Raw genomic sequence first — 57,671 nt, 5'->3', positions numbered from 1 at the left:
GTATTGCGACAGTACAAGGCACTGGCGAAGTCTATTTCGAGTCTGTGTCCATGTTCACCTTCTTCCTGTTGCTTGGGCGCTATTTTGAACAGGCGGCGCGGCAGAAAGCCTCGGTCAGTTCGAGTAACCTGCATAAGTTGGTGCCCTTGACCGCCCAACGTATTGCGGAAGATGGCAGCAACGAAGAGATCCCCGCCAAACGTCTGCAAATAGGCGACTTGGTGCTGGTAAGACCGGGGGAAGTGATCCCCGCCGACGGCTCGGTTGAGCACGGCCATTCTGCGGTCAACGAGGCCATGCTTACCGGCGAGCAGATGCCGCAGAGCAAACAGCCTGGAGACCAGGTTTATGCCGGTACCATCAATCAGGATCAACCACTGAAAGTACGGGTGAACGCCATAGGCCAAGATCAACTGGTGGCAGAAATCATCCGCTTGCAGGAACTGGCCTCCAATAACAAACCCGCCGTCGCCATGACGGCCGACAAGCTGTCGCGTTATTTCACCGGCACCATACTCAGCATAGCGGCTATCACTTATCTGGTGTGGCACCAGTTCTCACCCGAAGATGCTTTCTGGGTCACGCTGTCTGTATTGGTAGCTACCTGCCCATGCGCGCTGGCCCTGGCAACCCCGACTGCTGTGACCTGTGCTACGGCACTGTTTACCCGCCTCGGGGTGATTACCCGTAAAGCGGGGGTATTTGAAAAATTGCCACAAATTGATGCTGTCGTCTTTGACAAGACAGGCACCCTCACCTGCGGTAATCTGACCTTATTGGAAACCCGCATCAACAAAGGCCGTGAAGCTGAGTACAGCGAGTTGCAGGTAAAACAATTGGCGGCAGCGCTCGAAGCCGGTTCATTGCACCCGATAGCTCTGGCTTTCAGCCCTTATGGGGGCACACTTGAGGCTGAAAACGTGCATCATCAAGTGGCTCGCGGCATCAGCGGCCAAATCAATGGTCGCGATTTTAAGATAGGCAACGCCGAGTTTGTCGGTATCAAGTTTGCGCCAAGTCAGCAGCAACAGGTGTTCCTCGCCGATGAGCAAGGTTTGGTGGCCAGTTTTATTTTGCAAGACAGGCTGAGAGAAGACGCCAAGGATACGGTCGAGGCACTCAAGGCAAACAATATCCGTCTGGCGATTGCCAGCGGTGATACCCGGCCCCATGTCGAATCTCTGGCCCGGCAAGTTGGCATAACTGAAGTGCACGCAGACATGAGCCCGGCAGACAAGCTCGACTATGTACGCAGTTTGCAACAACAACATAAGGTAGCCATGTTCGGCGATGGCATCAATGATGCCCCAGTGCTTGCCGGCGCCGATCTCTCTATCGCCATGGGCAGTGGCACCGCGCTGGCGAAAAACAGTGCTGATCTGATTCTGCTTGGCGATCATCTGTGGCGCTTTACCCAAGCCATAGCCGTTGCCCGCAAAGCCAATCGTATCATTCGTCAAAATCTTGCCTGGGCTTTGGGATATAACCTTCTTATACTGCCTCTGGCCGTAACAGGTCATGTCGCACCATATATCGCCGCCATCGGCATGTCGGCCAGTTCGCTGATCGTTGTCAGCAACAGCCTCAGACTTCTCAGGGTCCGCTTATGAGTATTATTTACGTACTAATCCCCATCGCCATGCTGTTTGTGCTGATTGCTGTTGGTGTGTTTTTCTGGGCGGTAAAATCGGATCAATTTGACGATCTTGAGCGCCACAGTGTGTCGATTCTGTTTGATGAGGAACCTAAGGACAGCAAGACGCAACAGGAGCAATCTCAAACGGCTGAAACTGAAGTCACTCAAGCTCCTCAGGATAGAGGCAATGGAATATAACCTCACAGGTGCCTTTTTAGTGGGCCTAATGGGAGCCGGACACTGCTTTGGTATGTGCGGTGGTTTGGTGGGCGCCTTTTCCAGCCAGCTTCCCGCTGCCCGTCGAGGCCAGAATCCGCTGGCGCAACAACTCTCGTTTCTGCTTCCCTATAATCTTGGCCGTATTCTCAGTTACAGCCTGGCCGGCGCTTTGGTGGGCGGTTCTGCCGCTGGGCTTGGCATGCTGTTTGATATCGATATTTACCTCTTGGTGCTCAGGCTCATTGCCGGTGTGATGATGATCGCCATGGGGCTCTATATTGCCCGCATCTGGGTAGGGCTGGTGCAGATTGAGCGCCTGGGTCAGGGATTGTGGCATTTACTTAAACCATTGTCCCAAAAAGTGTTACCCGTGACTCACCCCGGGCAGGCTTTATTGGCTGGTATGGTCTGGGGCTGGTTGCCTTGTGGGCTGGTATACAGCACTCTTACCTGGGCCGTGGCCAGCGGCAGCGCCAGCCAGGGCGCGCTTATTATGCTTTGTTTCGGTTTGGGAACATTACCAGCCCTGCTCAGCGCCGGGGTTGCCGCCAAGGCGCTGGCCGACTGGGCTCAAAAGCGCGCCGTGCGTTTAATTGCCGGTTTACTCTTGGTTGGATTCGGGATCCAAACACTCTATATCGCCTTGGCTCAGCTCGACTAGCCGGGGTCAGTGAATTGGTTTAACATGGGAAGAGTCGCTTTACTTGAGAAAGACTATGACAATAGACAACAACAAGCATCGTCGCCCTGCTGCCGGGGGCTGTACCATTCATTGTCATGATTGCAGCATGGGGACCTTGTGTATTCCCTTTACGCTCAACACTAATGAGTTGGATCAGCTTGACAACATTATCGAACGCAAGAAACCCATTCAGAAAGGTGAACAGCTGTTCAAGTCCGGAGATCCGCTAAAGTCTCTATATGCTATTCGCTCCGGAACGATTAAAAGCTATACCATCACAGAACAGGGTGATGAGCAGATCACCGGCTTCCATCTGGCCGGTGATGTCATAGGTTTTGACGGTATCCATGCCCAGTCACACCAGAGTTTTGCCCAGGCCCTGGAAACCTCTATGGTCTGTGAAATCCCCTTCAATACTCTGGATGAACTCTCAGGTACCATGCCCAAACTCAGACAACAGATCATGCGCTTGATGAGTAATGAAATCATGAGTGACCAAGGGATGATCCTGCTGCTAAGCAAAAAGAATGCCGAGGAACGCTTGGCCGCTTTCATCAGTAACCTGGCCGCTCGTTTTGGCAGCCGTGGCTTCTCCCCTAGGGAATTTCGCCTCACCATGACCCGTGGTGATATAGGCAACTATCTTGGCCTGACGGTAGAAACTATCAGTCGTTTGCTGGGACGGTTCCAAAAGGCCGGACTAATTGAAGTGAAAGGCAAATATATCACTATACTGGATCTGGAAGAGCTCGACAGGTTGGCTGGAGCTGCCCGGATAGCAAGATAGCAAGCGATTCAATATATTGATCTCAAGCAATACAAATCACAGCCAATATCGCATGATATAGGTATATCCTGCGGAATAAGGAAAAAGCCATGAGGGACTATCAAAAGCTATTGGTCGTAGTCGACCCTACATCAGAACAGCAACCTGCTCTTGCCCGCGCGGTGGAACTCGCCACCCGCAGCAAGGCCAAGATCACTGTCTTTCTGTCTATCTTTGATTTCTCCTATGAAATGACCTCAATTCTTTCCAATCAGGAACGTGAGGCCATGCGTCAAGGGGTGATTAACCAACGTAAAGCCTGGATCGCTGATCTGCTCAAACCGCACCAGCAAGCCGGACTCGAGATAGACAGTGAAGTACTGTGGCACAACCGCCCGTTTGAGAGCATCATCAACTTTGCCATTCAGGGAGAATATGACCTGATAGTCAAAGGCACCCATGAGCACGACAAACTCAAAGCGGTTATTTTCACCCCCACCGACTGGCACTTGTTGCGTAAGGCTCCCGTACCTGTGTTGCTGGTAAAACAGCATGACTGGCCGGTAAAAGGTAAAATTCTCTGCGCCGTTAACGTTGCTTCTGAAGATGAAGAACATCAATCCCTGAACGGCAAGATCATTGAACATGCTCAAGAGCTTGCAGCCAAGTTCGATGCCGAGGTGCACCTGGTTAACGGTTATCCGGGAACTCCGGTCAACCTGGCGATTGAACTGCCGGACTTTGATGCCCACACTTACAACGAAACCATTCGCATGCAGCACGAGCAACGGGTCAATTATCTGGCCAACAGCTACGGGGTTGATACCGCCCACTGTCACGTGAAAGAAGGTCTGCCTGAGGATGTTATCCCTGAGCTGGCAGAGCAATTGGACGCCGAATTGGTCGTTCTCGGCACTGTGGGTCGTACCGGATTCTCTGCCGCGCTTATCGGCAACACAGCAGAACATGTGATAGATTCGGTCAACTGCGATCTGCTGGCGGTCAAACCCGACGGTTATAAGTCGCCTCTGGCCTGAGTCGCCCCTTTACCCGACCGGCTTTAGCTGGAATAATACGCGCCCTGAACCATAGTGTTACTGGGCGCTTATTTTTTATGTCTGAAGTTATGCAAGAGCTGGATAAGAAACAAATCACTCGTCTCAACAAACTGCAAAAGCGTTTACGCCGCGAAGTAGGCAGCGCCATTGCCGATTACAATATGATTGAAGAAGGCGATCGCGTGATGTGCTGCCTCTCCGGCGGCAAAGACAGCTATGCCATGCTGGACATTTTGTTGAATCTGCAGCAGCGTGCACCTGTGCAGTTTGAAATTGTCGCCGTCAATCTGGATCAGAAGCAGCCCGGTTTCCCGGAAGAGGTGCTGCCGGCCTATCTGGATAGTTTAGGCGTGGCCTACCATATTCTTGAAAAAGACACTTATTCGATAGTCAAAGATAAGATCCCCGAAGGCAAGACCACCTGCTCGCTTTGTTCCAGGCTGCGCCGCGGTACCCTTTATGGGTTTGCCCAGCGAATAGGAGCCACCAAGATAGCACTCGGCCACCACAGAGACGACATCATAGAAACCCTGTTCCTTAACATGTTCTATGGTGGCAAGATGAAGGCCATGCCACCCAAGCTGCTATCGGATGACGGGGCCAATATGGTGATCCGTCCCCTCGCCTATTGCCGTGAAAAAGACATTGCCGAATACGCCAAGCTGAAAGCCTTCCCTATCATTCCATGTAACCTTTGCGGCTCCCAGGAAAACCTCAAGCGCGCCGAGGTCAAAAATATGCTCAAGCTGTGGGACAAACAGTTCCCCGGCCGCATCGAAACCATTTTTACTGCGATGCAAAATACTGCACCATCCCAAGGCGTTGATAGAAACGTGTTTGACTTTTTGGCTCTGGAGCGTAATCCGGATGCTCCTGCCAGCGGTGAAGTTGCCGAAGCAGATTTACCAGCCTTTGACTTTATGGATGTCAGCAACAGCGGCCATATCGATCTCGATAATGCAGCAAAACATGCAGACTCGAGTCAACGTATTGAAGTAGTGGGCGTTTATCAGCCCTGAGCACGCTATTATCCGAACAAGCTGCCATTGCTTGTTCGGAACCATTACCGCATATTACGACGACCATTAAAATACGAAATACTGCCAGGATCTGAATGGCTTTTCGTCGAATGGCGAATGTCAGCCCAGATGGGGCTGGAACAAATCTGCCCCATCCCTTGCAGCTTGGTTGGATTATTTACTACGGTGGAACTTGGCGTCCTGATCGAGACACCACTGAGCCGCTGCACTCTTGTCTTCATTGGGCCGTCCGGTCAACAGTTCTCCTTGTTCATTGATGTAATAGACAAACGCTTTGGCATCCCCCAGTTCATCCCAATACAGCATGGCTTCATCTGCTTCAAGGCCTTCACAAGTCGTGATTTTATCCCCAATGGATTCAACATAAGCACTGCCCTTTATCTGACTCAGCGGCACGCCTGTGCATTGGTTATTATCATAGAGATTAGCCACACTATGGTAGCGGTTTTCCTCAAAGCGCATGATAAACTCCTTACCCAGTTTTTCGTCACTGAGACAACCGGTTGTCCACTCCCCTTGGAGTCTGTCCGGCATGGTATCATCGCCATGGAACATCAGGAAACCGAGGGTCGCCGCTAAAATAAGCAGCAACATCACACTTAAAGACTTGAGCATTAACACTTCTCTGACAAAGGATTTGTCAGGATAGTACTCTGCGATCGCCAAAGACGCTATCGAACTCATCGCAAATTTACATAGAGTGTCACAAATTGGCTCCATGGGATAAACTGTGGCACATTGAAAGTATTTACAAATTGCTGAGTTTTTTCTTTTTCAGGCAACCACTTATTTGGAGGTTTTCTCGGTGTCATCCACATTTTCTGAGATAGATTTTCGTCGTAAAATTACAGCACAACGTCCATTTGGCAAAGTGGACGCTCGGGTCGATAATCCAGAAAAACTGCAGTTGGCACTGGAGAGTGATCGCGGCCGTATCATTAACTCGGCCGCCATTCGCCGTCTACAGCAAAAGACTCAGGTATTCCCGCTGGAGCGCAATGCCGCGGTACGAAGTCGTTTGACACATTCGTTGGAAGTACAACAAGTTGGACGCTTTATCGCACAGAGGATATTTAGATACCTGGGGCCGGATGCTGAGCTATACGGTCTGCAAGAATTGGAGCGGCAACTGGAAACCCTGGTGGAAATGAGTTGTCTGATGCACGACGTCGGTAATCCTCCCTTTGGTCACTTCGGTGAAGCCGCTATCAGTCATTGGTTCAGTCGTAATCTTACTTCTCTTGTTCCTTCAGGGTTTGATTCCGAGTATCCTGAATTAATTCAAGATTTATCTCATTTTGAGGGTAATGCCCAAGGTATACGCTTAATCCACACCTTGTTAGGGCTCAACCTCACCTACAGTCAACTGGCCGGCATTTTGAAATACACTCGCCCGGGCACGCTAGTGAAAGATAAAGCCAGTCCTGAGCATAGCTATTTGATGAAAAAAGTTGGTTATTACGCCAGTGAGTCCAGCTTTGTTGCCGAACTGACACAAGCCATGGAAATGGCACCCGGTTGTCGTCACCCAGTGAGTTACATCATGGAGGCCGCCGATGATATTTCATACTGCCTTGCTGACATTGAAGATGCGGTGGAAAAAGGCATTATAGAGTTGGATACCCTAAAACAGAGTCTGATAGCCGAATACCAGCGGCAAATTGCAGTCAAGCAAGACGCTCTCGGACACCAGGACTTTATGAGTAAATCGATTGAAGCGGCAGACAGCAGCGCCCGTCACCTGGCAATCAACCAACAAAGCCAGTTCTTTACTTTCCTCCGGGTTCGGCTGATACACCCTTTGGTCAATCATGCCGCCAAGCGCTTTATCGACAATATTGATGCTGTGTACCACGGCAACCTGAACGAGTCGCTGCTTGAAGATGGCGGCTATGAGCACGCCATTACAGAAACGCTCAAGCAAGTCGCTATTAAACAGGTATTTTGCCATCGGGAAGTGGAGAAACTTGAGCTGCAGGGATACAGGATCATAACAGGTTTACTGGATAACTATCGTTCCCTGCTGGCATTGAGCGAGGACGAGTTTAGCAAACTGGTACAAGGGCAGCCCAAAACTGCGCTTATCGAAACCCGGCTATTCCATAAGCTGCCCGGTAAACACCTGGCCACCTATAAAAGAGCCATTGAAACCAATCAGTATCCTGAATTTTATCATAGGTGCCGTTTACTGCAGGATTATATCAGCGGCATGACAGACCAATACGCTTTGGATGAGTACAGACTACTTATGGTACTTGACTGAGTCTGAGCTTGATAAAGACTATTAAAATAACTGCATAAGAACCAGGCCTCTGGCGACAATCAGTTATTATCAGAAACGTCGGAACAGCAGATCATTACGTCCGGACGCCTTAACCTGATACATCAAGCGATCGGCATCGGCAAGTACCGAAAGCGGATCTCGACTTCCCGGATCTGCGTAGACGGCTCCTATGCTAATACTGAGTGGCAGTTCGCCCACTTTGGTCGAAAATGGTGCTTGTCCTACGGACAACAATAAACTCCTTGCCAGCTTTTGGGTTCCGCTCTCTGTCATCCCCAATTGCAGGATACAGAACTCCTCTCCGCCTACCCGGGCAAATACGGCATCTTCTGGCAAAAGAGTTGCCACCCTCTGTACCAGTTGGCAGATGAGCTCATCCCCTACAAGATGACCATAACTGTCATTGATCCTTTTAAAATCATCAATATCAAACAGCAACAGGGTTAAACTATCGTAACTGCGGCTGTCGCAAGCTTGTTCCAATGCCTCCATAAATGCCCGTCGGTTGCTTATTCCTGTCAGGCTATCGGTTGCCGCCAAATGAAGCAACTCTGCGTTAACTGCTTCCAGTTCTGCAGTGCGGATAGCCACAGTGCGACGAAGCATAAATACATAGCTTATGACAGCCAGAAAAAGCAAAGCCAAAACAACTTGCAATAGATAGCGTGGATAAACCGTTTCCACATACATCCAACGATTTAGGATCCTTTGGTATTCAGCATCAGGAATGCGCGCCAATCCTTGCCGAATTTCTTCCTGTAAAGTGATGTTCCCCTCTTTGACGGCCGAGCGAACTTGAGCACTGTAGAGATGACGAACCGGAACAAAAAGTGTAGGTTCTTGCGAGGTGTAAAGGTAGAAATTGGCAACCTGGAGATCAGCAACAAAGGCTTTTAACCTTCCCGCTACTGCACTTTTGAGCATCTGCTCGTTACTGGCATAAACAATTAAGCTGGTATTTGGAAACTCTCGACGAACGAAAGCCTCTTCATAGCCGCCGCTCACCACTCCCACTTCACCACCGCTATCCAGATAACGGCCAGGCTCTGTACCGAGCAATGCCTGGTTGAAGAACAGTTGACTCTCTATGCCAAGTTGCCCCTGGGCATAATCGAGATAGTGCTCTCTTTCCTGAGACCAAAGCAATCCGGCATGAATATCGGCCTGACCGCTGCGAACCAAATCCAGCGAGTGTTGCCAATCGGTCAATATGAATCGGATTTTGACTCGATTGGCCTTGGCATATTCACGCCAAATATCCACTAACATGCCGCTGGGTTCACCGGCATCATTCAGGTAAGAAAACGGTTTCCAGGAACCTGAGTTGGTGACAACAAGCTCTCTGATCGGAACGTCAATCTGACCCTTATTCGTTTGCTCTGCAGCCAAGCTTTGGCCAACTACCAATAACAGAGGCAGAAAAACAAGCTTTGTTTGACTTTGACATAGCCGAGACAGAGTAATCGACAACAGCTGAAGCCAAGGAGTAAGAGAGACAATAACAGCAAGTTTCATCAGGCCGGAATATCCTTTCAAGGCGCGACATTGGCGGGTCATACCCAGGTTGGACACCCGGGTTCAAAGACGGCCACCAGAAACACAAAATACTAACATTGGAGCAGGCATTCCGGCATCAACTTTCAGCAACGGCGGATCCGTACCACTTTCATGGTTTCCATCTCAAATCCGGCTACTATAGTGGTTTGGGGATAATAATCGACCGATACTCTGGCGCCTTTGAGCGAACGGTATTTTTTGGGGCGTTTGAAACGAAATGGTGCGTCGCAATTTTCCAACATCAGTGTGTGTTGGATCCAGTCGCCTTCATCCCTTTGGGTATGGGAGACAACCGTCTTATCTTCGGTGTGATAAAGTGGTGAGTGTTTCTCTGTCAATACGTCAGCTATTGTCATAATGCATTTACCTCCGATAGGTCGCTTCTGACTATGTATCCAAGGTCCTGACGGGCCCGACCTTGCCCGTCCAGCTCGGGCAGTAGCTTCACCTTTTGCTTCCATTTCCTTTTAAGAAGCAAATGCGAGAGACCTGGCTGTAAAGTCGCTTCCGCTTTTAGTGGCGATAGCGGCAGGGAAAAGTATTCCTGCCGCGGCAGATTGGCGGTAGCTTTTCAGTCGGGTCTGGGCAAACAGAATCCCCCCGGACGTATAGTCTCCGAGGAAAGGTCAATACAAGGTGAGCAAACATTGTAGCAAATTTGCACAGAAAGATCTTGGTGAAAAAAGAGACTGATATTTTGTTAAACCAAATTTTCAGCTAAAGCAGCCCCCATTAATAAGAGGTATCATTCTAAAAGACTAATCCCCCCGGATAGCTTTTACCCCTGTTTATGGCCACTTGTCTCCTGATGACTCAAAATCATTGCTAGTCACCGTTATATGGAGAGCCTAAGGTATATGAACAGCTTAAGGTCGATAAGCCGCTCCCTTTCTCGAGGTGATTACCATGTTGGTTCCTGTCAGATTTTCCAAATGTTGCAGTCTTCTAATTGGGATTGCGCTGGGCCTGACCGCTTGTCAAGATAACACACAAGCGCTATGGCATGACTACGCGGAGCGTCTTAGCCGAGTCACTGAACAAAGCTTTATCGCCCCTGATTATCTTCCCAAGAATAATCGCCTCTTGAATAGCGTCGGCGAGATACAAGCTCCCTCCACAAGAATGTCATTGCCATTGCTGAACAGCCTGGGGTTGATGCATTGTCGTCTGGGTGAGCTCATAGCAGACCACAACTCAATTCTTGGTAAAGTAGCCGAGCCCAGCGAACAGTTTAAGTATCAACTGGCCTTTATTCAGGCTGCACCGGCTTGTTTGCAAAGCCTCAGCCTTGATGATCAAAGCAGACGATTGTTGACGGAAGCCAAGTTACAGAAACAAAGAGAGCTGATGGATTGGTTCTACTGGATGTTATTAAAAGACAGAGCTTTGGATAAACTCCTGTTCATCAGCCATGATTCACTTTCACGTAGATCCCCCCTTGCCGGACTAACCGAAACCGAATTGGCGCTAGCCAACTTGGTGAAACTCAAAACCGATATAGAGCTGGCACAATCTGGCCGTATTTCCTGGCACGCATTGGATGTCACAAACCTTGACTCTGCACTGACTGAATTGGCGCGCAGCCGGATTATCGCCCGTAACATGCGAAGCCAGTCGATCAGCCTTCTTTGGTTAATGCAGCTTAACGATTGGTTGGAACCACAGCTAGCTCTTCTTTTATGCCGTCCCGGCCATAGCAAACAACGTCAGGAGATATTGCAGCGAATACTAGTACGAAACTTCACCGGACCGATACAGCAGCAACTGAGTCACAGTCGTCACATACAGCGACGCTTGGGCAACATGTTGCAAAGTCTCTATCAAGGAACACCTCATGCTGAACGCATTGAATATTTCTTTGCCGAAACCACAGGTGGTCCGAAAGACCTCCTAAATGCACGTCTCAATGATGAACTCAAACGTCATGTACATTGGTGGCAAAAATTAAGAGACTCCTGCAACAGTACTCCGGCAGGTTAATTAATAACATAAATAATTGAATAATAGGCTTTTATAATTTAATTACTTGACGTGCCCTCAAAGAGTTATGTTGCTCAATGGTTGTATTTTGGTAGCATTGCAACAATATCCTATGCTATTCAATCAGTGAGTTTTAATGAGAATACTTCAGGTTAGTCGGTGGTTCAGTCCACTAATAGATCAGTTTTTAGCTTTTACCCGTCGACTTCACTCAGAGATAAGCCAGCGACTTGCCAAATTAACCATAGCTCAAAAGCTCTATCTGCTGGCCCTTTTCAGCTTACCGTTTTATGAAGACCATCCGGCATTACCAACTTTGCTGACGGTAAGTGCATTGATTATTGAGTTTTGGCCATTATTTAACAAGCTGTGGCATTCATTAGCCGGCAAAGCCATGATACTGCTATTTTATGCCACCATTGCCAACTTTTCCCTGGCCAGCAGTGGTGCCATAGTTAATGAAGTCACAGGGGTTTCTGCGGCACATTTTAACTATACGCATAACTTTGCCCTGTTACTTGAACTCCCGGTTTGGATGGTTATCACCAGTAGTATCGCCTTGTTATTATTACAAATGCTGTTACCTTTCTATCTGGCAGGCCTATTATTGCTTAAATTGGTAGGGCTCATTGGTTTCAAGTGGCAGCCGAAATACGCTTATCCCGTCAGTACAGCATTTGTCAGACTCACATTGTCTTTTTTAATCCTTCATCATCTTATGTTATTGATAGATATGGAACATTTTATTGAGAGCCGTGTTCGACTTGATGATGATGGCGTGAGTTTCTCCTTCAATGGTCAATTCAAACCGGACAATAAGCAATTGAGTAATACTAACCAATCGAAAGCTGATGCTGATAACACTGACCATGTGAATTTGAAGGATGAAACTCACGAGGGAAACGCCATTAATGAGGATAACGCTGATCGTCCTGAGTCGGTTAAAGCCGAGGAGGAAGCTGCAGTTTATTCAAGGTTTACCGCGGCCTATCGCCAAAAAGTGAGACAACTGGTAGCGGATTTCGCTTTCGGTATGGAGGCAGATGGCCGTAGCCGCTGTCAGTTGGCTGAGTCAGCCCATGCTGTTGAGCTTAATGATTATGAGTTACTGCAAATCCAGCAGGATCACCAAACCCTTTATGGTTATCGTTTTGAAGTAATCCCCTGTATTTCACCGGCCTTTCCAATAACAAAAACAAGACCTTAAGGCTTTTATTCTCCAAGCGCTGCAGAGCCCAAGCTGGCACTTGGGCTCTATAGAGTTATTCTGCCAGTTCCTTTTCCAACTGTTGAGCCACCGCTTCCGGTGAGCTGGACCGGCGGGCAAATAGTGAGTAAGCCACAGGGATCACCAATAGGGTAAACACTGTAGCCAGCAAGATGCCGGAGAGCACCACCACACCAATAACAAAACGGGTCTCGGCGCCGGCACCTTCGGCAAGCACCAGAGGAACGGCGCCGGCGGCCGTGGTTATGCCTGTCATCAGTATCGGTCTGAGCCTTTGGTTGGCTGCCTGCAAAATAGCGGCGTCGAACTCAAGTCCCTTATCCCTGAGCTGATTGGCAAACTCGACGATAAGAATGCCGTTTTTGGCCGCCAGCCCTACCAACATGATGATGCCTATCTGGCTGTAGATATTCAGACTTTGGCCGGTCAGCAGCAGGCCCACCAAGGCGCCCACGGTTGCCAGCGGTACAGTCAGCATGATCACCATGGGGTGGATATAGCTTTCAAACTGCGCCGCCAATACCAGGAACACAATTCCCAGCGCCAACAGAAACACGAAGTACATGGAGCTGCCGGACTCCTGATAGTCGAGCGACTGGCCTTTGTAGCTTATCAAGGCTTCTGCCGGTAGATAAGTGTGGGCCAAATCATTGAGATAATCGAGCGCCTCACCCAGGCTATAACCTTCCGCCAGACTGGCCTCCAGGGTTATCGCCCGCATCCGGTTGTAGCGATTGAGCTGACTGGCGTCGGCAAACTCCTCTATGCTCACCAGATTCGAGAGCGGGATCAGCTGCTTACTGCGATCTGAGCGCACATAGATATTCTGCATATCCGAGGCGGTGTTCTGGCTTTCGCGGTTGCCTTCAATGATCACATCATACTCTTCACCGTCGCGCATAAAGGTGGTTACCAGGCGTGAACCCAACATGGATTCCAGTGTACGCCCTATATGAGCAATGGAGACCCCGAGATCCGCCGCCCTGTCTTTATCGATGACCACTCTGAGCTGAGGCTTGGTTTCCTTGTAGTCATGATCCAAACCGACCAGATTGGGGTTTTCCGCCGCTTTTTCCAGCATAATGTCGCGCCATCTGGCGAGCTCCTCATAACTGGGACCGCCAATGACAAACTGTACAGGTTTACCGACACCGCGGCCAAAGGCCTGGCGCATCACGGGAAATGCCCTGACGCCGGCGAGATCGGCGAGCCTTGCGCGGATATCATTGATGATCTCCTTGGCGGGACGGCGCTGGCCCCAATCATTGAGTACTATGATCGCCATACCGTTGGAGAAGTTGGCCGAGCCGCCCCAACCGCGAGGCGCACGGATCAACAAACGTTTGACTTCGCCGCTGTCGACCAAAGGCATCAAACGCTGTTCCACCTCGTTCATATAGGCTTCAATATATTCATAGCTGGCGCCCTCCGGGCCATTGACCATCAGGAACATTGAGCCTCTGTCTTCCTGAGGAGCAAACTCCTGCGGGATCTGTTTAACCATGTAGGCACTGGCCCCGAGAGCCACCACCACCAAAAGGGAAGCCAACAAGGGATGCTTCATGGCGCCGGTAAGACTGCGGCTGTAAAAGCCTGCCAGAGCGTTCATTCCCTTATCGACCTTGCGCATCAGCCAGGTATCCTGGCTCGCGGGTTTAAGCAGCTTGGAACACATCATGGGGCTGAGTGTCAGGGCCACTATCGATGAAAACAACACGGCAGCACTCATGGTGACGGCAAACTCTTTAAACAACTTGCCGAGATCGCCATCAAGGAAGGTGATCGGCATAAATACCGCCACCAATACCGCCGTAGTAGCAATAACCGCAAAGGCCACCTCTCGGGCGCCGAGGAAAGCGGCTTTCAGTGGACTGTCGCCCTCTTCGATACGGCGGTGAATGTTTTCCAGCATCACGATGGCATCATCCACCACCATGCCGATGGCCAGGATCATCGCCAGCAGGGTCAAGAGGTTAATTGTGTATCCCAAGGCGTAAAGCACGATAAAAGTGGCTAGTAGGGATACGGGCACAGTTAGCGCCGGGATCAACATGGCGCGCACACTGCCAAGGAACAGGTAGATGACGATGATCACCAGAATAATGGCGATAAACAGCGTCTGATAAACCTCGTCGATAGAGGCTTCGATAAATACCGAGCTGTCGTAGGAGCGTTTGATCTCCATCCCCTGGGGCAGAGTCGGGTTGATCTCATCCACCAGTTTATTCACTGCCCGCGCCACTTCCAAAGTATTGGCGGTAGACTGTTTGGAGACCCCAAGGCCTATCATGGCCTCGCCGTTACCGCGGAACATGATCCGCTCTTCCTCCGAGCCAATTTCGACCTGAGCCACATCTCCGAGCTTAACCAGGTAACCGTCGCCCCCTTGGGTCAGCGCCAGGTTGGCAAAGTCTTCGGCGGTGCGAAAGCTACGCTCAAGCCGCACGGTAAAGTGGCGCTCTTTGGATTCGATGGAGCCGGCCGGCAGTTCGACGTTTTCCGATCGTAGCGCCGCTTCGATATCGGCCACCGTCAGGTTACGGGCTGCCAGCGCCTGGCGGTCAATCCAGACCCGCATGGCGTAGACCTTGCCGCCACCGACACGCATATTGGCTACCCCGTCGATGACGGAGAATCTGTCGGTGAGGTAACGACGGGCATAATCGGTGAGTTGCAAAGTGGTCATCTGATCCGACACCAGATTAAGCCACATGATCACTTCATCACCGCCATTGGCCTTTTGTACTTCCGGCGGATCGGCCTCTTCCGGCAGGTTATCGAGCAAACCTGAAATACGGTCGCGGACATCGTTGGCCGCGGCTTCAATATCGCGGTCGATATCAAATTCCAGCACCACGGAAGAGCGGCCGTCTGTACTGGATGAATTGATATGGCGTATGCCTTCAACGCCACTGATCCTGTCTTCAATCAGTTGAGTGATCCGGCTTTCCACCACGGAGGCACTGGCGCCGCGATAACTGGTATCTATCGAGACTATCGGTGGGTCAATATCCGGATATTCGCGCAGTGGCAACTTACCGAAGGACACCAGACCGAAAGCGATCAACAAAAGACTGATGACCGAAGCCAAAACCGGTCGTTTAACGGAAATGTCTGTCAGTATCATGCTGTGGTCTTCGCCTCTTCAGCCGTCAGGAAGCTGAAATGTTCCTTGAACTCCACCTTGACCTTGTCACCGGGACGGACCTTGAGGATCCCGCGAATGATCACCTGCTCACCCAGCTCGACGCCTTCGAGAATTTCCACCCAGCCACGGCTGCGCAGCCCTATGGTGACCTGTCGCTGTTCTACCACACCTTCGCTGTTGGCCAGATAGAGGTAGTGGCGGTTTTGAATAGGAATAATAGCCGACTCTGGCAGCAGTAATGCCTCACGGTTTTGCTTGATAAGCTTCACTTTCATCAACATACCCGGCAGCAGTTGACCATCCGGGTTGGGGATTTCGGCGCGCACCACGACTGCCCTTGTGGTAGGGTTAACCCGGCTGTCGATAGAAACAACCTTGCCGCGAAACAGCTTATCCGGATAGGCTACCGCACGGGCTTCCACGATTTTGCCCGGCAACAAGTCCTGAATAAACCGCTCGGGAACCGAAAAGTCCAACTTGATAACCGAGATATCATCCAGGGTGGTGATCACCACGCCCGGGGTCACCAGGCTACCGACCGAGACTTGGCGTAATCCCAGGCGACCGTTGAAGGGGGCGGTGATCTGCCTGTCCCGCAGTGCCGCCTGGGCCTGTTCGACTTCGGCCCTGGCACTTTCTATCAGGGTTTGCAGTCGGTCGCGTTCGGTTTCAGCCACTGTCTTGCTGGTGACAAGCGAGCTGATGCGGTCAAACTCACGGGTATTCTCCCGCACCTTGATCCTGGCCAATTCCACCCTGGCCTGCTGCTCGGCGTCCTGCAGTTTAGCAAGTAGCTGTCCTTGCTTGACTATCTGACCATCATCGAAACGAATCAAGGTCACCACATCGCTGACCTTGGGGGTGATGGTTACTGATTCATAAGCCTTGGAGGTACCAAGTGCTTCCACTTCATCCCTTACGGCCTGAATGGCGGCCTTATACACCACAACATTGGGTACCGGGCGGGCCTTTTTCTCCGCCGGGGCTTGCTGCTGATGCCATTGCTGATAACCAATGGCAGCGGCCGCCAGTAGTACCACTAGGAGTATTGTTTTTTTCATTGATTGTCCGAAGGTACAGAGTTTTATGGGTAAAACAGTTTACCCTGCGACTTATCGGCTTCAATACGTTTTACTTTTACTTACAAATTACATTTATTTGACATAGATAGACACACAGTCAAAACATCTGCATTAACCACTACCAGCCAGAGATACCGGCCGCCTAATTCCACAGAAAACAAAGAGTGTTCTGCATAAGGCCATATAAGCAGTGACTGACTTATTTCATCATTCGTTCTGTATAACTGAATGCACAGCATAAAGATTACACAAAAACATTACAAATTAAGTGGTTATAGAGAAGAGTTAGTTGATACTGCCGAAGGGCTCTGGTGGCTAAAAGTCCCTATTACCTGGCAAGCAATAAAAAAGGCGCCGAATTCGGCGCCTTTCCAATCAAACCGGCAGCAATAAACTAGAAGCGCTTAACGCACCTTGCGATCTTCGCGCATTAACTCCGCCAGATTCTGATAAACGGCTTCAATGGTTTCATTGGCGAGTGGCTGATCGGCCACATCGTGCAGACGAATTTCAGTCTGTTCTTTGTTGGCAGCATCTTCTTTCAGCAACAAACGATAACTGCCCTCTTTGAGCGCCAACTTGTTATCGCCCCACAAGGAACTCCAGAAGCCGGAGTTGTCATTCAGATTAACGTAGAACAAGCCTTTGCTTGAGTCCATGTCCACGACTTCCAAGCCAAGCTCAGGCAGTACTATCCGTAGACGATCCCAGGTGCGCTTGAAGGGCGCATCGGCCACCCAGTAGCTCTCACTGTCACCACCCTGAGACAGTGACATATCAATGCCCAGACTCTGCTTGATGCGGTTGGCCTTGATCATCTGTTCACGCTTGAGGCTCATATAGGCCACAGCACTGTTGAGCATGTCTATGGTGTAACGGCGCTTGTCTTCACCGCTGAGCAATACCGGCAGCTCTGAGCCGTCATAATGCTCTTCGTGGTCGATAAGTGTGATCAGCAAATTACCGGTACGGCCATGAGGGCGAACTTCAACATCAAAACGAAAACGCTGCCGCAGTTGGTAGACTTTATCGCTGCCAAACCAGGAAGAATCGAGCACCTGCTCTGTCTCAATCCAGTCGGTCTCGATAGAGCCTTTATCATAATCTTCAGAGACAACGCCATAGCTTTGCTTTTGCAGATAACCCTTAACTGTACTGTAAATCTCCTGTTTGAGATCAACACTGTTGTCAATGGACTCAACCACCACTTTAATGTTGTCACTGCCCTCTTCCACATGGGTGCCTTCCGCCATAGGCAGTACTTGCAAAGGCGGACGAATATCGAGTTTTTCACCGACAAACTCGGGATTGCTTTTGGCGCCCGCTTGCGGGATCTCAAACTCTTTACTGAATCTTGGAGTGTCCAAACCTTCCGGGATCACCAAAGGTGCTGAAGTGCCGGCATCTACGTATTCGAAGTCGCCATTGGCCTGGCGACGATCAATCGGCGTACTGCAGGCTGTAACAGCGACAACCATCACTAAGGGGGTAACTTGCTTTAGCATTAAATTATTCAACCTCTATCCCGGCTTTTTGCATTGCGTTAAGCAACAGACCATGAAACTCTTCGGAAAGTTCAGTCAGAGGCAAACGAATTGTGCCTTCGCTGATGAGTCCCATACGGTGAACCGCCCATTTAACCGGTATTGGGTTTGCCTCACAAAAGAGTGCGCTGTACAAGCCGCTCAGGGATTCATCAATGGCTTTTGCCTCTACGGATCTTCCTTGCAGCGCCGCATCACACATAGCCTTGAATGCCTTAGGGACGATATTATTGGCAACCGAGATCACCCCATTGCCACCAAGAGCCAAAAATTCACGCGCCGTGGCATCGTCGCCACTGAACAGCAGAAAATCGTCACCGCAAAGCTCACGCAGTTGCTTCACCCGGGAGAGGTCGCCAGTGGCTTCTTTCACCCCAATGATGTTGGGCACATCACAAAGCTGGGCAACGGTTTCCGGCTTCATGTCAACCGAAGTGCGGCCGGGAACGTTATACAGAATTTGGGGAACATCCGTGCTGGCTGCAACCGCTTTATAATGGGCAACCAAGCCTTTAGGTGTTGGCTTGTTATAGTAAGGAGTAACCCCCAACATGGCGGCCACGTCGAGTTTCGACAATTCCCGGGTCAGTTCTATGGCTTCGGCGGTGGCATTGGCACCATTACCGCCTATGACGGGAATACGACCTGCGGCAAAAGAAAGGGTTTGCGACACCACTTCAAGGTGTTCGTGAATGGGCAGAGTGGCTGATTCGCCTGTGGTACCAACTGCAACTATGGCATCAGTCCCCTGTTTGATATGAAATTCCACCAAACGCTCGAGACTTGCAAAATCCACTGAGCCATCGCCTTGCATGGGCGTAATTAAGGCTACGATGCTTCCGTTTATCATCTTATGTCCCCAAGATTTCAGGATTCGCTATGGTACTGGTGCAGCCAGCCAATGACAAGCACTGTCAGGGCTAACAAATCGAATAAGTTGTGGTAGCATGGTTGACTGCACAAAAAACTCAGCTCACAGTGGCTGAGTTTTCGCTCTATGATACCGGAAATATGAGGAAAATTCATGACCAACTACCTGGTCGTTACCGCTATGGGCGCCGACCGTCCCGGCCTGGTCAGCAAACTGGCAAGATTAGCCAGTGATTGCGACTGTGACATAGTCGACAGCCGCATGGCGCTGTTCGGCAACGAGTTTACTCTAATTATGATGTTGTCCGGCTCCTGGGCATCCATTACCAAGATAGAAACCAGCCTTCCCAGTCTCAGTGTCGAGCTTGAGCTGATGACAGTGATGAAGCGCACCTCCAAGCACACGCCGCAAAATTATATCTCGCGTATTGAAGTGACTTTCAATGGTCAGGATCAGCGTGGCACCATGAAGCGCATCTCGCAGTTTTTGGCAGACAGATCTTTGGATCTCGGTGCGGTACGCTCATATTCGGAAGAGTTGCCGGACGGCAGCCAGACTCAGCACGTTTTCCTGGCCATCAATATCCCGGAAAAAGTCGAATTGGATAAGCTGGAAACCAGCATTCAAGCCTTGGCCGAAGAGATGTCCCTGACCTGCAACATCAAACGTATGCAAGGAATTGCGGTTCCCAAGGCCGATTGAATCCCACTTATACCAAATAAAGATCAAAAGGATTGAACGCATGAACACCTTAAATGCAGGCGATAAAGCGCCACTCTTCACCCTTAAAAACCAAAACGATGAAAATGTTTCACTGCAAGATTGCCTGAAAAAAGGCCGGGTACTGGTGTACTTCTACCCCAAGGCGATGACGCCGGGCTGCACAGTGCAAGCCTGTAGTCTCAGAGACAGCAAGACGGAACTGGACGAATTCAATGTAACCGTGCTTGGAATAAGCACTGATCCCGTGGCGAGACTGGGCAAGTTTATCGATAAGCATGAGCTCAACTTCACTCTGCTCAGCGATGAAGATCACGCAGTAGCCGATGCCTTCGGCGTCTGGGGCGAGAAAAAATTTATGGGCAAAGTTTATGATGGTCTGCACCGCCTGAGTTTTCTGATTGACCAGGACGGCACCATCAGCCACAGATTCGACAAGTTCAAGACCAAAGATCACCATCAAGTGGTGCTGGACTATCTCAAGGGATAAATCCCGTGGCTAGTTTGCCGGCTTCTATTGCGGGCACTTGCTACATAGCTAACCTAAGTTCTGTAGCTCCGAGCCTGAAATACTAAAAAAGTCCGCAATGCGTAATGCCGTTCACTTAATGTGAACGGCATTAATCCATCGGCGTCATTATTGCTTAATCAAAAAATGAAAAAGCCCGCCTGTTTGCACAAGCCGGCTTCACTGAATATGGCAAAGGAGCAGGGATTTGAACCCTGCATGACGGCGCTATAAACCCACCATCCACTAACCGCCCATACCAGGCTAATGGCAATCATCAAAACTCAGATACGAAAAAGCCCGCCTGTTTGCACAAACGGACTTCTCTGAATATGGCGGAGGAGCAGGGATTTGAACCCTGCATGACAGCGCTATAAACCCAGCAGTCCCTCGGAAATCCCCCAAACAACACCAAACGAATAACAATCATCAAAACTCAGACACGAAAAAGCCCGCCTGTTTGCACAAACGGGCTTCTCTGAATATGGCAAAGGAGCAGGGATTTGAACCCTGCATGACGGCGCTATAAACCCACCATCCTCTAACCGCCCATACCAGGCTAATGGCAATCATCAAAATAAGATACGAAAAAGCCCGCCTGTTTGCACAAGCGGGCTTCTCTGAATATGGCGGAGGAGCAGGGATTTGAACCCTGTGCATAAGGGCGCTATAAACCCAGCAATCCTCAAAGCGGTGCCAAGCTAGCAGCAATCATCAAAACTGAGAGACGAAAAAGCCCGCCTGTTTGCACAAGCGGGCTTCTCTGAATATGGCGGAGGAGCAGGGATTTGAACCCTGGATGGGCTATAAACCCATGCCGGTTTTCAAGACCGGTGCATTCAACCACTCTGCCACCCCTCCGAACGCTGCAAATACTATAGTGAGCGTCTGAGACTGTAAAGTAGAAAATGTCATGGTCTTATCTATTTGCTCAATCTGCACTCAGTCCTTAGGTGTTTCTTCTGCATGCATTGCCAAACGCGCCGGATCCGGCTTGGTAAAACCTGCCCTCACCTGCGACCAGTCGGCAAACTGACGCAGTTTATAGCCAGCAAATACCAGCACACTGCACCCCAGGATCCCCCAGGCAATAGCAGTTTCCCCGGCCGTGGCCCACACAGCAACCAGGCTTGATGCTCCGAATGCCAAGGTGATCTGTAAAAAGTTTTGCAGACCGGCCGCTTTGGAGGCGCACTGACTGAAATGTTGCAGCGCACTGTTAACCACTATCGGATAAATGGCACCATTGGCCGCGGCCAGTACAGAAAACGCAATTAGCAGTGGATAGATGGTTTGCGCCTTGAATACCAAAGTTGCCAAGGCTATCGCCAGCACACACAAACCAAACAGCGCCAGCAACAGTTTAAGCGTCATCTCACTGCCTACCCTGCGGATAAGCAACTTGCTGGCATAGCCACCGACGATAAACATGATGGTTTGCGGAATAAAGCTTAAACCTATGGCATTTGCCTGGTAGCCGTGCTGTTCCATCACTATCGGCCAGAGTGTCAGGTAGGCGAAGAAAGCCCCGGAACATGCACCATAGATGAGTACATTGCCCAAATAACCTGTGTTGTTGAAAAAGGTCTTGTAAGCCACTTTTTCTTCAGCTTTGGCCGAGCCTTCGCTTGCCGGCTTAACCAACACCATGGTCAATGCCATCAATGCCGTTGCCGTCGCTGCCAAAATGAAAAATATCGCTTCCCAGCCCAGATGCCCAAGCACCTTGGCGCCGAGAATGGGCGCCAATGCCGGTGACAAGGCCACCAAGGGCATGATGTTGGAGAAAATGCGTTGTGAGTCTTTGGCATCATACTGCTCTACCACCAAAGCCTGCCAAATGACGGCAGCACTGCAGACGCCTATCGCCTGGAAGAAACGGGCACAGTTGAGCATGATGATATTGTCACTGAAACCTATACTGACTGTCGCCAGGGCAAACAACGCCAAACCACCGAGCAGTGAGTTGCGTTTACCGAAACGCTGCACCAGAGGGCCGTAGAGCAGTTGCCCCAAGGCCAATCCGGCCAGGAAAGAGGTCAAGGACATGGCTACTTGAGAAGCGCTGGCATCAAGAGAGCTTTCAATTGCTTTGAATGCTGGGAGATACATGTCGGTCGCGATGAAAGCCAACATGCTCAGAAGCGCGAGATAGCATAAAAACATGAAATATTTAAGAGTCATATACAACCTGGTTACAACTTAAGATAAAAGTAATATGAATGCCGGTGCAGTCTAAAGCCTTGCTCTATCGAGGTGAAACGTTTATTTTTGACTTATGCCTTCAAATATTCTCACAGCAAGGAATCGCCATGCTTTCTGAACAGTCGTTACAACTTATCGATATTGTTTCTCACCTTGGCAGTTTCACCGCCGCAGCCAACAAGCTGCATAAGGTGCCCTCCGCCGTGAGTTATGCCATTAAGCAGATTGAGGAAGAGCTGGGGGTTGTGCTATTTGAACGCCACCACCGCAGCGTCAGTTTGACGCCCGCCGGAGCTCACTTCGTCAAGGAAGCCAGGATCATGCTCAAGCAACTGGACGATCTGAAACGGGAAACCCAGCGGGTGGCCAATGGTTGGCAACCGACGCTGTCCATCGCTTTGGATAACATAGTCAGGGCAGACAGGATCAGTGTGTTAATTGCCGACTTCTATCGCCACTTCACCGATGTGGAGCTGATCATTCGCATTGAGGTGTTCAACGGTGTTTGGGAAGCCTTGTCTACCGGGCGCAGCGATGTTGCCATAGGGGCGACCACCGCCATTCCGGTCGGCGGCGCCTACCATCACAGAGACATGGGCGACATCGAGTGGGCATTTTTGGTGAGCAAGTCTCACCCATTGGCGGCCATAGACCGGCCTCTGGAGGATGAAGAGCTCAGGCCCTTCCCCTCTATTTGCCTGGACGATACTTCCAGAGAGATCCCCAAGCGCCACACCTGGTTGCTGGACAATCAGCGCCGCTTGGTGGTGCCGGATTGGATCCGTGCCATCAACTGCTTCCGCGAAGGCTTGGGGATAGGCTATATGCCGGTGCACCTTGCCAGCCCCTTTATTCGCGCCGGAGCCTTGGTGGAAAAACAGTTAGCAACGCCGCTACCGGCCAGTTCCTGCTGTCTGGCTTGGAATGCCAATAAGATGTCACCGGCGCTCAAATGGGTACTGGATTATCTGGGCGATACCGAAAAACTGCACAGAGAGTGGCTCGCCTGACTTTAATTCATAAAGGATTCAGTGTTTAATGGCACAATCTATAACAGGAAACCTGCAGCGGAACCATATAAGGTTTAAGCTGCTCTAACATGGAAACTAGCCGGGCCATTAACCCTGGCTATGTCAGTCAACCTTCGGAGAAGCAAATGACTCAGCAAACCCTTTATTCGAGCCAAACTTCCACTATGGAAGTGAACAAAATGCTCAGAAACACCTACATGCTGCTGGCAATGACCATAGGGTTTTCAGCCGTATGTGCCGCCATCGCCATGGCGATGGGAATCGGCCCCATGATGTCACTGGGACTTTCCATCGGTGGCTTGGTGTTGCTGTTCGTTACCCTGAGAAAAGCGGAATCCGCCGCCGGGATCTTTTGGGTATTTGCCTTTACCGGTATGGAAGGTGCGTCTCTGGGTTATATCCTCAACCATTACGCCGGCATGAGTAACGGTCCTGAGTTGATTATTCAGGCCTTTGGTCTGACATCAGCCATCTTCGTCGCCCTGTCGGCCTATGCCGTGACCACCAAGAAAGATTTTTCCTTTATGCGCGGCTTCTTGATTGCTGGTCTGGTGGTCGTCATTGCCGCAGCAGTGATCAATATATTTGTCGGTAACGGCGCAGTATTTATGGCGGTCAATGCGGGTATCGCCCTGCTGATGACAGGTTTTATCCTGTTTGATACCAGCCGTATCGTTAATGGGGGTGAGACCAACTATATCCGCGCTACTATCGCCCTTTACCTGGATTTCCTCAACCTGTTTATCAGCCTGCTGCACCTTATGGGTGTTGGTGGCGATGACTGATCCCCACGGGATGGAAAATAGGTTAAAATGGCCCTAATTCAGGGTCATTTTTTTTGGTATGAGCAAACTTATTATTATGGTGAATGGCAGTGTCTACGGCCCGGCGGCCGGCTTCCATGCACTCAAATATACTCGGGCTGCGCTGCAAGCGGGCCATGAGGTTCACTGCGTATTCTTTTATCAGGACGGCGTAAGTCAGTCCAATGCCCTATGCGCGCCGGCATCGGACGAATTGGACTTAACTGCCGCATGGCAACAGTTGGCAAAGGAGTGGCAGCTTAATCTGGTGAACTGCGTCTCTGCCGCCCTGCGCCGCGGTGTGCTTTCAGCACAGGACGCCAAGGACAACGCCAAAGCGAGTGCCAATCTGGCCGCTGGCTTTACCATGGGAGGGCTTGGCGAGTTGGTCACCGGGCTTGAAAAGAGTGATCGTCTGGTGAGTTTTTAATGAAGAAAATAGCCATTATTTTTCGCCGGGCTCCGCATGGTTCGGCTTCCGGGCGCGAAGGCCTGGATCTGGCGCTGCTGAGCGCCAGTTTCGAGCAAGAGGTGAGCCTGATATTTACCGATGAAGGCGTGCTTACGCTGCTGAAGCAGCAGCAACCTGAGCTTATCGGCTGCAAGGATTATATCGCCACCTTAGGTGCGCTGCCGCTCTATGACATAGACACTGTGCTGGTCTGCAAGCAATCGCTGCAGGAATTGGGACTTGGCCGCACCGAACTGGTTATTCCTGCCACCATTTGTGATAACGAGCAGATCCGCCAGACTCTGCTTGATGCCGATGAGGTCATGGTTTTCTGATGATATTACACCAAATACAAACATCGGCGGCGCGCGATACTGCGCTGTCCTGCGCACTGAGATATGCCGGTAAGACAGATGTGTTTCTGCTGGCCGGCGATGCAGTAAGCGCCCTGCTGAAACGTCAATGGGCCATGGCGCTATCACCATTTAAAGTGGTGCTGGTGGCTGATGATGTTAAGGCCCGCGGGCTGGAAGACTTTCTTGGTAATTATGAACAGTTGGATTATCCGGCGCTGGTAGCGCTGACATTGGCTCATACAAAGGTTATTTCGTGGTAGATTTCATTCAATTCAATGACAAGCAGATAGCGACCGATCCTCAAGGGTACTTGAAGCAGGTTTCCGATTGGACGCCCGAGCTGGCGCCCGTTATCGCCGCAGGTGAAGATATAGAGCTGACCGCTGCCCATTGGGAAGTGGTTAACTTTGTGCGTCACTTTTATCTTGAATACAAGACCAGCCCGGCTATCCGGGTTTTGGTCAAGGCAATCGGCCAGGCGCTGGGGCCGGAGAAAGGCAACTCCAAGTACCTCTACACCCTGTTCCCTATGGGGCCGGCCAAGCAGGCAACCAAGATTGCCGGGTTGCCCAAACCGGCCAAGTGTATTTAGAGCAACTCGATTTCGCACACAAAAAAGCCCCGAACTTCGGGGCTTTTTACTATGCAGAATAACTATTTTAAATTCTCATATACCAGCATGGCTGCCTTGCCGAGCGTGGCTAAAAACAGGGCAGAAAAAACTGCGATGACGGCCACGTAGGCAAGCCAGCGCAGGTAGCGCTGACCTTTATCCATATGACCTCACCCATCAACCTATTTTTTCAATGCCACCCATATAGCTTCGCAGTGCTTCAGGTACTGTGACACTGCCATCGGCATTCTGGTAGTTTTCCAAAATGGCTACCAGCGTGCGACCAACTGCCAGACCAGAACCGTTCAGAGTGTGGATAAGCTTTGGCTTGTTGTCGTCTTTGGAGCGATAACGGGCCTGCATTCGCCGCGCCTGGAAGTCACGCACGTTAGAGCAGGAAGAGATCTCACGGTAGGTATTTTGAGCCGGAACCCAGACTTCAACGTCGTAGGTCTTGGCGGCACCAAAGCCCATATCACCGGTACACAGGACGATAGTTCTGTGTGGCAGACCCAGCTTCTTCAGTACGTTTTCGGCGTGACCGACCAACTGTTCCAATGCGGCTTCAGAATCTTCCGGCTTCACCAATTGCACCATTTCGACCTTGTCGAATTGGTGTTGGCGGATAAGGCCGCGAGTATCTTTACCGTAAGAGCCGGCTTCACTGCGGAAGCATGGCGTGTGAGCAGTCAACTTGATAGGCAACTCGGCCTCATCCAGTATGGTGTCGCGGGCCAGGTTAGTCAGCGGCACTTCGGCGGTTGGGATCAGGCTAAGCCCCTGGCCTTCCTCTGTGGCCGGTTTGGTGTGAAACAGATCTTCACCAAATTTGGGCAGTTGGCCTGTGCCCTTAAGGCTGGCTTCGTTGACCAGTAAAGGCACATAGCATTCGGTGTAGCCGTGCTCCTGAGTATGCAAATCCAGCATGAACTGCGCCAGAGCGCGGTGCATACGGGCAATTTGGCCCTGCATAAAGATAAAGCGTGAACCCGTTACCTTAACGGCACTCTTGAAATCCAATCCTTTGAGCTGTTCACCGAGATCCACATGATCCCGTACCGGGAAGTCGAACTCCCTTGGTGTGCCCCAGCGGCGGATTTCCACGTTGTCGTTCTCGTCTGAACCCACAGGTACAGATTCATCCGGCAAATTGGGAATGCTCATGGCAATAGCATCCAGCTCTTCAAGCAGCGCACTCAGCTCCTGCTTTTTACTGTCCAACTGGCTGCCGAGATCGCCTACCTGCGCCATGATTGGAGCAACGTCCTCACCGCGGGACTTGGCTTGACCTATGGACTTGGAGATGGCATTGCGACTGGCCTGCAGCTCTTCGGTTTCCACCTGCAGCGACTTACGCTTTTCTTCCAGCTTGGTCAGCCTGTCTACATCGAGGATAAAACCGCGGGTCGCCAGGCGCTCCGCAGTTGTTGCGAGTTCATTACGCAGATATTTTGGATCTAACATGTCTACTTGTCTTATCAGTTATACGCGTGAAAAAATCAGCAGTTGCCCCAGGTAAACCATGGCCAGGCACAGTCCCAGGTTCAACGCCACATTCAGAAATGCCTTTAGCAACTCACCTCCCTGTATCAGCAGTAAGGTTTCATTTGAGAAAGTCGAGAAGGTTGTCAGTGCTCCAAGAAATCCGACACCGACCAGCGCCTTGATCTCAGGGCTGATATGACTGAGTTCTCCCAGTGCATAGATCATCCCCATCAGAAATGAGCCAAGTACATTAACAACCAGTGTACCAAAAGGAAAACCACTGCCAAATAGCTGGAGCACAAATATCGATATCAGGTAGCGCAAAACTGCGCCGGTTGCACCGCCAAGGGCGACAACGGTCAGATTAATCATACCTTTTGTTCTCACTTTGGCGGTCGAGCTGGCAAAGCTGCGCCAACTTATCGCGGATCCGTTTCTCGAATCCCCGCTCAGTCGGATAATAAAAACGACTCTCGGCCAAGGCTTCGGGGAAATAACATTCACCGGCGGCGTAAGCATTGGCCTCATCATGAGCATAACGATAGCCTTCACCGGCACCAATGGATTTCATCAGTTCGGTCGGCGCGTTTCTCAAATGCATGGGAACAGGCTGCTGGCCGGTTTCCCGGGCCAGTTGTCTGGCCGCCTTAAAGGCTGTATACACCGCATTACTCTTGGGCGCCGAGGCCAGATAAACAATCGCCTGCGCGATGGCACGCTCGCCCTCTGCCGGGCCGACCCGGTGGAAACAGTCCCAAGCGTTGAGAGCGACTGTCATTGCGGTAGGATCGGCATTCCCCACATCTTCAGAGGCTATCGCCAGCAGGCGTCTTGCAACATACAGAGGATCGCAGCCCCCTTCCAGCATGCGACAAAACCAATAGAGCGCCGCATCTGGCGCCGAGCCGCGAATCGATTTGTGCACGGCAGAGATCAGGTCGTAATATTGATCGCCATTCTTATCAAACCCCGCCAACTGTTCACCGGCTACCTGCACCAGCATGGCCTCGGTAAAACTACCGCCGTCCGGCAGCATGTCACTCATCAGCTCCACCAGGTTGAGAACCTTGCGGGCATCACCATCGGCGAGAGTCGCCAACTTGGCCATCAGCTCCTGCGGCATCTGCAACCTGCGTTTGCCAAGGCCACGCTCTTCATCAGCGAGCGCCTGGGTCACTATGGTAGCAATCTCGTCTTCATCGAGACGCTTAATCAGATAAACCCGCACCCTGGAAAGCAAAGCGTTATTGATTTCAAACGAAGGGTTTTCTGTGGTGGCGCCGATAAAAATCACAGTGCCATCTTCAATAAAAGGCAGAAAAGCATCCTGCTGGCTCTTGTTGAATCTGTGCACCTCATCGACAAACAGCAAGGTGCGCTGGCCGCGCGATTGCGCCACATTTTTGGCATGTTCTATCGCCGAGCGGATCTCTTTCACCCCGGATGTGACCGCAGATATTCGTTCCACGTGAGCGTTGGCATAATGAGCGACCAGCTCTGCCAGTGTCGTCTTTCCGGTACCCGGCGGCCCCCAGAACATCATGGAATGGGCCTTTCCTGCCTCCAGTGCCAGTCTCAGCGGTTGCCCTGGTCCCAGCAGATGTTGTTGACCGACGTATTGCTCCAGCGTCGCCGGGCGCATTCTTGCAGCCAGAGGGCGAAAGTCGGGGGCGAAATCAAAGCTCAGGCTGGACAAGGTTAACCTTCCCGCCCTGGGCGCTGATCGTCAATGGAAACGCCTTCGGGAACCTCAAATTTAAACAGTGTCTTGTCGCTATCTGTCAACGGCTGTTGCCCGCTCAGGTTGAACTGACTGAGATTACCCTGAGTGTCTTTCAGTGCCAGTTGGGTCAAAGTATTATCATTGAAACAGACGCTGACCTGCTGTACTCCGGCCTCTTCAGTCTTGGGTGCTATCTGGAAACACTCTTTGTCCAGAGTGATGTTATAGCGGGCCCAACTGGCCTCGTCGCGGCGCACTAAAAGCGTCATGGGCGAAGCGGCAATGGCATTTTCCAGCGCTAGCACGCTCACTTCCTCGGCGAACGGGTTATAGATCCAAACATCTTTGCCATCTGCCACTATCACAGATTCATCCGGCTGCTGTAGATGCCAGTAAAACTGATTGGGCTGCGCCAAGGCGAGCTCGCCAGTGCCTTGCTGAATAAGTTTGCCATTAATATCTGTAACCTGCTGCTGGAAATCGGCTTTCAGACCGGCAATGGCATCTAACTTAGCTTTGAGTTGTCCGGCATCATCGGCCACGGCCGGTAAGCTCATTGCCAGAGCAAGAAACATAACGCTTTTTTTCATCTGTACCTCAATCTGTCTTATCTTGGCGGCGGTGGCGCCAAGACTTCGCGGTTGCCATTATGGCCCTGGGCACTGACCACCCCTTGAAGTTCCATCTGCTCTATGATGCGAGCGGCGCGGTTATAACCTATCTTGAACTTACGCTGCACACTGGAGATAGAGCCCCGGCGGGTTTCGGTAACAAAAGCCACGGCTTCGTCGTAGAGTGCATCCAGCTCCTCCTCGCCGCCTTCCGGTGCTTCACCGGGCAGCAACACCTGTTCGCCGTCACTGGCCCCCTGAAGAATTTCTTCAATATATTGAGGCTTACCGCGGGCATGCCAATCAGCAACGACCGCATGCACCTCGTGATCGTCCACAAAAGCACCGTGAACCCGGTTGGGCACGCCGGTACCCGGGGGCAGATAGAGCATATCGCCCATCCCGAGCAGGGTTTCGGCGCCTTGCTGATCCAAAATGGTGCGCGAGTCGATGCGGGAAGAAACCTGGAAAGCGATGCGGGTGGGAATGTTGGCCTTGATAAGGCCTGTTATCACATCCACAGACGGGCGCTGGGTCGCCAGAATCAGGTGTATACCGGCAGCGCGGGCTTTCTGGGCGATACGGGCAATCAGCTCTTCCACCTTCTTACCGACTATCATCATCATGTCGGCAAATTCGTCCACGACAACCACGATAGAGGGCAACTTGTCGAGTTCAGGCGCCGTATCTTCCATGCTTTCGTTGGACTTCCAAAGCGGATCGCATATTGGCGTACCAGCGGCCTTGGCCTCGGCGATTTTGGCGTTGAAGCCCTTGAGGTTACGTACCCCGAGCGCCGACATCAGTTTGTAGCGCCGCTCCATCTCACCAACACACCAGCGCAGGGCATTGGCGGCCTCTTTCATATCCGTAACCACTTCACACAAGAGATGCGGAATACCTTCATAGACAGAAAGCTCCAGCATCTTGGGATCTATCATGATAAAACGCACATCTTCCGGGCCGGATTTGTACAACAGACTGGTGATCATCACGTTGACCCCGACCGACTTACCTGAACCTGTGGTACCAGCCACCAAAAGGTGCGGCATCTTGGCCAAGTCCACCACGACCGGATCGCCGGCAATGTCCTGTCCAAGCACCATGGTGAGATTGGATTTACTGTCCTTGAATGCCTGGCAATCAAGCACATCACGCATAAATACGGTTTCGCGGAACTTGTTGGGCAGTTCCAGCCCCACATAGGCCTTACCCGGAATAACCTCGACCACCCGCACACTTTCAGCCAGCAGAGAGCGCGCCAAGTCCTTGGATAAGTTAGAAATTTTTGAAGCCTTGACCCCGGGAGCCAAGTCCAGCTCAAAGCGGGTAATCACAGGGCCGGGATAGACTCCGACCACTTGCGCGGTAATATTGAAGTCAGCGAGTTTGCTTTCCACCAAGCGTGCAACCTGATCCAGTTCTTCTTCACTGATGGGGTTCTTCTTGCGATTGGGCACATCCAAAAGTGAGATGCTCGGCAAGGGATCCATAGGTTGCTTACGTTCTTTGGAAGTGCCCTCTTCACCGGGCAAAATAATAATGCCGTTTTCAACCCTGGCTTTCTGGGCCTGCAATTGCCGCTCTTTATGACTGATAGCCCCAGTAGAAGCACGCTTGTCGAAGTCTATTGCGGTATTACTCGTCTGCCAAGGCGGCGTGTCAGCAGCATTATCGGTCGCACTTCCGGCAACCCCGGCAAAAAGCACAGGTTCTACCCTGCCCTGACGCTTGTGCTCAGTATCAGTGTTCTCATCGGCCATTTCCGCGTCTTCCCGCTCCAGAGATTGCTGATCCTTTTTACGGAAACGACTCAGCAATCCAGGCTTCTTGGCGGGCGGCTCTATGACCTCATCTTCATCGTCTTCGAGCACTTCTTCCGGCTCAAGTTCATCGCGTTCACGGCGGAACTTGTCCACTACCGACATAAAGCCGCGGGTATCTTCGGTTTCTTTCGGACCAGACAGACGTGCCGGCAACTGTTTGAGCTTGAGAAAACACCAGATAGTTGCCAAGCCTGTGAGCTCGACTATGGTAAGCCAGCTTATTCCTGTCAGCAGAGTGAAACCCGCGCCGACAAAGCAAAGTAGCAGCAGTGTGGTACCCAACTGGTTGAAGTAAGGCAGCATGGCTTGGGCTATCACGTCGCCGGCCACGCCACCGGCAGAAAACTCATAGATATCACCGGCATTCATACTGGCCAAGGCAGCCAGGCTGAGCACCATCAACAGAAAGCCTATCAAGCGCAAGCCGACCGAGAAATAATCCACTTCCAACAGTTTGTGAGCGCGCCTGAAGATCAACCAACCGGTTCCGGCAATGATGATAGGGATTAAGTAGGCGGTGTAGCCAAAGAAATAGAACAGGACATCGGCCAGCCAGGCACCTACGGCACCGGTGACATTCTCGATCTCCCCTTGATAGTTAGACTGACTCCAACCGGGATCGCCCGGATGAAAGCTGCCCAGCGCCAACAGTATATAGATGGCGATCATGCAGCACAGAATAAGCCCCCCTTCCAGCAGGCGTTGCAAGCCACTGAGGGTTCTGACACTATTTCCCTGAGACAAATGCGATTTCCATAAGCAAACGAAAAACGGATGGATTTAAGATACCAGAATCAACCTGAATGTGCAGCGAATAAGCCTACGAAAGCCACTAAAAGCAAGTGGATAAGGAGACTTTGTGTATTAGACTTTCTATTCCGGATTAAAAAGCAAACAGCAGTGGTGAAAAAGGAGCCAAATAGACTCCTTTTTCGAGGACGATATCGGGATCAAGCTTCGGCTGAAATACTGATGGCTACTTTACTGGTTTGCTTCACTTCTTCCATTACCACATAGGTACGGGTATCGGATACGGAAGGCAATTTCAATAGGGTTTCGCCCAATAATTTACGGTAAGCAGACATATCCGACACCCGGGTCTTGAGCAGATAATCGAAATCGCCGGATACCAGATGACATTCCTGAATATCATCCAAAAGCTGTACTGCACGGTTAAATTTATCAAAGACTTCGGGAGTATCTCTGTTAAGGGTGATCTCAACAAACACCAGTAAAGATGCACCTAAAAAGTGCGGGTTGACCAGTGCGGTATAACCGTTAATGTAGCCTTGTTTTTCAAGACGCTTAACGCGTTCAAGACAGGGTGTTGGACTCAAACCAACACGTTTGGAAAGCTCAACGTTGGAAATGCGACCGTCAATTTGCAGTTCATTAAGAATATTACGATCGATACGATCCAAGTCTTTTACAGGACTCTTTTTATTATTTACCATATTTTTAACCTTGTTTTATCACTAAAACAACATTTAATTTTGCGTATGTCACAAGTTTAGCAGCATAATCTGCCCGGGCAATACTATACTAGACTTTCCTGAATTGATCACGTTCAGGTCACTATAAAATAACAATTATGCCCATTAAAAGTGGGTTTTTTAGTATATTGAGGCTCGAAAATGATAATTGGTGTTCCAAAGGAAATCAAAAACCATGAATATCGCGTGGGTATGGTGCCGTCCAGCGTACGCGAGCTCACTATGCATGGCCATCAGGTTTTTATCGAAACGAATGCTGGTAATGGGATCGGTTTTACCGATCAAGACTATATCAATGCCGGAGCGTCCATTTTGGACACGGCCGCCGAGGTTTTTGCCAAGGCTGAGATGATTGTCAAAGTCAAAGAGCCACAGGCCGTAGAACGTGCCATGTTGCGCCATGATCAGATCCTCTTTACCTATCTGCACCTTGCCCCTGATCTGCCCCAGACAGAAGAACTGATTAGCAGCGGCGCTGTTTGTATCGCCTATGAAACAGTTACCGATGATCGTGGTGGCTTGCCTTTGCTGGCTCCCATGTCAGAAGTAGCCGGACGTATGTCCATCCAGGCCGGAGCAATGGCGCTGGAAAAATCCATGGGTGGTCTGGGCATGTTGCTCGGTGGTGTTCCCGGAGTTGAGCCAGCCAAAGTTGTGATCATAGGTGGCGGTATGGTTGGAACCAATGCCGCACAAATGGCAGTCGGTATGGGCGCCGATGTAGTGGTGCTTGATCGTTCTATTGATGCACTGCGTCGTTTGAACGTACAGTTTGGCTCCAAAGTTAAGGCTATCTATTCTACGGCAGACGCCATTGAGAAACATGTGCTGGAAGCCGATCTGGTCATCGGCGGCGTGCTGATCCCCGGGGCGGCGGCGCCCAAGCTGGTTACCCGAGAACATATTAAGAAGATGAAGCCAGGTGCCGCGATAGTGGATGTCGCCATAGATCAGGGTGGTTGTGTGGAAACCTCTCATGCCACAACTCACCAAGATCCTACCTATATCGTCGATGATGTAGTGCATTACTGTGTGGCCAATATGCCGGGCGCTGTGGCGCGTACTTCCACCTTTGCCCTGAACAACGCAACCCTGCCCTACATTCTCAAGCTGGCCCGTCTGGGTTACCGCGACGCGCTCTTGTCTGACAAGCACTTGCAAAATGGTCTTAACGTGATGCACGGTAAGATCACCTGTAAAGAAGTCGCTGTAGCACACAATATGCCTTATACCGCTGCCAACGAACTGTTACAGTAAATAAATTAGTTATAGCGTTAAAGGAGCCCAAGGGCTCCTTTTTTTCGATTAAGCCAATCTTGAAGATTCTATTGCAAGCGCTTTACCCTTTGGGGGAAATTACCTACAATCGCTGCTATTTGCCAAGGCACGGAGAGAATAAAATGAGCCAAGCCAAACATTGTAACCTACTTATCTTGGGGTCTGGCCCCGCCGGCTATACCGCAGCCGTTTATGCTGCCCGCGCCAATCTCAAGCCAGTGATGATCACAGGTATCCAACAGGGTGGCCAGTTGACCACAACGACCGAAGTCGAAAACTGGCCCGGCGATGCCGAAGGCCTGACAGGTCCTGCGCTAATGGAACGGATGCAAAAGCATGCCGAGAAGTTCGATACCGAAATCATCTTTGACCATATCAATGAAGTTGACCTGCAGCAGCGCCCTTTCACCTTGAAAGGTGACAACGGTGAATACACCTGTGATGCGCTGATCATAGCTACCGGCGCCTCGGCCAAGTATCTCGGTCTGCCATCTGAAGAAGCCTTCAAGGGCCGTGGTGTATCTGCTTGTGCCACCTGTGACGGTTTCTTCTACCGCAACCAGAAAGTGGCGGTGATCGGCGGTGGTAACACAGCGGTTGAAGAAGCGCTCTACCTTTCCAACATCGCGGCTGAAGTACACTTGATCCATCGCCGTGACAGCTTCCGCTCTGAGAAAATTCTTATCGACCGTCTGATGGATAAAGTCGAAAACGGTAATATCATTTTGCATCTGGATAGGACTCTCGATGAAGTGACTGGCGATGCCATGGGGGTTACCGGACTCAAGATGAAGAGCACCAAAGACGCCAGTATTTCCGAGTTGGAAGTGGCTGGGGTATTTGTCGCCATTGGCCACAGTCCCAACACAGGTATCTTCGAAGGCCAGTTGGAGATGAATGGCGGTTATATCAAGGTCGAAAGCGGCCTTAACGGTAATGCCACCCAGACCAGCGTCAAAGGCGTATTCGCCGCCGGCGATGTGATGGATCAGCACTACCGTCAGGCCATCACCTCAGCCGGAACCGGTTGTATGGCGGCTCTGGATGCCGAGCGCTTCCTGGATGCCCAGAAATAAGCTCTGCCGATATACTGAAAAAGCCAGTCATTGATGACTGGCTTTTTTGTCTGAGACATTAAAATATAAGTAAATCACAGGCATGAAAAAAGGGACCTTAAGTCCCTTTTTAACAGCAACTACAACTTATCTCCTGAGAGATTAGTTTGCCAGTGCTTCCTTCGCTTTTTCTACCAGAGTAGCAAACACTACTTTGTCGAATACAGCGATGTCTGCCAAAATCTTACGATCGATTTCGATAGACGCCTTTTTCAGACCGTTGATGAAACGGCTGTATGAAAGACCATTCTGACGAGAAGCCGCATTGATACGTGCAATCCACAGTTGACGGAATTGACGCTTCTTCTGGCGACGGTCACGGTAAGCATATTGACCTGCTTTGGTTACTGCTTGTACCGCTACACGGAAAGTACGTGAACGGGCACCGTAGTAACCTTTGGCAAGTTTAAGAACTTTCTTGTGACGAGCTCGTGCAGTTACACCACGCTTAACTCTTGGCATTTTTCAATTCCTCCTAATTAAGCGTATGGCAGTTGGCGTGCAATCATTGGCACGTCAGCTTTGGCAACTAAACACTTGGCGCGCAGATGACGCTTACGCTTGGTGCTCTTCTTGGTCAGGATGTGACGCAGATGGGCTTGCTTACGCTTGAAACCATTGGCGGTTTTCTTAAAACGCTTCGCTACACCCTTGTCGGTTTTCATTTTAGGCATTACTAAAACTCCGCATTGGGATATTAATAAAACGCAAGGCGAGCAAAGGCCCGTAGACCTTTGCTACTTTTCAGGGTTGCCCTGCTATTTCTTCTTGGGCGCCAGCACCATGATGGCTTGTCGACCTTCCATTTTCGGGAAGGATTCAACAACCGCATACTCTTCCAGATCGGCCTTGATACGGTTCAAAAGATCCATACCCAGGTTCTGGTGTGCCATTTCGCGTCCGCGGAAACGCAGCGTAACTTTCGCTTTGTCTCCATCTTCTAGAAAACGAATCAGGTTGCGTAGTTTTACCTGATAGTCGTTTTCATCAGTACCAGGGCGGAATTTAACTTCCTTCACCTGGATCTGTTTCTGCTTCTTCTTCTGTTCTTTCTGGGCTTTTGCCTTGTCGAACAGATATTTACCGTAGTCCATGATACGGCATACAGGCGGCTCAGCATTAGGACTGATCTCAACCAGATCCAGACCTGCCTCATCGGCTACTTCCTGAGCCTCTTTGATGCTGACGATACCAATGGCTTCACCATCAACGCCATTCAAACGTACCTCAGGTACGCCGGTAATTTCTTCATTAATTCTATTCGGGGCCGCCTGACGGCCTGCTGATTTTTTGATCTTTATGACCTAATCCTCCAACAATTCAAGACTACGGAGCGAAATTTGTTGCTTGACCTTAGCGGCGAAATCATCGATTCGCATCTTACCTAAGTCCACCCCGTCTCGGGTACGCACAGCGACTTCCCGATTTTCCATCTCCTGATCACCTATGACCAGCAAATAAGGAACCCGCCTCAAAGTGTGCTCGCGTATTTTAAAGCCTATTTTTTCATTCCTCAAGTCTTTAGAGGCACGTATGCCCTGTTCCTTGAAGAATTCGACTACTTCTTCAACATAATCAGCTTGTTTGTCTGTTATGTTCATAACAACAACCTGCACAGGGGCCAGCCAGGTTGGGAAACGACCGGCGAACTCTTCGATGAGAATACCGAGGAATCGCTCCAAAGAGCCCAAAATCGCACGGTGGATCATCACAGGAGTCTGACGGCTGTTGTCTTCGGCAACATAAGTTGCGCCCAGACGACCTGGTAAAGCGTAGTCAAGCTGCACTGTACCACACTGCCAGGCACGGTCCAGACAATCGTGCAGAGTGAACTCGATTTTAGGACCGTAGAAGGCGCCTTCACCGGGCAGGATTTCAAATTCAATATCGTTGCTGCGCAGCGCTTGTTTCAGAGCTTCTTCTGCCCTATCCCACATGGCATCATCACCGATACGCTTTTCTGGACGGGTAGAGAGCTTAACCACGATATTGCTGAAGCCGAAAGTGGAATAGGTGTCGTACACCATCTTGATACACTTACTGACTTCGGATTGCACCTGCTCTTCAGTACAGAATACGTGCGCATCGTCCTGGGTAAAACCACGAACCCGCATAAGGCCGTGCAAGGCACCTGAAGGCTCATTACGGTGACAGCAGCCGAACTCGGCCATCCGCAGCGGCAGGTCACGATAAGACTTGAGGCCCTGGTTGAAGATTTGCACATGACCGGGGCAGTTCATCGGCTTGACGGCGTATTCGCGGTTCTCACTGCTGGTTGTAAACATCGCTTCGGCGTATTTATCCCAGTGACCTGAACGTTCCCACAGCACACGGTCCATCATCAGCGGGCCTTTCACTTCCTGATAGTCGTACTGGCTCAGCTTCTGGCGAATAAAACGCTCAAGCTCGAGGAATACGCTCCAGCCGTCATTATGCCAAAACACCATGCCCGGCGCTTCTTCCTGCATATGGTACAGGTCCAGCTGCTTGCCGATTTTACGGTGGTCACGCTTGGCCGCTTCTTCCAAGCGAGTCAAATGAGTCTTGAGCGCTTTCTTGTCTGCCCAGGCAGTACCATAGATGCGCTGCAACATCTTGTTGTCTGAGTTACCACGCCAGTAGGCGCCGGCAACATTCATCAGTTTAAAGAAATGGCAGAAACGCATGTTGGGCACATGAGGACCACGACACATGTCTGTGTATTCTTCGTGGTGATACAGTGCCGGAGTGGCATCACGGCTAATGTTTTCGTCCAGGATTGCCACTTTGTAAGGCTCGCCGCGAGATTCAAAAGTATCACGGGCTTCCTGCCAGCTAACCACGCGCTTGACTACGTCATAGTTGGTCTTGGCCAGTTCCAGCATGCGTTTTTCCAGCTTCTCCAGATCTTCCTGGGTCAGTTTATGATCCAGGTCGATGTCATAGTAGAAGCCGTTATCAATAACAGGACCAATCGCCATCTTGGTTTCGGGCCACAGTTGTTTGATCGCATGACCCAACAAATGCGCGCAAGAGTGACGAAGGATTTCCAGCCCTTCTTCATCTTTGGCCGTGATGATCGACAGTTCTGCATCTGTTTCGATCAGATCACAGGCATCTTTCAACTCGCCGTTGACTCGTCCGGCAATACAGGCTTTCGCCAGGCCAGGACCAATATCAGCAGCAACATCGAGTGTAGAGACTGGGTTGGCAAACTCGCGTTTGCTCCCATCGGGAAGTGTAATTACGGGCATGAAAATTCCTTGTCCAGTGGTGACCCACACGTAGGGCCACTTGGTTATCAATGATAAAAAAGTATGTTAGCCCTTGGGTTAAGGCAGTACAGGAGCCTTAAGGTCTCCGCCGGGCAGACTGGTAATTTTACGGGATAAGGCCCGGCCCACGCAACCCAAAAACATTCAATGAATAAGCTTTGGCTCACAGGCCGGGGCTATACTTACTTTATGTTGTGAGCTTGGGTTCTATCGTCCAAAGGCATAGGGCTGAACGGCGGAGGAGGAAACTATGCAACTTAAAAGTCAAACTATTTGTTGCCCCCATTGTGGCCACCATCAAAAAGTAGAGCTCGATGCCAGCGGCGGCGACCAGGAGTTTTACAATGATTGTCGGGTATGCTGCAACCCCATCCACATGAGGCTGCACATCAATGACCAGAGGCATATGATAGAGCTTTACGTCGATGGCGATGACGAACAGCTCTACTGAGAGTTACCACATAAGATCGTCCGGAATGACATAATCTGCGTAAGGGTCCTCTTCATCCGGCACTTGCTCCGCGTTGTTCTCGGCTTGCCACAAATAGCCACACCAAGCCGGCACCAACAGATTGACCCGCTCGGCGAGTTTATGGGGCACCAGATAGCTGCTTTGCTCAATTCGCACTATCCCCAAACGGCCACCAAGTAGCTGATTCTGGAGTTTTTCATTGATATACAATGGGTATATCTTGTTCTCCAACGTATAGTTGAACTTGATTTCGCCATCTTTCGGCAGCGCCACCGCATTTTGCTTAATCTCAGTGACCAGGCCACGAACCAAGCCTTTCTCTGTGGCCTCGGCAAAGCGTTGTTCATTGAGTGCCTTATCCTTTTCTGCCTGCTGCTTTTTCTGCTGTGCGATTTGCGCCTTCAGCTGGGCAGAGCCATCATCAATATTGGACTTGCGGTTACGTTTCTTCTGGGTTTTGACATCGCGAACTTTTTGCTTGCTGGCGAGCCCCGCCTTAAGCAACTGTTCCTGTAATGCGTTTGCCATTTTATAATCTCTCTCTTGCTACTTACTTGATTCTAGCTTTGCTGCCAGCGCCCCGAGTTGACTCATGGCCGCACTGGCACCGCCAAGCGACCAACCACCGTCGACCGGTAATATGGTTCCGGTAATATAGGAAGCCATTGGCGAGGCCATAAAGAGTGCGGCATTGGCCAAGTCTTCGCCCTCACCATTGCGTTTTAACGGTACACTCTCTGCCACCTGTTGTTGCAACTGCGCCGACGGCGCCAAGCGATTAAATCCTTCGGTACCGGCAATTGGACCAGGCACCAGGGAGTTTATCCGTATGCCTTCAGGCCCCCATTCCAACGCCAGTGTGCGGGTCAACATATCGACTCCCGCCTTGGCGGCACAAACGTGGACCTGCATCGGCATGGCAATATACGCCTGCGGCGCCGAAATTTGAATAATGCTGGCGCCAGGGCGCTTAAGCATAGGATAGGCTTGTTTCAACACCTGAAAACTGCCCAACAAATCGATATCCATGACAGATTTGAAACCGTTGGCGCTGAGTTTGGCGGCGCTGGCTGGGAAATTGCCGGCGGCGCCACTGACAAGCACATCAATATGCGGGAAACTCTGGGCCAAAACTGTAAAGCCTTGCTCGAGTGCCGGCAAATCCCTGACATCGAAGCTCAGGCCCAGATGTTGACCTTGCGGATTGGCTTCATTCAATAACGCCACTGCGGCTGCCACTTTTTCCGGGTTACGGCTGGCAACCGCCACATGGGCACCGGCTACTGCGAACGCCTTGGCGATACAAAGGTTAATGCCGCTGGTACCCCCGACGACCACTACATACTTACCCTGATAATCGAACATTGAGCTTCTCTCCTATCCACTGATCATTCGTTATTCCGGTCCATACTGCAAGTCGCCGGTATGTCGCAAGTTTATGCCAACGATTGATGTATCGCCTGCAATGTCGCCAAAGGATCGGCCGCTTGAGTAATGGGTCGACCTATGACCAGATAATCTGAGCCCGCGGCCATAGCTTCGGCCGGGGTCATGATGCGTTTTTGATCGCCGGCGTCACTGCCCGCCGGACGAATACCCGGAGTCACCAGTTTGAAATCGGCGCCAAGTTCGGCCTTGAGCATACTGGACTCTCGGGCCGAGCAGACCACACCATCGAGACCGGCTGTTTGCGTCAGGCGCGCCAGTCTTCGAACCTGCTCTTCAGCACTGCCTTCAACACCAATAAGCTTGAGCTCATCGTCGCTCATTGACGTCAGCACAGTAACAGCAATCAGCAAGGGGGCGTTATCCCCATAAGGTAATAAGGCCCGGCGGGCAGCTTCCATCATGGCGAGACCGCCACTGGCGTGGACATTCACCATCCACACCCCCATTTCGGCGGCGGCAGCTACCGCTTTGGCCACTGTATTGGGAATATCGTGAAACTTCAGGTCCAGAAACAGCTCAAACCCTCGGTCATGGATCTCTTTCACCAGTTGAGGCCCGAACAGGGTAAACATCTCTTTGCCTACCTTAAGGCGGCACATAGACGGATCCAACTTATCAATAAGTTGCAATGCTTTGAATTTATTATCAAAGTCCAAGGCGACCACAATAGGTGTCTCTGTCATTTTTACTCCGTTATCTGAGGGTTATTCACCGTCCAAACCGCGAACCCGCTTAATACTGCCCCAGCTCTTGCAGGATGGGCAGTGCCAATACAAGGTATGTGCCGGGAAACCACACTCCCGGCAGCGGTAACTTGGACGGAATCTAATTTGTTGCTCTACCAATTTTTCCAGCATCGCCAGGCTATCTCGTGCCTGGCCCTGCTCAGCTTGCTTGATGTGCATCTGCATAAGGTGCTGGAACCCCCGCATGGTGGGGTGACGATAGAGAGCTTGCATCACCATGTCTTCGGCGCCTTTGATATCGCCGTCTTCAATCATACGCTGCGCCAATGCCACCACAACTGAAGCACCCGCGCCCTTATCTATGGCGTGAGCCAACAGTTCGCGATAACCTTCAATATCCTTGAGCTCTTGATAGAGCTGGCGGGCACAGGCGAGTGCATCGGCAAAAAGCTCGGCATCGGCGTCAATCAGTTGATTGAGCATCTGTTTGGCCTGAGGTAACTGTCCGGCATCCAAGTAGGCGTTGGCCAGTGACAACAAGGCGCGGCCACATTGAGGGTCTTGCTTGAGTGCGGCTTGAAAGCCCTTGAGTTTTCCCGCTTCATCGTCAGCTTCTTCGGCCAATTGGCAATGGAAATGGGCGATGACGGGTTTCAGACCCTGCTGGCTTTTTCGTGGCAAGCGCTTGGTGATATCTATCGCCTTTTGCCAATCTTTGGTGGTTTGGTAAATGGAGATCAGTTGGGTTTCCGCTTCTTCGCTGTGATCGTCCTGACTGACCAGGTTAAGGAAAATCTCCTCAGCCCTATCGTAGAACCCGGCGGCCATATAGTCCTTACCCAGCTCCATCATCGCCATGTCTCTTTGCTCGGTGGCGAGATTGGGCCTGGCTATCAGGTTTTGGTGAATACGAATAGATCTATCTACTTCACCCCGTTTGCGAAACAAGGAACCCAAAGACAGGTGAGTGTCTATGGTTTCATCATCGACATCCAACATGCTGATAAAGAGATCAACAGCCTTGTCCGACTCATTGGAGAGCAGAAAGTTGAGCCCGGTGAAGTAGTCTCGGCTCAGTTTCTTTTGTGCTGAATTCTGTTTCTGCTTCAAACTGCGGCGGCCCATGTACCAACCGTAAGCCGCAGCAATAGGCAGCAACAGAAAGAGAAGTTCGAGCATACTAGGCGTCTTGCCCCTGCTGCTGCGTTAATGTCTGGATCTTCTTACGGGCATTACGCAATGACAGTTTCAGCTTCATGATGTAGTAGAAAGCAATGACCCAGCTGAGGATAAACCCCGCCAGAAACACCACGGCCAACACCACAGGCAAACGGAACTCTCCCTGTGCCACAAAATAACTGATGGTGACCAGCTGTTCATTGCGAGAGCCAAATACCAGTGCCACTACAAACAACATTGCCACCAGTACGGTTGCGACAAATGACTTCACGTTGCACTCCATAAACGCGTTTCAATGTTCTGATTATCCAGTAATTTGACTGAGCTGACCAGCTTTAGCCAAGCTCCGGGCATAAAAAAGCCCCCTTTCGGAGGCTTTTAATACAACAGCGATTAACGGTTATAAGCGTCAACGCGTTCGCGCAGTTCTTTGCCTGGCTTAAAGTGCGGGACGTACTTGCCATCCAACTCGACTGATGTTCCCGTTTTGGGATTACGACCAGTGCGAGGTGCACGATAGTGAAGTGAAAAGCTGCCAAAGCCACGGATCTCTATGCGATCACCGCTTTCCAATGTTTTAGCCATTTGCTCCAACATCTCTTTGATGGCGCCTTCTACTTCTTTCGCCGACAGTTGCGACTGCCCACTGGCGAGTTTTTCGATCAGTTCGGATTTAGTCATCCTAGCTACCCCTATTATCAAGCCAAACACAGTCACCTAACAGGGGGCAAGCCCCCTGTACTACAGGCACTTACTTACGAGCTGCTTTAAACGCTTCAGCCATTGCATTAGTCATGATAGCGTCATCCTGCTTGTTCAGGTTAGCCATCACTTCTTTTTCTTCAGCTTCGTCTTTAGCACGTACAGACAGGCTGATTGCACGGTTCTTGCGATCTACGCCCATGAACTTGGCTTCAACGCTGTCACCTACATTGTAGACGCTTGATGCATCTTCAACACGGTCACGGCTGATGTCAGATACACGGATGTAACCTTCAACGGTGTCAGCCAGCTCAACAGTAACACCTTTGGCGTCAACAGCAGTAACAGTACCAACTACGATGGTACCTTTCTTCTTGTCGGCCAGGTAGGCGTTGAATGGATCGTCTTCAGTCTGCTTAACACCCAGGCTGATACGCTCACGCTCTGGATCAACAGACAGAACCACTGCAGTGATTTCGTCGCCTTTCTTGTACTCGCCAACAGCGTCTTCGCCGCTACCGTTCCAAGAGATGTCAGACAGGTGAACCAGACCGTCGATGCCGCCGTCCAGACCGATGAAGATACCGAAGTCAGTGATAGACTTGATCTTACCGGTAACTTTGTCGCCCTTGGCATAACGGTTAGCGAAGTCTTCCCATGGGTTGGTCTTGCACTGCTTGAGACCCAGAGAAATACGACGACGCTCTTCATCGATGTCCAGAACCAGAACTTCAACTTCGTCACCCAGGTTAACAACCTTGGATGGGTGGATGTTCTTGTTGGTCCAATCCATTTCAGAAACGTGTACCAGACCTTCAACGCCTTCTTCGATTTCAACGAAGCAGCCGTAGTCAGTCAGGTTGGTTACGCGACCAGTCAGACGAGTGTTTTCTGGGTAGCGCTTGCTGATTTCCAGCCATGGGTCTTCACCCAGTTGCTTCAGACCCAGAGATACACGAGTGCGCTCGCGATCGTACTTCAGTACTTTGACGTTGATTTCGTCACCAACATTCACGATCTCAGATGGGTGCTTAACACGCTTCCAAGCCATGTCGGTGATGTGCAGCAGGCCGTCAACACCGCCCAGATCTACGAATGCACCGTAGTCGGTCAGGTTCTTAACGATACCTTTAACTGCTTGACCTTCTTGCAGGTTTTCCAGCAGAGCATCACGCTCAGCGCTGCTTTCAGATTCGATAACAGCACGACGAGAAACAACAACGTTGTTGCGCTTCTGGTCCAGCTTGATAACTTTGAATTCCAGTTCTTTGTTTTCCAGGTGAGCAGTATCGCGTACTGGGCGAACGTCAACCAGAGAACCAGGCAGGAACGCACGGATACCGTTCAGCTCAACGGTGAAACCGCCTTTAACCTTGCCATTGATGACACCGATTACAGTTTCAGCATCTTCGTAAGCTTTTTCCAGAACGATCCAGGCTTCGTGGCGCTTAGCCTTTTCGCGAGACAGTTGAGTCTCACCGAAACCGTCTTCAACGCTATCCAGCGCAACGTCAACTTGGTCGCCAACGGCGATTTCCAGTTCACCTTGAGCATTTTTGAATTGCTCAGCTGGGATTGGGCTCTCAGATTTCAGACCGGCGTCAACCAGTACCATACCGTTTTCGATGGCAACTACAGTACCACGAACGATAGAACCTGGGCGGAATTCCAGTTGTTGAAGGGATTGTTCAAACAGATCAGCAAAAGATTCAGTCATGTTAATTAACTTTAAGTAATAAACCACGTATCTATCCTGAACGTGGAGTCAGTAAAATAACTCGCCTCTTCCCTGTGGCGAATGCCTATCCCGCCAGTCTCAGAGACTGACGTCAGATAATTTGTCAACTATGTGCCTGAGCGCCAGCTCCAGCACAGTCTCAATTCCGAGTCCGGTAGTATCTATCACCAAGGCATCTTCTGCGGGCACCAAAGGCGCAACTGCGCGATTCATATCCCGGTGATCTCTTTCCTGGATCTCGGTTAAAAGACGCTCGATATTAACATCGAAGCCCTTGTCCTGCAACTGATTATAGCGCCGCTGGGCCCTTTCCTCAGCCGAGGCTGTCAAAAATAATTTGACCGGTGCATGCGGGAAAACAACGGTTCCCATATCCCGGCCATCAGCTATAAGCCCGGGGGCAACTCTGAAAGCGCGCTGCCTTCTGAGTAAGGCTTCTCTCACCCGGGGAAACGCCGCCACTCTTGAGGCTGCGTCAGAACATTCTTGAGTGCGAATGGCATGGCTGACATCTTCGCCTTCCAGCACCACTTTTATGGCTTCATTTCCGGCTCCCGCCAGAAACTGTACATCCAGGTGCGCGGCCAACAGGGTGATGGCTTCTTCGTTATCCAGTTCCACATCGTGGTGAATAGCGGCAAGTGCCAGCACTCGATATATGGCACCACTATCGAGCAGTTTCCATCCAAGTTTGTTGGCAAGCAACTGACTTATAGTGCCTTTTCCCGCACCGCTTGGGCCGTCAATTGTGACAACAGGCGCCCGTTCAGACATAAATTCCTCCGCAGTAATTATCATCTTCCATGAGGACACAGTATGAGTTCACCGAAAATGAGCGGCCAATATTATATATCAACTGCATGCTTTCCGTATGCTGAATTCAAGGTCAATTTCGGGCTGTTGTTGTCAACAGCCCGAAATTCAGCCGCTTAACCGGCCAAGGCCGTAAAGCGTTGGAAGTAATCCGGGAAGGTTTTTGAGGTGCAATCCGGGTCATTAATGGTGACGCCGCAATCAGCAAACGCCAGCAGCGAAAAACACATGGCCATGCGGTGGTCGTTATAGGTATCGATGGCGGCATGCGTGGGCGCAAGCGGTGGATTTACCAAAATATAATCCTCACCCTCTTTCACCTCGGCACCAATTTTACGCAGTTCTGTGGCCATGGCGCTGAGACGATCTGTCTCCTTGATACGCCAGTTGTAGATATTGCTAAGACGAGTCGGCCCTTTGGCAAAAACCGCAGCTGTGGCTATGGTCATTGCCGCATCGGGAATATGGTTCATGTCCATATCTATGCCCTTGAGCTGGCTGCCCCTGGCAATAATATAGTCATCTCCCCATTCAATCTCGGCGCCCATGCTCGCCAGCGCATCGGCAAACTTGACATCACCCTGAATGCTGAGACGGCCAACTCCGGTAACTTTCACTTCACCGCCGGCGATAGCGCCTGCGGCCAGGAAATAAGACGCCGATGAGGCATCGCCTTCCACCAATACCTTGCCCGGTGACAGATAGCTTTGACCGGATGGGATCTCAAAACGCTGATAGTCGTGGTTGATGACCTTAACACCAAATTGCGCCATCAAGGCCAAAGTAATATCAATATAGGGCTTGGAAACCAGTTCACCCTTGACCTTGATATTGACAGCGGTACCGGCCAGCGGCGCAACCATCAGTAACGCGGTAAGAAACTGGCTGGAGAGATTACCGGCAATTTCCACATCCCCGCCACTGAGGCCCGTTGCCTTGATTTTTAATGGCGGGAAGCCGGGATGTTTCAGATATTGAATATCTGCGCCCAAGGCCTTGAGACTGTCGACCAAATCTCCTATTGGCCGCTCCTCCATTCTGGGTTCACCCGTGAGAACAAACTCACCGTTCCCCAGAGTCAGCGCGGCGCACAATGGCCGCATAGCGGTGCCGGCATTACCGAGAAAAAGCTCTTGCAGCTTGTCGCTGTTGATTGCGCCGCCAAGGCCCTGCACACTACAGTGGCTTTTGTCTTCGGAGAGCTCAAATTGAACGCCGAGCTGTTTCAGCGCTGCCAACATGTGACGAATATCATCTGAGTCGAGCAGATTGGTCAGTTCTGTGCTGCCCTTGGCCAGGGTTGCCAATAGCAGCGCCCGGTTGGAGATACTCTTGGAGCCGGGGATGTTGACCTCCCCATGCATTCTACTTATGGGATCCAGTCGCAATTGCTTCATCTTTTTTGGATTCTTGCATCTGTGTTTGACGGCGTTGCAGCGTTACGCCACATACCGCCAAAGCGGGTTAAAAGACCTTGTCACCGATTATGGGATAAAACCGGTAAATCAAGACAAAAGATTAGATACAGCGAGTGCTGATAGGCCTGAATTAAGTGTTCGTGGCATTAAAGTTACCTGAGCGCCACAGGGATTCAACCGTTTTTTGCTGAAAAAAGCCGATTTCAGCGGAAAATTATTCAACTAGCGCTAAATAAGCTCTTTAACTCTCCGATAGACGTTCCAACAAGTGATACAGAGAAACGACTCTGCTTTCTTGCAACAGAGCTTTACACCCTGGAAGCCCAGCTTGCCAGTTGCACCACTCAGACTATCGCTTACTGCAACCTCACCAGCCGTTAACAAATAACCTAAATATCGTTATGCTAATCTTCTTCAACAAGTATTCAATCCAGGGAACCCTATGTTCAGCACACTCAAGGCGATGCCAGCCGATCCCATTCTTGGGCTGCTCAGCCAATATCGCGACGACCCTCGCCATGAAAAAATTGATTTGGGCGTTGGTGTCTATAAAGACATCTTGGGAAATACCCCCATCCTCGACTGCGTTAAGACCGCCGAGCAGCGCCGCACCGCCACAGAAACCACTAAGGTGTATATCGGCCCTGCCGGTAGCAGTGATTTCAATCGTCTCATTGCCGAGCTGGCATTCGGTGAGCAGCACCCTACCCTGAGCGCAGGACGCATTCGCAGTGTCTCCACTCCCGGCGGCACCGGCGCGCTGCGGGTCGCAGCCGACTTTATTAAACGTTGTCGCCCAGACGCAACCGTTTGGGTCAGCGATCCGACCTGGGCCAATCACACCGGACTTTTTGAGGCGGCCGGTCTCAAGGTTGAGCGTTACCCTTACTATGACTACGCCACCAAGGCGCTGAAGTTTGATGAAATGCTCGCCAAACTTAACACTCTTGGGGAAAACGATGTGGTGCTGCTGCATGCCTGTTGTCACAACCCATCGGGCCAGGATCTCAGCACCGAGCAGTGGGACCAAGTGGTACAAGTCGCCGTCAAACGCGGTTTTACCCCGCTTATCGATATGGCTTACCAGGGCTTTGGTGACGGTGTTGAAGAGGATGCTTACGGCGTTCGCAAGATGGCAGCGGCCGTGGAAGACATGTTGCTCTGCTCCTCTTGCTCAAAGAATTTTGGCCTTTATCGCGAACGTATCGGCGCTTGCAGCATCATAGCCAACAGCAGTGCTGCCGCCGATGTCGCCTTGTCGGTACTGCTTTATGTGGTGCGTTGTCTCTACTCCATGCCGCCGGCACATGGAGCCGCGTTGGTGGAAACCATTCTCGGCGACAATCAGCTCAAGCAGCAGTGGCTGGATGAACTCAAGGTGATGCGTGACAGGATAAACGGTAACCGTGCCATTCTGGTTGAGCGTTTAAAGGCGATAGGCGTCGAGCAGGACTTCAGCTTTATCGCCCGCCAAAAAGGGATGTTCTCCTTCCTTGGGGTGTCGCCAGAGCAGGTTGAACAACTTAAGCAGGAGTTCGGTATCTATATGGTGGACTCAAGCCGGATCAGTATCGCCGGGATAAGCGATAGCAATGTCGATTACCTTGCCAAGTCTATCGCCAAGGTGTTGCAAGGTTAAAATTGGAGAGTGAGATGAAAAAAGCGAATGCCGAGGCATTCGCTTTTTTATGGGATTTGTTGCAATAAAACGATTTTCGCCGGGGTTCAGCTGCTGTGCTTGGCCGCAAACGCTTTCATAAAGGCAACCAGGGCCTCAACGCCGGCCAAAGGCATGGCGTTATAGATACTGGCACGCATCCCGCCGACAATTCTGTGCCCCTTAAGAGCCACCAAACCTGCGGCCTCCGCCTCTTTCAGGAACTCACCATTGAGCGACTCATCGGCCAATTGGAAAGTCACATTCATCCGCGAGCGGTTTGGCGTCGCCACACCATTGCGGTAAAAGTCCAGTTCATCAATACAGGCATAAAGCAGTTCGGCCTTGGCTTTGTTGAGCTCTGCCATCGCCTCGATACCGCCCACCCGGTGCAGCCACTCAAACACTTCGGCCGCCAAATACCAGGCAAAAGTAGGGGGAGTGTTAAACATGGAATCGTTTTCGGCCGCCAAGCGATAATCCATGATGGACGATTGCGGCATGGCCGGCAAAGCCAGCATCTCTTTACGCACTATCACTATGGCCAAACCGGAAGGGCCGATATTTTTTTGCGCCCCGGCATAAATGAGCCCGTAACGACTGACATCGATTTCACGGGACATGATAGTGGATGACATATCCGCCACAATTGGCCAAGGAGACTCCAACTCTTCAAAAATTTCGATACCATCTACCGTCTCGTTAGGGCAATAGTGCACATAACGATACTTGCCACTATCACCTTCCAGCTTAGGCAAGGTTACTTTGTTGAGTCCATTGATCTTTTCAACTATGCTTTGGCTATCAATCCTGTCATCTCCGGCCAGCTTCCTGGCCTCTGCCGTGGCTGATCTTGACCACTGACCGCTCTCCAAATACAGGGCTCTGCCGTTATTGCCCAAAAAATTATTCACGACAGCAGAGAACTGACCGCGACCACCGCCATGCATAAACAGTACATGGTAATCTTCGGGAATATTCATCAGCGAGCGTAATCTGGACTCGGCAGCCTTGGTGAGATCGATAAAGGCCTGACTGCGGTGACTGATCTCCATGACGGAGACACAGTGCCCCTGCCAGTCCAGTAATTCCTGCTGGGCTTTTTGCATTACCGCGGCCGGCAACATGGCTGGTCCGGCACAGAAATTATAAATCGTGCTCACTTCATTGTTCTCCTTGAAAAAAAGAGCGTCCAACTGGACGCTCATATATGCTTGATGCTGTTATTCCTGCTCGGCTTCAGGTGCTTCGGGCGCTTGGCCTTCTGTATCCTCGGCGGCAGGTTCGGCCGCTATGGGTTCGCCGTTTTCATCGAATTCCACTTCGTCTTCATCAGACTGGATTTCATCGATACGCTGTAAACCCACCACGGCCTCGTCACCGGCAGTGCGGATAATGGTCACGCCCTGGGTATTACGGCCTATGATAGAAACGCCGGCCGCCGGGGTTCTCACCAGTGTGCCCTTGTCGCTGATCAGCATTATTTCATCATTGTCGCCAACCTGAACCGCGCCGACTACCGCGCCGTTACGCTCGCTGACCTTGATGGAAACCACACCCTTGGTAGCACGGCTCTTGGTTGGGTACTCACTCAGCTCGGTACGCTTACCAAAACCATTTTCTGTCACTGTCAGAATGGCACCATCTTCTTTTGGCACTATCAGTGAAACCACTTCCTGACCATCTTCGAGTTTGATACCGCGAACACCGGTGGCGGTACGGCCCATGGCGCGCACCTGATCTTCGCTGAAGCGTACAACCTTACCTTCGTTGGAGAACAGCATGATTTCGTTGCTGCCATCGGTCAGGTCAACGCCGATCAACTGGTCACCGTCTTTCAGGTTAACGGCGATAATGCCGTTGGCTCTTGGACGACTGTACTCAATAAGCGATGTCTTCTTCACTGTGCCGTGGGAAGTCGCCATGATGATATACTTGTCGGCTTCGTATTCACGAACCGGCAGAATCGCCGTAATGTGCTCGCCCTCAGACAATGGCAGCAGGTTCACAATAGGTTTACCGCGCGACTGACGGCTGGCCAGCGGCAACTGATAAACCTTGAGCCAGTAGAGCTTGCCGAAGTCGGAGAAGCACAAAATGGTGTCGTGGGTATTGGCAACCAACAGTTTCTCAACGAAATCTTCGTCTTTAACCTTGGTAGCCGCCTTACCCTTACCGCCGCGGCGCTGCGCTTGGTAATCGCTCAGCGGCTGATACTTGGCATAACCCAAATGCGACAGGGTTACTACCACATCTTCTTCGCAAATAAGGTCTTCGAGGCTGATATCCACGGCTGAAGCATTGATCTCGGTGCGACGCTCGTCACCATATTGCTCAAGTACTTCTTCCAACTCTTCTTTGATCACTTCCATCAGACGCTCTGGGCTTCTGAGGATATGCAGCAATCCAGCAATCAGCTCCAGCAGTTCTTCATATTCCTGGAGGATCTTCTCGTGCTCAAGACCGGTCAGACGGTGCAGACGCAGCTCTAGGATAGCCTGGGCTTGCTGCTCAGTCAGATAGTAGAGACCATCGCGAATACCAAACTCCGGCTCCAGCCACTCGGGACGGGCGGCATCATCACCGGCTTTTTCCAACATGCCCTGCACGTTGCCGAGCTGCCAACCGGTTTCCACCAGTTTAACCTTGGCTTCGGCCGGTGTTGGAGAGGCCTTGATCAGCGCAATCACAGGGTCGATGTTGGCCAGGGCGATAGCCAGGGCTTCCAGAATATGCGCGCGTTCGCGGGCTTTACGCAGTTCAAACACGGTTCTGCGGGTGACCACTTCGCGGCGGTGCAGAATAAAGGCTTCCAGCATCTCCTTGAGGTTAAACAACTTAGGCTGGCCATTGGTCAAAGCCACCATGTTGATACCAAAAGAGGTTTGCATCTGGGTCTGGGCATAGAGGTTGTTGAGTACCACCTCGGCGACTTCGCCGCGCTTGACCTCAACCACAATACGCATACCGTCTTTATCAGACTCATCGCGCAGGCCGCTGATGCCTTCAATTTTCTTGTCTTTTACCAGCTCGGCAATTTTTTCAATCAAACGAGCCTTGTTCACCTGGTACGGGATCTCGGTAACAATGATCCGCTCGCGGCCATTGTCTTCGGTTTCCACCTCGGCACGGGCGCGCATAATCGCCTTACCGCGGCCGGTACGGTACGCTTCCTCTATGCCTTTCTTGCCATTGATAATGGCGGCAGTCGGGAAGTCCGGGCCCGGGATATACTCCATCAACTGTTCGATAGACAGCTCAGGTTCTTCAATAAGCGCCAAACAGCCTTTAACCACTTCGTTCAGGTTATGCGGCGGAATATTGGTGGCCATGCCCACCGCAATACCGGAGGAGCCGTTGACCAGCAGGTTGGGGATCCGGGTCGGCAATACGGCCGGGATCATTTCGGTGCCGTCGTAGTTGGGGACATAATCGACGGTTTCTTTCTCAAGGTCAGCCAGCAGTTGATGCGCCAGCTTTTCCATACGAATTTCGGTATAACGCATGGCCGCCGCGGCATCGCCGTCGATGGAGCCGAAGTTACCTTGACCATCTACCAGGGTGTAACGCAGCGAGAAAGGCTGTGCCATCCGCACTATGGTGTCGTATACGGCGCTATCACCATGAGGGTGATACTTACCTATCACGTCACCGACAACACGTGCCGACTTCTTATAGGGTTTATTCCAATCGTTTTTCAGCTCGTTCATCGCAAAGAGTACGCGGCGATGCACCGGCTTGAGGCCATCGCGTACGTCTGGCAATGCCCGCCCGACGATAACGCTCATGGCGTAATCCAGATAGGAGTTCTTTAGTTCGTCTTCAATATTTATTGGCGAAATTGATAAAGCCAGATCAGTCATAAACTGCTCGATCCCCTTAAATTAGCTGACAACTTGTAAATCCGTGTCATTGTCGAGCCCAACAAACGTGATTTGGCATTCTAACACAGTTATTTAATGTCGGAAGTCCTTAAAGCCGCCTTTGCAGCCAAAAACGCCAAGGGCATGATACAAGTCGCGAGCGGGGGCTGATATCACTGTCATAGACATGAGTTCCGTTGTTGTTTTTATCATCAAAAACCGAATCTTGCCGATATTTTGTCCAGCTTTTGGCCTTTAGTGCCGCCGATCACATTGAGGCGCCAATTTATACTGCCCTTCCCTATGGCTTATATGGTTATAATAGGCGCATCCTTAATATTGCTGTTTCAGGTCCGAATATGTCTTCTCAACCCAATGTCGACCCTCAGGAAATTGCCAAGTTTGAAAGTATGGCCGCCAGTTGGTGGGATCCTGCCGGTGAATTCAAGCCGCTGCATGAACTCAACCCACTGCGCCTTAATTATATAGATGCCCAATCCGGCGGTATCTTTGACAAACTGGTGCTGGATGTCGGCTGTGGCGGCGGCATTCTTTCCGAGAGCATGGCCCGCATCGGCGCCAAGGTCACCGGGCTGGATATGGGTTTTGAGCCGTTGGAAGTCGCCAGGCTGCATGCGCTGGAAGCCGGCGTCAGCATAGACTACCTGCAAGAAACTGCCGAAGTGCATGCCCAGAATCATCAGGGGCATTACGACACAGTTACCTGTATGGAAATGCTCGAGCATGTACCGGATCCGCAATCTGTGATCCAGGCTTGTTGCGATATGGTCAAGCCCGGTGGTTGGGTGTTCTTCTCCACCATTAACCGCAACATCATGTCCTGGGTGCAAACCATACTCGGTGCCGAGTATGTACTGAAAATGTTGCCGGCCGGAACCCATGACCACAGTAAGTTTATCCGCCCATCCGAGTTAATCGCCATGGCAGAAAACACTGAACTATTGTGTCGTGACGCGCTGGGCATAAAATACAACCCTTTGAGTGGCGTATTCAGTTACACCAAGAGCGTTGACGTCAACTACATGATTGCCTGTCAGCGCCAGGACTGATGCCATGACGCCTAAGCTGCCGTTTCAAGGGATTCTGTTCGACTTGGATGGAACTTTGGTGGATACCGCCGAGGACCTGACCGAAGCGCTGGCCTTGGCGCTGGCATCCCATGGGGTATCGATAGAAGATAAGCGCAAACTTTTGCGCACTCTGGCCTCTCACGGCTCGCTTGCCATGGTGCAAGCCGCCGTGCCCCAAGCCTCAGCCGAAGAGCAGGAGCATCTCCGGCAAGCGATGCTCAGGGAATATGATGCGGTCAACGGCCAAAAAGCCTGTTTGTTTGAAGGCATAGAAGCCTTGCTGGACAGTGCCCGTTCAAGAGCTATGCCGCTGGGGATTGTCACCAATAAACCAGCGCGTTTTACCCGTCCCTTGTTAGAGCGCATCGGGCTGCTTAAACGCTTTGATGCTGTGATCAGTGCCGATACTACCCTCTATCGCAAGCCCCACCCGGCTCCTATGTTACTGGGGGCCCAGCAGCTTAACTGCGCGACCGAACGTATTCTCTATCTTGGCGATGCAGAGCGCGACATAGCCGCGGCGCAGGCGGTTAATATGCCCTCTGCCATCGCCATGTGGGGATATCTGGCGGCAGAGGATAAACCGGCAGACTGGGGCGCAGATTGGCAGTTGAACCATCCACAGGCAGTGATGTCTCTGCCATTGTGGTAACAAGGTAAGAAAAACGCTAAATCGGCACTGTTTTCCCGAGGGGACAAGGCCTTAATGAAAGTCGCAGTCCGGATGCTACTTTAACCGAGCGGATCTGAGCAAGATCGCGGATCGCTGCTTATTTTAGCAGTCGATCACCTTGAGTGAGATCGCTTAATTTTTAACCATGATGACTGTGCGCCAGCAATGATGCAGCTTTGCGGAATCGGCCACTCAATATCCTCAAGATATCCACAAGATATACCCAAAACTCAGGCTTGCAAAAAGTGCCACACCTCACTATCTTGTTATCCAAGATATAGAAAAACACCATATCTTGTGTATCAGTCGCAATCAAACATACTAGTCTTGCACTGAAAACTCCCGGTTAACAGAGCCCACTCGGGCCGCCGTCGTTAACTGTTCGGTTGATTGTTTTACAAGGGAAGGTTTAATGACGCCGACGCGTCATTGTCACAGATATTACAACCAAGGCCTATCTTCAATGAATAGCACTATGACAGTTACCAAACGCAGTGGCGCACGCGAGACCATAGATCTCGATAAGATCCATCGCGTTATCACCTGGGCAGCCAAAGGATTAAACAACGTCTCGGTCTCCGAGGTGGAGTTACGTTCTCACCTGCAGTTTTATGATGGTATTCCCACTGAAGCCATCCATGAAACCATTATCAAGGCCGCAGCCGATCTGATCTCTCCCGACTCTCCGGACTATCAGTTCCTGGCCGCCCGCCTTGCTGTTTTTCATTTGCGTAAGAAAGCCTTTGGTCAGTTTGAGCCGCCAAAACTGGTTGATCATGTCAGCAAGTTGGTTGCCATGGGCAAGTACGACAAGCACCTGTTGGAAGACTACAGCCGTGAAGAGTTGGATGTACTCGACAGCTATATCGACCACTGGCGCGACATGAACTTCTCCTATGCTGCCGTCAAACAGCTGGAAGGCAAGTATCTGGTACAAAACCGTGTGACTCATGAAGTCTACGAAAGTGCCCAGTTCCTCTACATTCTGGTCGCCGCCTGTCTGTTTGCCCGTTATCCGAAAGAAACCCGGCTGCAGTATGTCAAAGACTTTTATGATGCGGTTTCTACCTTCAAGATCTCTCTGCCGACCCCTATCATGTCCGGTGTGCGTACGCCGACACGTCAGTTCAGCTCTTGCGTGCTGATCGAGTGTGATGACAGCCTGGATTCTATCAATGCCACGGCCTCATCCATCGTCAAATATGTCAGCCAGAGAGCCGGTATCGGTGTGAACGCCGGCCGTATTCGCGCCCTGGGCAGCCCTATTCGTGGCGGCGAAGCCTTCCACACAGGTTGTTTGCCTTTTTACAAATATTTCCAAACTGCGGTGAAATCCTGCTCCCAGGGCGGCGTTCGCGGCGGTGCTGCAACCCTGTTCTACCCTATCTGGCACCTGGAAGTTGAATCGCTGCTGGTTCTGAAAAACAACCGTGGTGTTGAAGACAACCGTATCCGTCACCTGGACTATGGCGTTCAGATCAACAAGCTGATGTATCAGCGGATGATCAAGGGCCAAAATATCACTCTGTTCAGCCCATCGGACGTTCCCGGCTTGTATGATGCCTTCTTTGCCGATCAGGACGAATTCGAACGCCTGTATGTGAAATATGAGCAAGATCCGAGCATTCGCAAGAAGACCCTTAAAGCGGTCGAGCTCTTCTCGCTGATGATGCAGGAGCGCGCCTCCACAGGTCGCATCTATGTGCAGAACGTGGATCACTGTAACACCCACAGCCCCTTCAACGCCGAAGTGGCCCCTGTGCGTCAATCCAACCTGTGCCTTGAGATTGCCCTGCCAACCAAGCCACTGAACAACATTGACGATCCCAATGGCGAAATCGCCCTTTGTACTCTGTCAGCGCTGAACCTGGGTGCGATAAAAGACTTGGGCGAACTGGAAGGCCTTGCCGATTTGGCCGTGCGCGCCCTGGATAACCTGCTGGATTACCAGGACTACCCTATTCCCGCTGCCAAGACGGCATCGATGAACCGCCGCACTCTGGGTATCGGGGTCATCAACTTCGCCAACTATCTGGCCAAGAACGGCGTGAAATACTCTGATGGCAGCGCCAACGGCCTGACTCACAAAACATTTGAAGCCATACAGTACTACCTGCTCAAAGCCTCGATGAATCTGGCCAAAGAGCTGGGTGCCTGCCCGCTGTTCCATGAGACCACTTATTCTCAGGGGATCATGCCGGTAGATACCTACAAGCGGGATCTGGACAAGATTTGTGATGAGCCGCTGCACCTGGATTGGGATGCCCTGCGTCACGATATCAAGCAGCATGGCCTGCGTAACTCGACTCTGTCGGCACTGATGCCATCCGAGACCTCTTCGCAGATCTCCAACGCCACCAATGGTATTGAGCCTCCACGCGGCCTTATCAGCGTCAAGGCCAGTAAAGATGGCCAGCTCAAGCAAGTGGTGCCCGATTTTGATGAGCTCAAGGACAAGTACGAGTTGCTGTGGCAGATGCCCGGCAACGACGGTTACCTGCAGTTGGTGGGTATTATGCAGAAGTTTGTCGATCAGGCGATTTCGGCCAATACCAACTATGACCCATCCAAGTTTGAAAGTAACAAAGTTCCAATGAAGCTGCTGCTCAAGGATCTGTTGACCGCCTACAAACTCGGGGTCAAAACCCTTTATTACCACAACACCCGGGACGGTGCTTCCGACAAATTCGATGACATTACCAGCATCGAGAAGGAAGACGACGGTTGTGCCGGCGGCGCCTGCAAGATTTAAGCAGGATTAAGTAACAAGTTCGGGGCCCAGGTGGCCCCGTTGTTTGGAAAGAGTAGATCATGGCTTATTCAATTTTTTGTCAAACCCCCAACGATGCCACCCGCGAACCTATGTTTCTCGGTCAAGCGGTTAACGTGGCCCGTTACGATCAACAGAAGTACGAAGTATTCGAGAAACTGATCGAAAAGCAGTTGTCTTTCTTCTGGCGCCCGGAAGAAGTGGATGTCAGCCGCGACAAAATCGATTTTGGCGCCCTGCCGGATCATGAAAAGCATATCTTCCTCTCCAATCTCAAGTACCAAACCCTGTTGGACTCGATTCAGGGCCGCAGCCCCAATGTGGCTTTCCTGCCGCTGGTGTCCCTGCCTGAGCTGGAAACCTGGATTGAAACCTGGTCCTTCTCCGAGACCATTCACAGTCGTTCCTACACTCATATCATTCGCAATATTGTCAACGACCCATCCGTGGTGTTCGATGACATAGTGGTCAATGAGGAGATCCTCAAGCGCGCCGGCGATATTGCCGAGTATTATGACCGCCTTATCGAGCTGACTCAGTTGTATCACCTGCATGGTGAAGGCAAGTTCGACGTTAACGGTCGCACCCTTGAA

At 51.1% G+C, this 57,671-nt stretch carries 55 protein-coding genes and 1 tRNA gene (2 of these 56 cut by a window edge); 25 read left to right on the top strand and 31 right to left on the bottom strand.

Annotated elements, in window-relative coordinates:
- The 6 genes from AYI96_RS09530 to ttcA form a co-directional block, all read left to right on the top strand.
- Positions 1–1,610, top strand: the 3' portion of a protein-coding gene (locus AYI96_RS09530; protein WP_039032952.1) for a heavy metal translocating P-type ATPase. Its footprint begins 787 nt before the window's first position; only the last 1,610 of its 2,397 coding nucleotides appear in the window; the start codon falls outside the window, past its left edge; it ends in the stop codon at positions 1,608–1,610.
- Positions 1,607–1,834, top strand: coding sequence for a cbb3-type cytochrome oxidase assembly protein CcoS (gene ccoS, locus AYI96_RS09525; protein WP_144361498.1), 228 nt, complete (start codon positions 1,607–1,609; stop codon positions 1,832–1,834). Before AYI96_RS09530 ends, ccoS begins: the two co-directional genes overlap by 4 nt.
- A complete protein-coding gene (locus AYI96_RS09520; protein ID WP_039032954.1) occupies positions 1,824–2,516 on the top strand; it encodes a sulfite exporter TauE/SafE family protein in 693 nt (230 codons plus the stop codon). The genes ccoS and AYI96_RS09520 overlap by 11 nt, the downstream gene beginning before the upstream one ends.
- 55 nt (positions 2,517–2,571) lie before the next feature.
- On the top strand, positions 2,572–3,324 hold the full coding sequence (etrA, locus tag AYI96_RS09515) for an electron transport transcriptional regulator EtrA (RefSeq protein ID WP_025010389.1): 753 nt from the start codon (positions 2,572–2,574) through the stop codon (positions 3,322–3,324).
- An 89-nt stretch (positions 3,325–3,413) separates the two neighbouring features.
- Positions 3,414–4,340 carry a universal stress protein UspE gene (gene uspE, locus AYI96_RS09510; RefSeq protein WP_039032955.1) on the top strand — a complete coding sequence of 309 codons (927 nt, stop codon included), beginning with the start codon at positions 3,414–3,416 and terminating at the stop codon, positions 4,338–4,340.
- A gap of 77 nt (positions 4,341–4,417) precedes the next feature.
- Positions 4,418–5,380, top strand: coding sequence for a tRNA 2-thiocytidine(32) synthetase TtcA (gene ttcA / locus AYI96_RS09505; protein WP_039032956.1), 963 nt, complete (start codon positions 4,418–4,420; stop codon positions 5,378–5,380).
- Between the two features lie 174 nt (positions 5,381–5,554).
- Here ttcA and AYI96_RS09500 read toward each other — a convergent pair whose 3' ends face one another.
- On the bottom strand, positions 5,555–6,016 hold the full coding sequence (locus AYI96_RS09500) for a hypothetical protein (protein WP_144361497.1): 462 nt from the start codon (positions 6,014–6,016) through the stop codon (positions 5,555–5,557).
- Positions 6,017–6,206: 190 nt separating this feature from the next.
- Between AYI96_RS09500 and dgt the strand changes: the two genes are divergently transcribed.
- Positions 6,207–7,664, top strand: coding sequence for a dGTPase (gene dgt, locus AYI96_RS09495; RefSeq protein ID WP_260852982.1), 1,458 nt, complete (start codon positions 6,207–6,209; stop codon positions 7,662–7,664).
- 69 nt (positions 7,665–7,733) lie between these two features.
- On the opposite strand, the gene AYI96_RS09490 is transcribed toward dgt, so the two are convergent.
- Both AYI96_RS09490 and AYI96_RS09485 read right to left on the bottom strand, forming a co-directional pair.
- Positions 7,734–9,200: a diguanylate cyclase domain-containing protein gene (locus tag AYI96_RS09490; RefSeq protein ID WP_144361496.1), complete on the bottom strand. Its 1,467-nt coding sequence runs from the start codon at positions 9,198–9,200 to the stop codon at positions 7,734–7,736.
- Positions 9,201–9,325: 125 nt separating this feature from the next.
- A complete protein-coding gene (locus AYI96_RS09485; protein WP_052247918.1) occupies positions 9,326–9,598 on the bottom strand; it encodes a hypothetical protein in 273 nt (90 codons plus the stop codon).
- 550 nt (positions 9,599–10,148) lie between these two features.
- Between AYI96_RS09485 and AYI96_RS09480 the strand changes: the two genes are divergently transcribed.
- The gene (locus tag AYI96_RS09480; RefSeq protein WP_144361495.1) at positions 10,149–11,222 is read left to right on the top strand and encodes a DUF3080 family protein; all 1,074 of its coding nucleotides are present in this window, start codon (positions 10,149–10,151) and stop codon (positions 11,220–11,222) included.
- Between the two features lie 136 nt (positions 11,223–11,358).
- Positions 11,359–12,429, top strand: a complete 1,071-nt coding sequence (locus tag AYI96_RS09475) for a hypothetical protein (RefSeq protein WP_039032959.1) — start codon at positions 11,359–11,361, stop codon at positions 12,427–12,429.
- A 55-nt stretch (positions 12,430–12,484) separates the two neighbouring features.
- Here the strand turns inward: AYI96_RS09475 and AYI96_RS09470 are convergent, their stop codons facing one another.
- The 4 genes from AYI96_RS09470 to dapA all read right to left on the bottom strand — a co-directional run bounded on the left by AYI96_RS09470 (position 12,485) and on the right by dapA (position 19,074).
- Positions 12,485–15,577: an efflux RND transporter permease subunit gene (locus tag AYI96_RS09470; protein ID WP_144361494.1), complete on the bottom strand. Its 3,093-nt coding sequence runs from the start codon at positions 15,575–15,577 to the stop codon at positions 12,485–12,487.
- Positions 15,574–16,659 carry an efflux RND transporter periplasmic adaptor subunit gene (locus tag AYI96_RS09465; RefSeq protein ID WP_039032961.1) on the bottom strand — a complete coding sequence of 362 codons (1,086 nt, stop codon included), beginning with the start codon at positions 16,657–16,659 and terminating at the stop codon, positions 15,574–15,576. The genes AYI96_RS09470 and AYI96_RS09465 overlap by 4 nt, the downstream gene beginning before the upstream one ends.
- A 425-nt stretch (positions 16,660–17,084) precedes the next feature.
- On the bottom strand, positions 17,085–18,185 hold the full coding sequence (gene bamC / locus AYI96_RS09460) for an outer membrane protein assembly factor BamC (protein WP_039032962.1): 1,101 nt from the start codon (positions 18,183–18,185) through the stop codon (positions 17,085–17,087).
- A gap of 4 nt (positions 18,186–18,189) precedes the next feature.
- Positions 18,190–19,074, bottom strand: coding sequence for a 4-hydroxy-tetrahydrodipicolinate synthase (dapA, locus tag AYI96_RS09455; RefSeq protein WP_039032963.1), 885 nt, complete (start codon positions 19,072–19,074; stop codon positions 18,190–18,192).
- A gap of 174 nt (positions 19,075–19,248) precedes the next feature.
- Between dapA and AYI96_RS09450 the strand changes: the two genes are divergently transcribed.
- A complete protein-coding gene (locus AYI96_RS09450) occupies positions 19,249–19,797 on the top strand; it encodes a glycine cleavage system protein R (protein ID WP_025009712.1) in 549 nt (182 codons plus the stop codon).
- Between the two features lie 40 nt (positions 19,798–19,837).
- Positions 19,838–20,305, top strand: a complete 468-nt coding sequence (gene bcp, locus AYI96_RS09445; protein ID WP_144361493.1) for a thioredoxin-dependent thiol peroxidase — start codon at positions 19,838–19,840, stop codon at positions 20,303–20,305.
- A gap of 788 nt (positions 20,306–21,093) precedes the next feature.
- Here bcp and AYI96_RS09440 read toward each other — a convergent pair.
- Positions 21,094–21,184 (bottom strand) — tRNA-Ser (locus AYI96_RS09440).
- Between the two features lie 81 nt (positions 21,185–21,265).
- Positions 21,266–22,507 (bottom strand): purine nucleoside transporter PunC, encoded by a 1,242-nt coding sequence (punC, locus tag AYI96_RS09435; RefSeq protein ID WP_071475557.1) that lies wholly within the window; start codon positions 22,505–22,507, stop codon positions 21,266–21,268.
- A gap of 128 nt (positions 22,508–22,635) precedes the next feature.
- On the opposite strand from punC, the gene punR reads away from it, so the two are divergent.
- The 6 genes from punR to AYI96_RS09405 all read left to right on the top strand — a co-directional run bounded on the left by punR (position 22,636) and on the right by AYI96_RS09405 (position 25,761).
- Positions 22,636–23,538 carry a DNA-binding transcriptional activator PunR gene (punR, locus tag AYI96_RS09430; RefSeq protein ID WP_039032966.1) on the top strand — a complete coding sequence of 301 codons (903 nt, stop codon included), beginning with the start codon at positions 22,636–22,638 and terminating at the stop codon, positions 23,536–23,538.
- Between the two features lie 146 nt (positions 23,539–23,684).
- Complete coding sequence (locus AYI96_RS09425; protein ID WP_100143689.1) at positions 23,685–24,344, top strand: Bax inhibitor-1/YccA family protein; 660 nt, start codon at positions 23,685–23,687, stop codon at positions 24,342–24,344.
- A gap of 58 nt (positions 24,345–24,402) precedes the next feature.
- Entirely contained in the window at positions 24,403–24,792 is a 390-nt protein-coding gene (tusD, locus tag AYI96_RS09420) for a sulfurtransferase complex subunit TusD (protein ID WP_039032967.1), read from the top strand.
- Complete coding sequence (gene tusC, locus AYI96_RS09415; protein ID WP_039032968.1) at positions 24,792–25,148, top strand: sulfurtransferase complex subunit TusC; 357 nt, start codon at positions 24,792–24,794, stop codon at positions 25,146–25,148. Before tusD ends, tusC begins: the two co-directional genes overlap by 1 nt.
- Positions 25,148–25,429, top strand: a complete 282-nt coding sequence (gene tusB / locus AYI96_RS09410) for a sulfurtransferase complex subunit TusB (protein WP_025009739.1) — start codon at positions 25,148–25,150, stop codon at positions 25,427–25,429. The genes tusC and tusB overlap by 1 nt, the downstream gene beginning before the upstream one ends.
- Positions 25,423–25,761 (top strand): TusE/DsrC/DsvC family sulfur relay protein, encoded by a 339-nt coding sequence (locus AYI96_RS09405; RefSeq protein WP_039032969.1) that lies wholly within the window; start codon positions 25,423–25,425, stop codon positions 25,759–25,761. The genes tusB and AYI96_RS09405 overlap by 7 nt, the downstream gene beginning before the upstream one ends.
- 62 nt (positions 25,762–25,823) lie before the next feature.
- On the opposite strand, the gene AYI96_RS20485 is transcribed toward AYI96_RS09405, so the two are convergent.
- From AYI96_RS20485 to lrp, 7 genes are all read right to left on the bottom strand, one after another.
- Positions 25,824–25,946: a hypothetical protein gene (locus AYI96_RS20485; RefSeq protein WP_025009737.1), complete on the bottom strand. Its 123-nt coding sequence runs from the start codon at positions 25,944–25,946 to the stop codon at positions 25,824–25,826.
- A gap of 13 nt (positions 25,947–25,959) precedes the next feature.
- A complete protein-coding gene (gene serS / locus AYI96_RS09400; protein WP_039032970.1) occupies positions 25,960–27,246 on the bottom strand; it encodes a serine--tRNA ligase in 1,287 nt (428 codons plus the stop codon).
- A gap of 18 nt (positions 27,247–27,264) precedes the next feature.
- Entirely contained in the window at positions 27,265–27,639 is a 375-nt protein-coding gene (gene crcB, locus AYI96_RS09395) for a fluoride efflux transporter CrcB (protein ID WP_071475559.1), read from the bottom strand.
- Complete coding sequence (locus tag AYI96_RS09390) at positions 27,632–28,963, bottom strand: replication-associated recombination protein A (protein ID WP_039032972.1); 1,332 nt, start codon at positions 28,961–28,963, stop codon at positions 27,632–27,634. Before AYI96_RS09390 ends, crcB begins: the two co-directional genes overlap by 8 nt.
- Before the next feature lie 2 nt (positions 28,964–28,965).
- Entirely contained in the window at positions 28,966–29,580 is a 615-nt protein-coding gene (gene lolA / locus AYI96_RS09385) for an outer membrane lipoprotein chaperone LolA (RefSeq protein WP_039032973.1), read from the bottom strand.
- A gap of 17 nt (positions 29,581–29,597) precedes the next feature.
- Positions 29,598–32,171, bottom strand: a complete 2,574-nt coding sequence (locus AYI96_RS09380) for a DNA translocase FtsK (protein WP_071475561.1) — start codon at positions 32,169–32,171, stop codon at positions 29,598–29,600.
- Positions 32,172–32,377: 206 nt separating this feature from the next.
- Positions 32,378–32,881: a leucine-responsive transcriptional regulator Lrp gene (lrp, locus tag AYI96_RS09375; RefSeq protein ID WP_025009731.1), complete on the bottom strand. Its 504-nt coding sequence runs from the start codon at positions 32,879–32,881 to the stop codon at positions 32,378–32,380.
- Positions 32,882–33,061: 180 nt separating this feature from the next.
- Between lrp and ald the strand changes: the two genes are divergently transcribed.
- Both ald and trxB read left to right on the top strand, forming a co-directional pair.
- Entirely contained in the window at positions 33,062–34,177 is a 1,116-nt protein-coding gene (ald, locus tag AYI96_RS09370; RefSeq protein WP_039032975.1) for an alanine dehydrogenase, read from the top strand.
- A 143-nt stretch (positions 34,178–34,320) separates the two neighbouring features.
- Entirely contained in the window at positions 34,321–35,274 is a 954-nt protein-coding gene (gene trxB, locus AYI96_RS09365; RefSeq protein WP_039032976.1) for a thioredoxin-disulfide reductase, read from the top strand.
- 141 nt (positions 35,275–35,415) lie between these two features.
- Here the strand turns inward: trxB and rplT are convergent, their stop codons facing one another.
- The 4 genes from rplT to thrS form a co-directional block, all read right to left on the bottom strand.
- The gene (rplT, locus tag AYI96_RS09360) at positions 35,416–35,775 is read right to left on the bottom strand and encodes a 50S ribosomal protein L20 (protein ID WP_025009729.1); all 360 of its coding nucleotides are present in this window, start codon (positions 35,773–35,775) and stop codon (positions 35,416–35,418) included.
- A gap of 17 nt (positions 35,776–35,792) precedes the next feature.
- Positions 35,793–35,987, bottom strand: coding sequence for a 50S ribosomal protein L35 (rpmI, locus tag AYI96_RS09355; RefSeq protein ID WP_025009728.1), 195 nt, complete (start codon positions 35,985–35,987; stop codon positions 35,793–35,795).
- 84 nt (positions 35,988–36,071) lie between these two features.
- Positions 36,072–36,614 (bottom strand): translation initiation factor IF-3, encoded by a 543-nt coding sequence (infC, locus tag AYI96_RS09350; RefSeq protein ID WP_039032977.1) that lies wholly within the window; start codon positions 36,612–36,614, stop codon positions 36,072–36,074.
- Between the two features lie 3 nt (positions 36,615–36,617).
- Positions 36,618–38,546, bottom strand: a complete 1,929-nt coding sequence (gene thrS, locus AYI96_RS09345) for a threonine--tRNA ligase (protein WP_039032978.1) — start codon at positions 38,544–38,546, stop codon at positions 36,618–36,620.
- A gap of 271 nt (positions 38,547–38,817) precedes the next feature.
- On the opposite strand from thrS, the gene AYI96_RS09340 reads away from it, so the two are divergent.
- On the top strand, positions 38,818–39,018 hold the full coding sequence (locus tag AYI96_RS09340) for a CPXCG motif-containing cysteine-rich protein (RefSeq protein ID WP_039032979.1): 201 nt from the start codon (positions 38,818–38,820) through the stop codon (positions 39,016–39,018).
- A 3-nt stretch (positions 39,019–39,021) separates the two neighbouring features.
- On the opposite strand, the gene AYI96_RS09335 is transcribed toward AYI96_RS09340, so the two are convergent.
- From AYI96_RS09335 to aroA, 9 genes are all read right to left on the bottom strand, one after another.
- Positions 39,022–39,567: a DUF2058 domain-containing protein gene (locus AYI96_RS09335; protein WP_071475562.1), complete on the bottom strand. Its 546-nt coding sequence runs from the start codon at positions 39,565–39,567 to the stop codon at positions 39,022–39,024.
- An 18-nt stretch (positions 39,568–39,585) separates the two neighbouring features.
- Positions 39,586–40,404: an SDR family oxidoreductase gene (locus AYI96_RS09330; protein WP_071475563.1), complete on the bottom strand. Its 819-nt coding sequence runs from the start codon at positions 40,402–40,404 to the stop codon at positions 39,586–39,588.
- Positions 40,405–40,475: 71 nt separating this feature from the next.
- A complete protein-coding gene (gene pyrF, locus AYI96_RS09325; protein ID WP_071475564.1) occupies positions 40,476–41,171 on the bottom strand; it encodes an orotidine-5'-phosphate decarboxylase in 696 nt (231 codons plus the stop codon).
- A gap of 21 nt (positions 41,172–41,192) precedes the next feature.
- A complete protein-coding gene (lapB, locus tag AYI96_RS09320) occupies positions 41,193–42,353 on the bottom strand; it encodes a lipopolysaccharide assembly protein LapB (protein WP_071475565.1) in 1,161 nt (386 codons plus the stop codon).
- 1 nt (position 42,354) lies between these two features.
- Positions 42,355–42,624: a LapA family protein gene (locus AYI96_RS09315; RefSeq protein WP_039032984.1), complete on the bottom strand. Its 270-nt coding sequence runs from the start codon at positions 42,622–42,624 to the stop codon at positions 42,355–42,357.
- A 122-nt stretch (positions 42,625–42,746) separates the two neighbouring features.
- Positions 42,747–43,034 carry an integration host factor subunit beta gene (gene ihfB / locus AYI96_RS09310; protein WP_025887377.1) on the bottom strand — a complete coding sequence of 96 codons (288 nt, stop codon included), beginning with the start codon at positions 43,032–43,034 and terminating at the stop codon, positions 42,747–42,749.
- Between the two features lie 70 nt (positions 43,035–43,104).
- Positions 43,105–44,772 carry a 30S ribosomal protein S1 gene (gene rpsA / locus AYI96_RS09305; protein WP_025010414.1) on the bottom strand — a complete coding sequence of 556 codons (1,668 nt, stop codon included), beginning with the start codon at positions 44,770–44,772 and terminating at the stop codon, positions 43,105–43,107.
- A gap of 99 nt (positions 44,773–44,871) precedes the next feature.
- Positions 44,872–45,567, bottom strand: coding sequence for a (d)CMP kinase (cmk, locus tag AYI96_RS09300; RefSeq protein WP_039033034.1), 696 nt, complete (start codon positions 45,565–45,567; stop codon positions 44,872–44,874).
- Between the two features lie 155 nt (positions 45,568–45,722).
- On the bottom strand, positions 45,723–47,003 hold the full coding sequence (aroA, locus tag AYI96_RS09295; RefSeq protein ID WP_144361492.1) for a 3-phosphoshikimate 1-carboxyvinyltransferase: 1,281 nt from the start codon (positions 47,001–47,003) through the stop codon (positions 45,723–45,725).
- 463 nt (positions 47,004–47,466) lie between these two features.
- Here aroA and AYI96_RS09290 point away from each other — a divergent pair, with 463 nt between their 5' ends.
- On the top strand, positions 47,467–48,663 hold the full coding sequence (locus AYI96_RS09290; protein WP_144361491.1) for an amino acid aminotransferase: 1,197 nt from the start codon (positions 47,467–47,469) through the stop codon (positions 48,661–48,663).
- A gap of 86 nt (positions 48,664–48,749) precedes the next feature.
- Here the strand turns inward: AYI96_RS09290 and serC are convergent, their stop codons facing one another.
- Both serC and gyrA read right to left on the bottom strand, forming a co-directional pair.
- Positions 48,750–49,844, bottom strand: a complete 1,095-nt coding sequence (gene serC, locus AYI96_RS09285) for a 3-phosphoserine/phosphohydroxythreonine transaminase (protein ID WP_039033035.1) — start codon at positions 49,842–49,844, stop codon at positions 48,750–48,752.
- A gap of 60 nt (positions 49,845–49,904) precedes the next feature.
- Positions 49,905–52,544 (bottom strand): DNA topoisomerase (ATP-hydrolyzing) subunit A, encoded by a 2,640-nt coding sequence (gene gyrA / locus AYI96_RS09280; protein ID WP_101096456.1) that lies wholly within the window; start codon positions 52,542–52,544, stop codon positions 49,905–49,907.
- Between the two features lie 359 nt (positions 52,545–52,903).
- On the opposite strand from gyrA, the gene ubiG reads away from it, so the two are divergent.
- The 4 genes from ubiG to nrdB form a co-directional block, all read left to right on the top strand.
- Positions 52,904–53,614 (top strand): bifunctional 2-polyprenyl-6-hydroxyphenol methylase/3-demethylubiquinol 3-O-methyltransferase UbiG, encoded by a 711-nt coding sequence (gene ubiG / locus AYI96_RS09275; protein WP_039032988.1) that lies wholly within the window; start codon positions 52,904–52,906, stop codon positions 53,612–53,614.
- Between the two features lie 4 nt (positions 53,615–53,618).
- Positions 53,619–54,287 (top strand): HAD family hydrolase, encoded by a 669-nt coding sequence (locus AYI96_RS09270; RefSeq protein WP_144361490.1) that lies wholly within the window; start codon positions 53,619–53,621, stop codon positions 54,285–54,287.
- Positions 54,288–54,771: 484 nt separating this feature from the next.
- Complete coding sequence (gene nrdA, locus AYI96_RS09265) at positions 54,772–57,060, top strand: class 1a ribonucleoside-diphosphate reductase subunit alpha (RefSeq protein WP_144361543.1); 2,289 nt, start codon at positions 54,772–54,774, stop codon at positions 57,058–57,060.
- Positions 57,061–57,119: 59 nt separating this feature from the next.
- Positions 57,120–57,671, top strand: the 5' end (the start) of a protein-coding gene (gene nrdB, locus AYI96_RS09260) for a class Ia ribonucleoside-diphosphate reductase subunit beta (RefSeq protein WP_025010421.1). 579 nt of this gene lie beyond the right edge of the window; the window shows 552 of its 1,131 coding nt (coding positions 1–552); the start codon lies at positions 57,120–57,122; its stop codon lies off the right edge, out of view.

It is taken from the genome of Shewanella sp. MSW, assembly GCF_007636515.1.
Classification (GTDB): Bacteria; Pseudomonadota; Gammaproteobacteria; order Enterobacterales; family Shewanellaceae; genus Shewanella; species Shewanella indica.
Note: the sequence above shows the minus strand (reverse complement) of the source record. Positions and strands in the feature narration are given on the sequence as shown.

Bases quoted from the DNA above. Each gene is read 5' to 3' on its own strand.
- ccoS (WP_144361498.1), top strand. From the start codon at position 1,607: ATGAGTATTATTTACGTACTAATCCCCATCGCCATGCTGTTTGTGCTG.
- AYI96_RS09520 (WP_039032954.1), top strand. From the start codon at position 1,824: ATGGAATATAACCTCACAGGTGCCTTTTTAGTGGGCCTAATGGGAGCC.
- etrA (WP_025010389.1), top strand. From the start codon at position 2,572: ATGACAATAGACAACAACAAGCATCGTCGCCCTGCTGCCGGGGGCTGT.
- uspE (WP_039032955.1), top strand. From the start codon at position 3,414: ATGAGGGACTATCAAAAGCTATTGGTCGTAGTCGACCCTACATCAGAA.
- ttcA (WP_039032956.1), top strand. From the start codon at position 4,418: ATGTCTGAAGTTATGCAAGAGCTGGATAAGAAACAAATCACTCGTCTC.
- AYI96_RS09500 (WP_144361497.1), bottom strand. From the start codon at position 6,016: ATGCTCAAGTCTTTAAGTGTGATGTTGCTGCTTATTTTAGCGGCGACC.
- AYI96_RS09490 (WP_144361496.1), bottom strand. From the start codon at position 9,200: ATGAAACTTGCTGTTATTGTCTCTCTTACTCCTTGGCTTCAGCTGTTG.
- AYI96_RS09485 (WP_052247918.1), bottom strand. From the start codon at position 9,598: ATGACAATAGCTGACGTATTGACAGAGAAACACTCACCACTTTATCAC.
- AYI96_RS09480 (WP_144361495.1), top strand. From the start codon at position 10,149: ATGTTGGTTCCTGTCAGATTTTCCAAATGTTGCAGTCTTCTAATTGGG.
- AYI96_RS09475 (WP_039032959.1), top strand. From the start codon at position 11,359: ATGAGAATACTTCAGGTTAGTCGGTGGTTCAGTCCACTAATAGATCAG.
- AYI96_RS09470 (WP_144361494.1), bottom strand. From the start codon at position 15,577: ATGATACTGACAGACATTTCCGTTAAACGACCGGTTTTGGCTTCGGTC.
- AYI96_RS09465 (WP_039032961.1), bottom strand. From the start codon at position 16,659: ATGAAAAAAACAATACTCCTAGTGGTACTACTGGCGGCCGCTGCCATT.
- bamC (WP_039032962.1), bottom strand. From the start codon at position 18,185: ATGCTAAAGCAAGTTACCCCCTTAGTGATGGTTGTCGCTGTTACAGCC.
- dapA (WP_039032963.1), bottom strand. From the start codon at position 19,074: ATGATAAACGGAAGCATCGTAGCCTTAATTACGCCCATGCAAGGCGAT.
- AYI96_RS09450 (WP_025009712.1), top strand. From the start codon at position 19,249: ATGACCAACTACCTGGTCGTTACCGCTATGGGCGCCGACCGTCCCGGC.
- bcp (WP_144361493.1), top strand. From the start codon at position 19,838: ATGAACACCTTAAATGCAGGCGATAAAGCGCCACTCTTCACCCTTAAA.
- punC (WP_071475557.1), bottom strand. From the start codon at position 22,507: ATGACTCTTAAATATTTCATGTTTTTATGCTATCTCGCGCTTCTGAGC.
- punR (WP_039032966.1), top strand. From the start codon at position 22,636: ATGCTTTCTGAACAGTCGTTACAACTTATCGATATTGTTTCTCACCTT.
- AYI96_RS09425 (WP_100143689.1), top strand. From the start codon at position 23,685: ATGACTCAGCAAACCCTTTATTCGAGCCAAACTTCCACTATGGAAGTG.
- tusD (WP_039032967.1), top strand. From the start codon at position 24,403: ATGAGCAAACTTATTATTATGGTGAATGGCAGTGTCTACGGCCCGGCG.
- tusC (WP_039032968.1), top strand. From the start codon at position 24,792: ATGAAGAAAATAGCCATTATTTTTCGCCGGGCTCCGCATGGTTCGGCT.
- tusB (WP_025009739.1), top strand. From the start codon at position 25,148: ATGATATTACACCAAATACAAACATCGGCGGCGCGCGATACTGCGCTG.
- AYI96_RS20485 (WP_025009737.1), bottom strand. From the start codon at position 25,946: ATGGATAAAGGTCAGCGCTACCTGCGCTGGCTTGCCTACGTGGCCGTC.
- serS (WP_039032970.1), bottom strand. From the start codon at position 27,246: ATGTTAGATCCAAAATATCTGCGTAATGAACTCGCAACAACTGCGGAG.
- crcB (WP_071475559.1), bottom strand. From the start codon at position 27,639: ATGATTAATCTGACCGTTGTCGCCCTTGGCGGTGCAACCGGCGCAGTT.
- lolA (WP_039032973.1), bottom strand. From the start codon at position 29,580: ATGAAAAAAAGCGTTATGTTTCTTGCTCTGGCAATGAGCTTACCGGCC.
- lrp (WP_025009731.1), bottom strand. From the start codon at position 32,881: ATGGTAAATAATAAAAAGAGTCCTGTAAAAGACTTGGATCGTATCGAT.
- ald (WP_039032975.1), top strand. From the start codon at position 33,062: ATGATAATTGGTGTTCCAAAGGAAATCAAAAACCATGAATATCGCGTG.
- trxB (WP_039032976.1), top strand. From the start codon at position 34,321: ATGAGCCAAGCCAAACATTGTAACCTACTTATCTTGGGGTCTGGCCCC.
- rplT (WP_025009729.1), bottom strand. From the start codon at position 35,775: ATGCCAAGAGTTAAGCGTGGTGTAACTGCACGAGCTCGTCACAAGAAA.
- rpmI (WP_025009728.1), bottom strand. From the start codon at position 35,987: ATGCCTAAAATGAAAACCGACAAGGGTGTAGCGAAGCGTTTTAAGAAA.
- thrS (WP_039032978.1), bottom strand. From the start codon at position 38,546: ATGCCCGTAATTACACTTCCCGATGGGAGCAAACGCGAGTTTGCCAAC.
- AYI96_RS09340 (WP_039032979.1), top strand. From the start codon at position 38,818: ATGCAACTTAAAAGTCAAACTATTTGTTGCCCCCATTGTGGCCACCAT.
- AYI96_RS09335 (WP_071475562.1), bottom strand. From the start codon at position 39,567: ATGGCAAACGCATTACAGGAACAGTTGCTTAAGGCGGGGCTCGCCAGC.
- AYI96_RS09330 (WP_071475563.1), bottom strand. From the start codon at position 40,404: ATGTTCGATTATCAGGGTAAGTATGTAGTGGTCGTCGGGGGTACCAGC.
- pyrF (WP_071475564.1), bottom strand. From the start codon at position 41,171: ATGACAGAGACACCTATTGTGGTCGCCTTGGACTTTGATAATAAATTC.
- lapB (WP_071475565.1), bottom strand. From the start codon at position 42,353: ATGCTCGAACTTCTCTTTCTGTTGCTGCCTATTGCTGCGGCTTACGGT.
- ihfB (WP_025887377.1), bottom strand. From the start codon at position 43,034: ATGACTAAATCCGAACTGATCGAAAAACTCGCCAGTGGGCAGTCGCAA.
- rpsA (WP_025010414.1), bottom strand. From the start codon at position 44,772: ATGACTGAATCTTTTGCTGATCTGTTTGAACAATCCCTTCAACAACTG.
- cmk (WP_039033034.1), bottom strand. From the start codon at position 45,567: ATGTCTGAACGGGCGCCTGTTGTCACAATTGACGGCCCAAGCGGTGCG.
- aroA (WP_144361492.1), bottom strand. From the start codon at position 47,003: ATGAAGCAATTGCGACTGGATCCCATAAGTAGAATGCATGGGGAGGTC.
- AYI96_RS09290 (WP_144361491.1), top strand. From the start codon at position 47,467: ATGTTCAGCACACTCAAGGCGATGCCAGCCGATCCCATTCTTGGGCTG.
- gyrA (WP_101096456.1), bottom strand. From the start codon at position 52,544: ATGACTGATCTGGCTTTATCAATTTCGCCAATAAATATTGAAGACGAA.
- ubiG (WP_039032988.1), top strand. From the start codon at position 52,904: ATGTCTTCTCAACCCAATGTCGACCCTCAGGAAATTGCCAAGTTTGAA.
- AYI96_RS09270 (WP_144361490.1), top strand. From the start codon at position 53,619: ATGACGCCTAAGCTGCCGTTTCAAGGGATTCTGTTCGACTTGGATGGA.
- nrdA (WP_144361543.1), top strand. From the start codon at position 54,772: ATGAATAGCACTATGACAGTTACCAAACGCAGTGGCGCACGCGAGACC.